Origin of the sequence: uncultured Shewanella sp. (genome assembly GCF_947501665.1) — a bacterium.
Classification (GTDB): Bacteria; Pseudomonadota; Gammaproteobacteria; order Enterobacterales; family Shewanellaceae; genus Shewanella.
The window spans coordinates 1-51,154 of the sequence record NZ_CANMWS010000034.1; the positions used below are offsets into that span (position 1 = coordinate 1).

Annotated in this window: 38 protein-coding genes; 16 read left to right on the forward strand and 22 right to left on the reverse strand. The window is 39.8% G+C overall.

Annotated features, from left to right (window positions below; all coding sequences use genetic code 11):
• Window positions 1-591: 591 nt before the first annotated feature.
• The 3 genes from Q0976_RS20920 to acs form a co-directional block, all read right to left on the reverse strand.
• Window positions 592-849, reverse strand: coding sequence for a GrxA family glutaredoxin (locus tag Q0976_RS20920; protein ID WP_299496089.1), 258 nt, complete (start codon window positions 847-849; stop codon window positions 592-594).
• Window positions 850-921: 72 nt separating this feature from the next.
• Window positions 922-2,673, reverse strand: a complete 1,752-nt coding sequence (locus Q0976_RS20925; RefSeq protein WP_299496092.1) for a DEAD/DEAH box helicase — start codon at window positions 2,671-2,673, stop codon at window positions 922-924.
• Window positions 2,674-2,932: 259 nt separating this feature from the next.
• A complete protein-coding gene (gene acs, locus Q0976_RS20930) occupies window positions 2,933-4,879 on the reverse strand; it encodes an acetate--CoA ligase (RefSeq protein WP_299496095.1) in 1,947 nt (648 codons plus the stop codon).
• A 386-nt stretch (window positions 4,880-5,265) separates the two neighbouring features.
• Between acs and Q0976_RS20935 the strand changes: the two genes are divergently transcribed.
• Window positions 5,266-8,694: a PAS domain-containing hybrid sensor histidine kinase/response regulator gene (locus Q0976_RS20935; protein ID WP_299496098.1), complete on the forward strand. Its 3,429-nt coding sequence runs from the start codon at window positions 5,266-5,268 to the stop codon at window positions 8,692-8,694.
• 58 nt (window positions 8,695-8,752) lie between these two features.
• Here Q0976_RS20935 and Q0976_RS20940 read toward each other — a convergent pair whose 3' ends face one another.
• Window positions 8,753-9,622, reverse strand: a complete 870-nt coding sequence (locus Q0976_RS20940; RefSeq protein ID WP_299496164.1) for a LysR substrate-binding domain-containing protein — start codon at window positions 9,620-9,622, stop codon at window positions 8,753-8,755.
• A gap of 166 nt (window positions 9,623-9,788) precedes the next feature.
• Here Q0976_RS20940 and Q0976_RS20945 point away from each other — a divergent pair, with 166 nt between their 5' ends.
• Together Q0976_RS20945 and fghA are read left to right on the forward strand one after the other, a co-directional pair.
• The gene (locus Q0976_RS20945; RefSeq protein WP_299496101.1) at window positions 9,789-10,913 is read left to right on the forward strand and encodes an S-(hydroxymethyl)glutathione dehydrogenase/class III alcohol dehydrogenase; all 1,125 of its coding nucleotides are present in this window, start codon (window positions 9,789-9,791) and stop codon (window positions 10,911-10,913) included.
• 26 nt (window positions 10,914-10,939) lie between these two features.
• Window positions 10,940-11,779 (forward strand): S-formylglutathione hydrolase, encoded by an 840-nt coding sequence (gene fghA, locus Q0976_RS20950; RefSeq protein ID WP_299496166.1) that lies wholly within the window; start codon window positions 10,940-10,942, stop codon window positions 11,777-11,779.
• Window positions 11,780-11,878: 99 nt separating this feature from the next.
• On the opposite strand, the gene Q0976_RS20955 is transcribed toward fghA, so the two are convergent.
• From Q0976_RS20955 to Q0976_RS20975, 5 genes are all read right to left on the reverse strand, one after another.
• Window positions 11,879-12,541 carry a response regulator transcription factor gene (locus Q0976_RS20955; RefSeq protein ID WP_299496104.1) on the reverse strand — a complete coding sequence of 221 codons (663 nt, stop codon included), beginning with the start codon at window positions 12,539-12,541 and terminating at the stop codon, window positions 11,879-11,881.
• Between the two features lie 498 nt (window positions 12,542-13,039).
• Window positions 13,040-13,462: an acyl-CoA thioesterase gene (locus Q0976_RS20960; protein WP_299496108.1), complete on the reverse strand. Its 423-nt coding sequence runs from the start codon at window positions 13,460-13,462 to the stop codon at window positions 13,040-13,042.
• Window positions 13,463-13,710: 248 nt separating this feature from the next.
• Window positions 13,711-14,778, reverse strand: a complete 1,068-nt coding sequence (locus tag Q0976_RS20965; RefSeq protein WP_299496111.1) for a 3-deoxy-7-phosphoheptulonate synthase — start codon at window positions 14,776-14,778, stop codon at window positions 13,711-13,713.
• A gap of 549 nt (window positions 14,779-15,327) precedes the next feature.
• A complete protein-coding gene (locus Q0976_RS20970) occupies window positions 15,328-15,876 on the reverse strand; it encodes a hypothetical protein (protein ID WP_299496114.1) in 549 nt (182 codons plus the stop codon).
• A 159-nt stretch (window positions 15,877-16,035) separates the two neighbouring features.
• The gene (locus Q0976_RS20975; RefSeq protein WP_299496116.1) at window positions 16,036-16,845 is read right to left on the reverse strand and encodes a pyruvate, water dikinase regulatory protein; all 810 of its coding nucleotides are present in this window, start codon (window positions 16,843-16,845) and stop codon (window positions 16,036-16,038) included.
• A gap of 129 nt (window positions 16,846-16,974) precedes the next feature.
• On the opposite strand from Q0976_RS20975, the gene ppsA reads away from it, so the two are divergent.
• Window positions 16,975-19,350, forward strand: coding sequence for a phosphoenolpyruvate synthase (ppsA, locus tag Q0976_RS20980; RefSeq protein ID WP_299496118.1), 2,376 nt, complete (start codon window positions 16,975-16,977; stop codon window positions 19,348-19,350).
• A gap of 183 nt (window positions 19,351-19,533) precedes the next feature.
• Window positions 19,534-20,283: a heme-binding protein gene (locus Q0976_RS20985; protein WP_299496120.1), complete on the forward strand. Its 750-nt coding sequence runs from the start codon at window positions 19,534-19,536 to the stop codon at window positions 20,281-20,283.
• Between the two features lie 22 nt (window positions 20,284-20,305).
• Here Q0976_RS20985 and Q0976_RS20990 read toward each other — a convergent pair whose 3' ends face one another.
• The gene (locus Q0976_RS20990; RefSeq protein WP_299496122.1) at window positions 20,306-22,018 is read right to left on the reverse strand and encodes a thiamine pyrophosphate-requiring protein; all 1,713 of its coding nucleotides are present in this window, start codon (window positions 22,016-22,018) and stop codon (window positions 20,306-20,308) included.
• A 281-nt stretch (window positions 22,019-22,299) separates the two neighbouring features.
• Here Q0976_RS20990 and Q0976_RS20995 point away from each other — a divergent pair, with 281 nt between their 5' ends.
• From Q0976_RS20995 to Q0976_RS21015, 5 genes are all read left to right on the forward strand, one after another.
• A complete protein-coding gene (locus Q0976_RS20995; RefSeq protein ID WP_299496124.1) occupies window positions 22,300-25,356 on the forward strand; it encodes an FAD-binding and (Fe-S)-binding domain-containing protein in 3,057 nt (1,018 codons plus the stop codon).
• Window positions 25,357-25,364: 8 nt separating this feature from the next.
• On the forward strand, window positions 25,365-25,826 hold the full coding sequence (locus tag Q0976_RS21000; RefSeq protein WP_299496127.1) for a DUF1285 domain-containing protein: 462 nt from the start codon (window positions 25,365-25,367) through the stop codon (window positions 25,824-25,826).
• A gap of 451 nt (window positions 25,827-26,277) precedes the next feature.
• Window positions 26,278-26,691: a MarR family transcriptional regulator gene (locus Q0976_RS21005; RefSeq protein WP_299496129.1), complete on the forward strand. Its 414-nt coding sequence runs from the start codon at window positions 26,278-26,280 to the stop codon at window positions 26,689-26,691.
• Window positions 26,692-27,055: 364 nt separating this feature from the next.
• A complete protein-coding gene (locus tag Q0976_RS21010; RefSeq protein WP_299496131.1) occupies window positions 27,056-27,520 on the forward strand; it encodes a (2Fe-2S)-binding protein in 465 nt (154 codons plus the stop codon).
• A complete protein-coding gene (locus Q0976_RS21015; protein WP_299496133.1) occupies window positions 27,517-29,763 on the forward strand; it encodes a molybdopterin cofactor-binding domain-containing protein in 2,247 nt (748 codons plus the stop codon). Before Q0976_RS21010 ends, Q0976_RS21015 begins: the two co-directional genes overlap by 4 nt.
• 49 nt (window positions 29,764-29,812) lie before the next feature.
• Here the strand turns inward: Q0976_RS21015 and Q0976_RS21020 are convergent, their stop codons facing one another.
• Window positions 29,813-30,157, reverse strand: coding sequence for a hypothetical protein (locus Q0976_RS21020; RefSeq protein ID WP_299496135.1), 345 nt, complete (start codon window positions 30,155-30,157; stop codon window positions 29,813-29,815).
• A gap of 263 nt (window positions 30,158-30,420) precedes the next feature.
• A complete protein-coding gene (locus Q0976_RS21025) occupies window positions 30,421-31,464 on the reverse strand; it encodes a Glu/Leu/Phe/Val dehydrogenase dimerization domain-containing protein (RefSeq protein ID WP_299496137.1) in 1,044 nt (347 codons plus the stop codon).
• Between the two features lie 245 nt (window positions 31,465-31,709).
• Between Q0976_RS21025 and Q0976_RS21030 the strand changes: the two genes are divergently transcribed.
• Window positions 31,710-32,144, forward strand: coding sequence for a DUF4826 family protein (locus Q0976_RS21030; RefSeq protein WP_299496139.1), 435 nt, complete (start codon window positions 31,710-31,712; stop codon window positions 32,142-32,144).
• 65 nt (window positions 32,145-32,209) lie between these two features.
• Here the strand turns inward: Q0976_RS21030 and Q0976_RS21035 are convergent, their stop codons facing one another.
• From Q0976_RS21035 to rluE, 6 genes are all read right to left on the reverse strand, one after another.
• The gene (locus Q0976_RS21035) at window positions 32,210-33,352 is read right to left on the reverse strand and encodes a cupin domain-containing protein (RefSeq protein ID WP_299496141.1); all 1,143 of its coding nucleotides are present in this window, start codon (window positions 33,350-33,352) and stop codon (window positions 32,210-32,212) included.
• Between the two features lie 195 nt (window positions 33,353-33,547).
• Window positions 33,548-34,918: an adenylosuccinate lyase gene (gene purB, locus Q0976_RS21040; protein ID WP_299496143.1), complete on the reverse strand. Its 1,371-nt coding sequence runs from the start codon at window positions 34,916-34,918 to the stop codon at window positions 33,548-33,550.
• Between the two features lie 24 nt (window positions 34,919-34,942).
• On the reverse strand, window positions 34,943-35,563 hold the full coding sequence (gene hflD, locus Q0976_RS21045; RefSeq protein ID WP_299496145.1) for a high frequency lysogenization protein HflD: 621 nt from the start codon (window positions 35,561-35,563) through the stop codon (window positions 34,943-34,945).
• A gap of 4 nt (window positions 35,564-35,567) precedes the next feature.
• On the reverse strand, window positions 35,568-36,683 hold the full coding sequence (gene mnmA, locus Q0976_RS21050) for a tRNA 2-thiouridine(34) synthase MnmA (protein ID WP_299496146.1): 1,116 nt from the start codon (window positions 36,681-36,683) through the stop codon (window positions 35,568-35,570).
• Between the two features lie 528 nt (window positions 36,684-37,211).
• Window positions 37,212-37,670 (reverse strand): NUDIX hydrolase, encoded by a 459-nt coding sequence (locus tag Q0976_RS21055; protein WP_299496148.1) that lies wholly within the window; start codon window positions 37,668-37,670, stop codon window positions 37,212-37,214.
• A 15-nt stretch (window positions 37,671-37,685) separates the two neighbouring features.
• Window positions 37,686-38,357, reverse strand: a complete 672-nt coding sequence (gene rluE / locus Q0976_RS21060) for a 23S rRNA pseudouridine(2457) synthase RluE (RefSeq protein WP_299496150.1) — start codon at window positions 38,355-38,357, stop codon at window positions 37,686-37,688.
• Window positions 38,358-38,722: 365 nt separating this feature from the next.
• On the opposite strand from rluE, the gene Q0976_RS21065 reads away from it, so the two are divergent.
• Complete coding sequence (locus Q0976_RS21065; RefSeq protein ID WP_299496152.1) at window positions 38,723-40,942, forward strand: NADP-dependent isocitrate dehydrogenase; 2,220 nt, start codon at window positions 38,723-38,725, stop codon at window positions 40,940-40,942.
• A 71-nt stretch (window positions 40,943-41,013) separates the two neighbouring features.
• On the opposite strand, the gene cspD is transcribed toward Q0976_RS21065, so the two are convergent.
• A complete protein-coding gene (gene cspD, locus Q0976_RS21070; protein WP_248942196.1) occupies window positions 41,014-41,220 on the reverse strand; it encodes a cold shock domain-containing protein CspD in 207 nt (68 codons plus the stop codon).
• Window positions 41,221-41,465: 245 nt separating this feature from the next.
• Between cspD and clpS the strand changes: the two genes are divergently transcribed.
• Entirely contained in the window at window positions 41,466-41,774 is a 309-nt protein-coding gene (clpS, locus tag Q0976_RS21075; protein ID WP_298772078.1) for an ATP-dependent Clp protease adapter ClpS, read from the forward strand.
• 33 nt (window positions 41,775-41,807) lie between these two features.
• The gene (clpA, locus tag Q0976_RS21080; RefSeq protein WP_299496154.1) at window positions 41,808-44,072 is read left to right on the forward strand and encodes an ATP-dependent Clp protease ATP-binding subunit ClpA; all 2,265 of its coding nucleotides are present in this window, start codon (window positions 41,808-41,810) and stop codon (window positions 44,070-44,072) included.
• An 80-nt stretch (window positions 44,073-44,152) separates the two neighbouring features.
• Here clpA and infA read toward each other — a convergent pair whose 3' ends face one another.
• The 3 genes from infA to aat form a co-directional block, all read right to left on the reverse strand.
• Window positions 44,153-44,371: a translation initiation factor IF-1 gene (gene infA / locus Q0976_RS21085; RefSeq protein WP_005500725.1), complete on the reverse strand. Its 219-nt coding sequence runs from the start codon at window positions 44,369-44,371 to the stop codon at window positions 44,153-44,155.
• Between the two features lie 118 nt (window positions 44,372-44,489).
• Window positions 44,490-45,212: an arginyltransferase gene (locus Q0976_RS21090; protein ID WP_299496156.1), complete on the reverse strand. Its 723-nt coding sequence runs from the start codon at window positions 45,210-45,212 to the stop codon at window positions 44,490-44,492.
• A complete protein-coding gene (gene aat, locus Q0976_RS21095; protein ID WP_299496158.1) occupies window positions 45,202-45,912 on the reverse strand; it encodes a leucyl/phenylalanyl-tRNA--protein transferase in 711 nt (236 codons plus the stop codon). Before aat ends, Q0976_RS21090 begins: the two co-directional genes overlap by 11 nt.
• 53 nt (window positions 45,913-45,965) lie before the next feature.
• Between aat and Q0976_RS21100 the strand changes: the two genes are divergently transcribed.
• On the forward strand, window positions 45,966-46,439 hold the full coding sequence (locus Q0976_RS21100; protein ID WP_299496160.1) for a glycine zipper 2TM domain-containing protein: 474 nt from the start codon (window positions 45,966-45,968) through the stop codon (window positions 46,437-46,439).
• 1,047 nt (window positions 46,440-47,486) lie between these two features.
• Window positions 47,487-51,154, forward strand: a 3,668-nt coding sequence (locus Q0976_RS21105) for a beta-ketoacyl synthase N-terminal-like domain-containing protein (RefSeq protein ID WP_299496162.1), incomplete at its 3' end; no start/stop codon positions are given.

The following is a 51,154-nucleotide window of genomic DNA, read 5'->3' on the forward strand; positions in this document are numbered from 1 at the left end:
GGTCGTTAGCTCAGTCGGTAGAGCAGTTGGCTTTTAACCAATTGGTCGAAGGTTCGAATCCTTCACGACCCACCACTTTTCAAAAATTACCTTCTTCCTGTACAACCAATTACTATTCTATTCTTTTAATTGTGTTGAGGTTTAATAAACCTTCAGTATTCATTGGTTCGTTAGCTCAGTCGCTTATATTAAATGATTAGGTAGTTGGCTTTTAACCAATTGCTATTCCATTCTTTTAATTGTGTTGAGGTTTAATAAACCTTCAGTATTCAATGGTTCGTTAGCTTAGCCGCTTATATTAAATGATTAGGCTGTTGGCTTTTAACCACGTGTTATTCACTAAGCGTTTGAAGGTTCGAACTCTTCACGACCCACCACTTTTCAAGGTTATCTTCTTTCAGCACAAAATATTGCTATTTCTCTATTTTAATTGCGTTAAGATTTAATACATTTTAATATTTCTGGTTTTCAGTAGAATATTTAATCAATGAGTTGAAAGTTATATAGAGTGGTGGAGATCTAGTGGGGTTGATATAGCGACATGAAGCAGAGATAAGAAAGAGGTGCTAGCACCTCTTTAGATGACAGAGATTATAATAAATTATTGTCTCTTACATATTGTTCAAACTCTGTACAACCACCAACATGTTCTTTGTCTACAAAAATTTGGGGTACCGTTTCAACTGGCTTTCCTACTGTTTTTTCAAGATCAGCCTTACTGATCCCTTCTGCGTGAATATCAACATATTTAAAGTCAAAATCATCACGTTTTTCAACTAACTGCTCAGATAGTTGAACAGCCCTAACACAATACGGACAGCCTGGTCGGCCAAAAATTACGACAAACATACTTTCTCCTAAAAAATCTTTGTCACATTTATACCATATGACCCAAGCAATTCATAATGGGGATTGTCTTTCTCATTCGAGTGAAAGTTGTTTATCGGTTTGATAACGCCCTTGATAATCGAAGAAAGTATCGACGAGATCCCAATATTTTTTATTTTTTTTCAATAATAGCAAATCGGGCTTTCTAAAATTGCCTTCATTTTTGATAATGTCAGTCGGTAATTTATATTTAGGGTGCTTCATTCCTGGGGTACGTGTATGGGAATGGATAAATATAGCGTACAGAGCGCTAATCTGTGCTGAAGTGCCCATTTGAAAGCGCCGAATAAAATCATTTCCGTCAATATCAATATAACGAATGATTAACTGAGTATTCTGACTTTCAAATAACATGGATTGGCATTTGAATAGATGATGATGTTTTTGTTGTAGGACTTCTTTGAGTCGTTTATCTGGGTCCACTAAAGTGGATTGGCAATGTTGGCAAATCTTAGCCGCAATATCGTTTTCTTCACCACATTGCGGGCAAGATTTAGAGCGAAACCTGAAATCACATTGAACTTGTTGTTGATTGAGATCTTTTACAATGAGCCCCTGACATCGACGTCCAAAATGCTCGATAATATCCCCATCATCATCGACTAATCCCCAAAAAATATTAGCAAATTGACATATTGGACAAAGCACTTGTACAGGCTTACTTTTGCTATTGGGTTTGATTTGCCCAACTTCAGGAAAATAAAGATCATAGCCGTTGGCAGCATAATCAATAACGAGACAATCTTGTTTATTTTCACAGATCCTAAGTCCCCTACCGACCATTTGTTGAAATAAACTGACTGAGGCTGTTGGACGTAATATGGCAATAAGATCCACATGCGGAGCATCGAATCCAGTGGTTAATACTGAGACATTGACTAAGAATTTAATTTTTTTGGCTTTAAAAGCGGTAATATATTCATCCCTTTCTTGAGTAGGGGTATTGCCTGTGATTAATACTGCCGTTTCAGAAGCGAGATGAGTAATAATTTCTTCAGCATGCCTAATGGTCGCAGCGAAAATAATGACGCCTTGCCGTGTTTTCCCCAATTCAATAAGTTGTTGACTAATTGCTGTTGTTGCCCGTCCACTGTGATCCAATAGTGAGTCAATATCACTTTCTGAGTATTCGCCATACTTTGACGGGGTTAAGTGGCTAAAGTCATATTGAGCTGATAAACCATCTAACATTTTGGGTTGGCAAAGAAAGCCAGATTTGATGAGGGGGCGTATTGGCAGTTCAAAAATACATTGTTTAAAAATAGCATTGTTAGGGTTACCGACTTTTCCATGATAATGATGTTGGTATATCCATCCAATACCTAAGCGATAAGGTGTTGCGGTTAAACCGAGTAATCTTAATTGTGGATTTTGCTTGAACAAATGAGTTAATAATTGTTGGTATTGACTTGTTTTTTCATTGCTGACGCGATGGCATTCATCGATGATCACGAGTGAATAGGCTTCATTAAACTGTTGGGGTTTTTTGACAGCAGATTGAATACTGGCGACAACTGTTTTACCGCGTGTGGACTTTTGATTGAGTCCTGCAGAATAAATACTGGCTTCAGTGGTAAGAAGGCCAACTTTTTCTGCATTTTGAGCGACGAGTTCTTTTACGTGAGTTAATACGAGGACGCGTCCTTTGGCTATTCTTGCTAATTCTGCAATGACAATGCTTTTTCCTGCTCCGGTTGGCAAGACAAGTACGGCTGGATCAGTGGTTTTTTTAAAATGCGTGATAGCAGCATCAACTGAATCTTGTTGGTAGTTTCTTAATTTCACGTAGCACAGTCATGATGTTTATTTTTGATAGGATAACAGTCTAGGAGCGCTTTATCATGACTTTTTGACCTCTCTGGTTTGAAAGAGGTCAATTGAAAAAAGGTGACTTTCACTCCTGGCTGTTGAAAGTGTGTCAAAGTACCTACTTTTGTGTTGTACCTCTTAAAAAGCAATAGGCACTTTTATTAATTATGTGCCTTAAATTACATCTTTGATATACACTGAAAACTGGCAGTTTAGAGTATTAGGGTCTACTGCATTACTTATTTAACCGTGTTGCAATTAAAGCGTCAATGACACTGGGATCGGCGAGCGTTGAAGCGTCGCCTAGTTGTGTCGTTTCATTCGCTGCAATTTTACGTAAAAATCGGCGCATAATTTTTCCTGATCGAGTTTTAGGTAGGCTCGGTGCCCACTGAATAAGATCGGGAGAGGCGATTGAGCCAATTTCTTTACGTACCCACAATATGAGCTCTTTCATTAATTGCTCACTTTCACCGACGCCATTATTTAAAGTGACATAGGCATATATACCTTGGCCTTTTATTTCATGTGGGTAACCGACAACGGCAGCCTCTGCAACCTGAGGGTGAGCGACTAATGCACTTTCAATTTCTGCTGTACCTAATCTATGTCCGGCGACATTGATAACATCGTCCACACGACCAGTGATCCAGTAGTAGCCATCCTCATCGCGTCTAGCGCCATCACCTGTACAGTACATGCCATTGAATGTTTTAAAGTAGGTTAAAATAAAGCGATCATGATCGCCATAAATGGTACGCATTTGACCTGGCCAAGAGTCTAAAATGACTAAGTTACCTTCGCTTTCACCTTCTAAAAGATTGCCGTGATTATCAACAAGTGCGGGTTGGATACCAAAGAATGGGCGAGTAGCTGAACCCGGTTTAGTGTCTGTCGCCCCTGGGAGAGGAGTGATTAATACACCACCTGTTTCCGTTTGCCACCAAGTGTCGACAATAGGGCAGGCTTGTTTTCCTATTGTGTCGTGATACCAGCGCCAAGCTTCTGGGTTGATGGGTTCGCCTACGGATCCAAGAATACGTAATGAGCTGCCATTGAAATGAGCACATTTTTCTTTCCCTTCGGCCATTAATGAGCGGATTAAGGTGGGAGCTGTGTATAAGGTTGTTACTTTGTGTCTGTCTATCATTTCACCGAGTCTTGCAGGACTGGGATAATTAGGGACACCTTCATGCATTAAAATCGTCGCGCCATTGGCTAATGGACCGTATACCATATAGGAATGGCCTGTTATCCAACCCACATCAGCAGTACACCAATAAATGTCTTCTTTTTTATGATCGAAAACATACTCATGGGTCATAGAAGCATAAACCATGTAGCCGCCAGTGGTATGCAAAACGCCTTTTGGACTGCCAGTGGAGCCTGAGGTGTAGAGTAAGAATAAAGGATCTTCTGCTGACATCTCCTCATAGGGGCAATATTGAGATGCGGTACTCATTAATGCATGCCAACTGACATCCCTGTCATCATGCCATTGCACCTTTCCAGAGGTATTTTCAATCACAATGACTTTTTCCACACAAGTGACATCGGCGTGTGATATCGCTTCGTCTACATTATTTTTTAAAGGGATGATACGTCCTGCTCTGACGCCTTCGTCTGCAGTGATCACGACTTTAGAGTTCCCATCTATGATCCTAGCGGCGATAGATTCAGGAGAGAACCCGCCAAAGATAACGGAATGTATAGCCCCTATTCGTGCGCAGGCGAGCATGGCGATAATAGCTTCAGGGATCATCGGCATGTAAATAGTGACAACATCAGCCCGCCTGACTCCTTGGCTTAATAATGCATTAGCGAACAGACAAACTTGTTGATGTAATTCTGCATAGGTCAAGGTGCGCTGTTTGTTGGGATCGTCACCTTCCCAAATAATGGCGAGTTTATTTTTATCGTGTGTTAAGTGTCTATCAAGGCAATTTGCTGACGCATTGAGCGTGCCATCATAAAACCATTTTATATAAAGGTTGTGATCGTCAAATGAGGTTTTCTTTATTTGACTGTAAGGTTTAATCCAATCGATACGTTTACCCTGTTCTCGCCAAAAACCTGTCGGGTTGATAACCGACTCTTGATACATTTTTTTATATTGCTCGTTAGATATGAGTGTATTTTCGGCTATTTTACTTGGAATTTTGTAGAGAGGTTGAGCTTTCATTTGAATTCCCTATTAAGGTGCAGGCGAGAAAGTGATTTTAAAATAGCATTAAATGTTAGCTTGAACCAGTTTAAAGCAGAGCCTTTTTGTTGCCATTCAATGACTTTTGTTTTCAGGATGTTTTAATTTAGTTTTTTTTTATCAGCATTCTTTTATTAGATGTTCAAAGGTCTTATTAGATGGAGTGGCTGAGATTAATTTGATAGCTGTTTTTTTTCATTCTCTATAAACTATGTCGATGTTTATACCTCTATTCCCTGAAAACACGTGCTTTTATTATTTTGGGTATACTCCATTAGCATTCTTTTAACGGTTAGTTAAAAAGTAGAATGGATCGTTGTTAGCGTTCTTATAAGCGTTTACTGGGTCTTAGAAACGAGAGAGTTATGAAGTTCACAATTATTATCAGTGCAACCGCTATTTTATATGCCTTGACCCTATTTCTGCTTGCTTGGGGTGCTGAACGCTGGTTTGTTACAATAACGAAACGCATACAAGTATGGATCTATGCGTTGAGCTTAGGTGTATATTGTTCTTCCTGGAGCTTTTTAGGCACTGTAGGTCAATCGGCGGAAGATCTTTGGTCTTTCCTTCCTATATTTGTTGGGCCGCTACTATTTTTTACCGTTGGTTTTGGATTGCTGAAAAAAATCGTGGTGGTAACAAAAAAACATAACATTACCTCTGTTGCCGACTTTATTGCTGCTCGATACGGTAAGTCACAAATGTTAGCGGCGATTGTGACCTTAATTGCGCTTGGCGCCATTATGCCTTATATCGTATTGCAGTTAAAAGCCATGGTATTTGGCATGAGTTTGTTTCAGCAAGGTCAAGGATTATTTAATGTTGAAACTGAAGCTTTAATTATCACGGTTATCTTGGCTTTATTTGCGATTTTATTTGGTACTCAAAAGCTTAATGCAACTGAGCATAATCCGGGGATGATACTGGCTATTGCGTTTGAGTCATTAGTCAAATTAGTGGCTTTTTTATTAATTGGTTTGATTATTGTTTTTGATGTGTTTGATGGCGTGGGAGATATATGGCAAAACGCAGTGAATCAAGATGTGATTAGCCAAACTGATTTTAATATCATGTCGTTAATGCCTGAGCTGTTCGTTGGCATGGCGGCTTTTTTGTGTATGCCTAGACAGTTTCACGTCATGATGGTGGAGTGTGATAGTGAAAAAACCTTGGTTAAGGCACGTTGGCTATTTCCGCTTTATTTGATTTTATTTGCTTTGTTTGTGATTCCCATTGCGCTCGCTGGAAAAAGCATTTTAGGGGATGTGGTTTCACCAGATAGCTATGTGGTTAATTTGCCTTTAGTGTTACAACATCCTTCCTTATCAATTATTGCATTATTGGGGACAATTTCAGCGGCAACAGGCATGGTTATTGTTGCTGTTGTGACCATAAGTGTGATGGTGAGTAATGAATGGGTTGTACCCATTATGCTTCGTACAGAGCAAATTAAGCAGAAAAACTTCAGTCACTTCTCTAGTGTGTTGCTCAATGCTAGACGATTAACCATCATTCTTATTTTGGGAATGGGTTATGTGTGCTACCTTGCACTCTTAGATAGTCCTTCTTTAGCTGGGTTAGGTATTTTATCTTTTGGTGCGTTTGCGCAATTGGCGCCTGCATTAATTGGTGGAATGTATTGGACTCATGGTAATCGTGGTGGCGTTTTTATTGGATTAATAACAGGCTTTAGTGTTTGGTTTATTATTCTTTGGCAAGAAGTGATAGAGTCGGTTGGCGATCAAGTTTTGCATGTTGATCTGATGTCAGTGATAAGGCCTGATGCCATTGATATCTCTTACGCGCTGCTGGCCAATATTTTAGGGTATATACTTGGATCTATTTGGTGTCGTGCTGGTGTCGTGGAAAGGATGCAAGCTCGAGCTTTTGTCACCCCTGGTACTTTAAAAAATCCATCAACAAGCCGATCAACTTCTATTACTCATCAAGATTTGTTATTACTGGCGAGCCGATTCATGAGCTCTGAAGAAGCTTATGACAGTTTTGCTCAATTTTCGAAAGATGCAGTAAGAAGTGACATGCGTGACAAAGTGGCGCCTCCTGAATTAGTGGTGCAGACAGAGCATTTATTGGCGGGGATTTTAGGGGGGTCGAGTGCTGCTCTAGTGATGGAGTCTGTTGTAAAGGGAAGAGATTTAGCCATTGATGAAGTGTTTAATTTGGTGGGAGATGCCTCTTCAAAAATAATGTTAAGTCAGGAAATGTTGCGAGGTGCTATAGAGCATGCTTATGAGGGAATGAGTGTGGTCGATAAAGACTTAAATTTAGTGGCATGGAATGATAAATATGTCGCATTGTACGATTATCCTGCTGAATTTTTAAAGACGGGAATGCCAATTGCTGATGTCATTCACTTTAACGCAATAAGAGGTTATTGTGGTGAGGGAGAGGTTAAAGAGCAAGTCGCCAGGCGAGTAGCATATATGCGTCAAGGCTCATCTCATATTTCTGAGCGAGAAAGGCAAGATGGGCGAGTGATTAAAGTGCAAGGTAACCCGATCCCTAGTGGTGGTTTTGTGATGACTTTTACTGACATTACTCAATATCGTGATCACGCTAAGGCATTACAGGATATGAACAATACCTTAGAGACGCGAGTAACTGCGAGAACCCATGAGTTATCGTTGTTAAATACTCAATTAACTCGAGCAAAAGCAGAAGAAGAAAAAGCCAATGCATCAAAAAGTCGGTTTTTAGCGGCTGTGGGACATGACTTGATGCAGCCTCTTAATGCCGCACGTTTGTTTTCAGCTTCTTTATCTCAAGATCCTGATCTGAATCAAACGGGTAAAGAAACGTTGACGCATATTGGTCGGTCATTAAAAGCAGCAGGAGAGTTATTAACCGACTTACTTGATATTTCTAAATTAGATTCTGGTACTGTTGATGTCAATCGTAAAGATTTTATGGTGAAAAACGTATTGAATGAGTTAGCCACCGAATTTGAAGCAATGGCTGCTGATTGTGAGATAGTTTTTAGCTATGTGTCTTGTTCGGCGATGGTTAATTCTGATCCGTATTTATTACGGCGGGTCATTCAAAACTTTTTAACAAATGCTTACCGTTATGCAAAGGGAGGGCGAGTAGTATTAGGTTGTCGTCATCGACATAATGGGTTAGAAATTCAAGTGATTGATACGGGGTGTGGAATAGCAGAATCTGATTTAAGTCAGATTTTTAGGGAGTTTAAGCGACTCGATAATCCAAAGACGAAGCAAGTGAGCGGATTAGGATTAGGTTTAGCGATTGTTGATCGTATTAGCCGTGTGCTTGATCACAAGGTACATGTCGAATCTAGCTTATCTGTCGGCTCTATTTTTTCAATTTGCATTCCTTATGGTCAGCCTGTTGTTAGTCCCGTAGTGAGTACTGCACCGACTTTGATGCAACCGTTAGCAGGGATTAAAGTGTTATGTATTGATAATGAGGAAGCTATTTTGGCTGGGCTTGAGTCACTGCTGCAGCGTTGGCAATGTGAAGTATATTGTGCCACTTCATTAGTTGATGCAAAGGTATTATTAGATTGTCAGCAAGTGGTACCGGATTTAATTTTGTCAGATTATCATCTTGATGATGGTCAAAATGGTGTTGATGCAATGGATGCTATACGTGCACTTTACGGTGAGACGATTCCAGGGATTTTGATCACTGCAAATAATCAAAAAGCCTTAATTGAAGATGTTCATCAACGGGGCTACGAGTTTATGGCAAAAATGGTTAAGCCTGCTGCGTTAAAAGTATTAATGTCTAGTCTCATTAAATCTCATTAATTGATGACAGTATAGGGAGAGTGAAATTGCCTCTCCCTTAATGTTGATAAATAACCCTTTATTGGTTTAACTTTTCGGTTAGGTAGTCCACTAACATACGTACTTTAGGTGATAAGTGACGGTTATGAGGGTATAAGGCCCAGATCCCATCTGAATCTAAGTATTGATCGAACAGGTTAATCAGTAAACCTTGTTGAATATATGAGAGGACATAATAATCAGGTAATTGAATGATACCTATGCCTTTTAATGCCGCATCAGTGAGGGCTTGACCACTATTACAGCGTAAATTTCCTGATACACGAATATTACGCCTGCTTCCTTGTTCTTGAAATTGCCAATAATCCTTTGTGCCGAGTAAGCAATTATGTTGTTCAAGTTCACTTAAACGTGTGGGTAAACCCTGCTGGTTAATATAATCAGGTGATGCACACACATGAAGTTTACGTGATGATAATTGTTTAGCCATCATACTGGAGTTTTCTAAATGCCCTAAGCGGATCCCCAAGTCAAAGCCTTCATCCACAAGATCTAATGCTTGATTGGAGAGGTGGAGCTGTACATTGAGTTCGGGATAACGAGCGATAAAGTCATTGACTAAAGGTGCAATAGTACGTTCACCATAGGTATTAGGGGCGGTTAATTTTAAATGGCCTCTTGGTATGGCGTGCAGGTTTGTGATAGCACGTTCAGCTTCATCTAAACCATCTAAGACTTGACGGCAATGTTGGTAATAGATTTTCCCCACCTCAGTGGCTGATACTTTTCTTGTAGTGCGATAAAATAGCTTTGCTGCCAGCCTTGCTTCTAATGCGCTGATCTGCCTACTGACCTGAGCGGTGGAGATACTGAGTTTTTTTGCCGCTAAAGTAAAACTTTCCATTTCAGCAACAGCAACAAATTCGCAAATACCTTCCCAGTTGAACAATGATGATTTACTCACAATGATGATTATGCTTATTATTACTATACAGTAAAAGTTATTTTCAATTTTACATGATTATCTTTTATTTAGTAATGAATATAATGAGGTTAATAAAAGAGGTATAGCTTCCCTCTTATTTCCTATAAATGTATGTTATACAGGACACAATATGCCAGCAGAAATAATCAAATCAAAAGCCGCGGTCGCATGGAAAGTTGGGCAACCTTTGTCAATGGAAGTGGTTGATGTTTTGCCACCTAAAGCAGGTGAAGTGAGAATTAAAATTGTTGCAACAGGCGTATGCCATACTGATGCATTTACGTTGTCAGGAGAGGATCCTGAAGGTATTTTCCCGTGTATTTTAGGTCATGAAGGCGGTGGGATTGTTGAATCTATTGGAGAAGGTGTGACAAGTGTTGCTGTGGGCGATCATGTGATCCCTTTGTATACTCCTGAGTGTGGGGAATGTAAGTTTTGTTTGTCAGGTAAAACCAATTTGTGTCAGAAAATTCGTGAAACCCAAGGCCAAGGTTTAATGCCTGATGGGACGACACGCTTTTATAAAGAGGGTGAGCCTATTTTTCATTATATGGGCTGCTCTACTTTTTCAGAGTATACGGTTTTACCTGAAATATCCCTTGCAAAAGTGAATCCTGAGGCACCACTGGAGGAAGTCTGTCTTTTGGGCTGTGGTGTGACAACGGGAATGGGGGCGGTGTTAAATACGGCTAAGGTTGAAGCAGGCGCAACGGTGGCAATTTTTGGTTTAGGGGGCATTGGGCTGTCAGCCATTATTGGGGCGACAATGGCAAAAGCGAGCCGTATTATTGCGATAGATATCAACGAAAGTAAATTTGAGTTAGCACAAAAATTAGGTGCAACAGATTGCATTAACCCTAAAAATTTCACCCAACCCATTGCACAGATTATTACTGAAATGACCGATGGTGGTGTGGATTATTCTTTTGAATGTATTGGTAATGTTGATGTTATGCGTTCAGCGCTAGAATGTTGTCATAAGGGGTGGGGGGAGTCAGTGATTATTGGTGTTGCCGGCGCAGGTAAAGAGATCAGTACTCGGCCATTTCAATTAGTGACTGGGCGTGTATGGAAAGGTTCTGCATTTGGTGGTGTCAAAGGACGTTCTGAGTTACCAGAGATAGTTGAGCGTTATTTACAAGGCGAATTTAAGCTAGGTGATTTTATCACGCATACTATGGAACTTGAAGGTGTTAATCAGGCATTTGAGTTGATGCATGAAGGTAAAAGTATTCGCAGTGTTATCCACTTTTAAGCAATAGGATAGTATTCATGGAAAACATGTCAACCTTAACTCAGATCAGCAGTAATAAAGCTTTTAATGGTTTACATCAACAATATAAGCATAAGTCGACGAGTTTAGATTGTGAAATGCGTTTTGCGATTTTTTTGCCACCTCAAAGTGAAATGAAGCCTGTACCCGTTTTATATTGGTTGTCTGGATTAACTTGTACAGATGAAAATTTTATGCAAAAAGCTGGTGCATTGAATATTGCGGCAAAACTGGGTATTGCTATTGTGGCTATGGATACCAGCCCGAGAGGGGATGGTGTCGCTGATGCAGAAGATGAGGCTTATGACTTAGGGTTGGGGGCCGGTTTTTATCTTAATGCCACACAGGCCCCTTGGGATCAGCATTATAAAATGTTTGATTATGTGTCGACTGAGTTACCCCAGTTAATCGAAGCACACTTTTCTGTGAGTGATAAAAGAGCGATTTCTGGTCATTCAATGGGAGGTCATGGTGCGTTAGTATTAGGCTTAACTCTAAGTGATCGATATACTTCAATTTCTGCCTTTAGTCCTATTTGCAATCCTAGTTCATCACCATGGGGGCGCAAAGCTTTTGCGGCTTATTTAGGCGATAATCTTGATTTATGGCAGCAATATGATGCGTCATATCTGATGCGGACTAAAGGGGTCTTAACACCCGTTTTAATTGATCAAGGCCAAGATGATATTTTTTTAGAGAAGGAACTTAGACCTGAAAGTTTACAAGATTTCATTAATCAGAAAAGCTCTCCAGTCACATTAAGGATGCAGTCTGGTTATGATCATAGTTATTACTTCATTGCGAGTTTTATCGAAGAGCATTTACTGTTTCATGCTCGATATTTTTAATCAGTGCTGTATTGTATCGTAGCGTTATCATTACGCCCCCATTAAAGGTTATTCAGGTTTTTAATGTGGGGCGTACTGCGCACCAAAGCTTGTATCAAGTTATTCTATCGGGCTTTTTTTCATTTCTAATTGTTTCAATGAAATGACAGCTTGAGTTCGGTTTCGTACCCCAAGTTTTTTGAAAATAGCAGTCGCATGCGCTTTAATTGTTGCTTCAGATACGGATAAATCATAAGCGATTTGCTTATTTAGGAGCCCTTCAGCAAACATCTGTAGAACTTTATATTGTTGGGGGGTTAGGGTCTTTAATTTACATGCCATTTGATTGACATCATCATTATTGATCTCCTGTAATTCTACGCCTTCAGGTAACCAAAAATCGCCTAACAATACGGTGGAGATGGCATTAGCGAGTGTATCCATAGAAGCGGACTTTGGGATAAACCCTGAACTGCCATAATGCATCGCTCTGCTTATGGTGTCGTTATCTTCATAAGCTGAAATAACAACCACAGGCGTACTTGGGTAATGTGCCCTTAAATGAATTAAGGTTGAGTAACCATTTGAACCAGGCATTTGCAGATCTAATAATATGAGATCGGGATCTAACTCGGGATTATCCAATGATGATTGTAATGCATCAGCACTATCGGCTTCATACCAAAGCGTATTGGTAAATATGTTGGTTAGTGCTTGTCTAAGCGCATTTCTAAATAAAGGATGATCATCCGCGATAATAATAGTTAATTTTTCAGACTTCATGAATTTATCTAATGTTAAGTTTGTGGCGCGGGAATAAGTTTAATGTAACAGATTATGTATTCGTTATTCTATCGATTTTATTCTTAATTACCAATAAAGTAATTTTTTAATCAAAAAATAATCATTTTCTGATTTTTTTATTTAATTTATAGGAACTTGTTGCGCTGGATTAATCATGGAACATCTTGAATAATGAACTTATATCATCATATTAGAATACATTTGTTTGTATATTGTTTTTATTATGTTGTTTTTTGTTTTTTAATTATGATTTATGTTTTATTAATAGGTTCTATAGTCAATTTTACTTTTTTTTTGTGCTTAATGTTTGTTTATTATTTTCTTTGTGTTTTATATTGGTTAATTTATTTGTTTTAATCTTTATTCTTTAAGTCATATTGTTCCCATGGTGAATAGGGGACTGATTATGATTAATTAGAGGTATACATTTAATAATAAGAGAGTATTAGGGGGATAATGCCCTCTCATTACTTAAGGTTAAATTGACTCTTGCCAGATTTGAGTAGGCTGTCTTTGTTTGTCAATAGCGACAAAGGTAAAGACGCCTTTTATGGCATGTTCTCTTATATCTTCATACATATCTTCGACAAAGATATTGACCTCCACTTTGATGGAAGTGTTACCAACATGGATCACGCGGGCGACAATTTCTGCTAGGGTACCAGCAGGAATGGATTTTTTAAAATCAATTTTATCAGAGCTTACCGTGACTAAGGTTTTACGGCAAAAGCGAGTTGCTGCAATAAAGGCTGTCTCATCCATCCAAGATAATGCTTCACCACCAAATAAGGTATTGTGATGGTTAGTTAATGAAGGGAAAACGACTTTAATGACTCTTGCTTCTGATTGTTCGATTCGAAGCGCCATGGTTTTGGATATTGGCTCGTTTGCAAAGGGCATACTACAACCTGAGATTATGCTGATAAAATTCGGGCGAGATTATAGTCATATTGGTTAGAAAAGAACAGAAATAAAACAGATGTTTTAATTGAGTGAGTAAGGAACCAGAGTTATTACTTTAGATTTAGCCATATCACGGGCACATTAACTCATTGAGAGAGGTATTGTTAGCTGTTTGAGGGGATTGTTCAACAATAGATAAAGGCTGTTAGTTTAGCCTTTATCTTAAGAGCGGGGTAAAGGAAGCGTTATGTGTTGTCTAAGAAGTGACGTCTTTCACGAGAGGCTTGGGCTAGATCCCTGAGTAATGCTTCTGAATCTTCCCAATGTAAACAAGCATCAGTAATACTTTTACCATACTCAAGAGGTTGGCCGTCAATCACTTTTTGATTGCCTTCCAGCATAAAGCTTTCAGCCATAATACCGGCTATAGCTGTAGAACCTTGACGCATTTGTGCCATGATGTCTTTGGCGACATTAAGCTGTTGTTTATGCTGTTTCTGACTATTGCCATGACTGAAATCCACCACCATACGTGGCGTGATCCCAAGTGCCGTTAATTGTTGGCTCGCATTAGCAATATCTTCGGCTTGATAGTTAGGCTGCTTACCGCCTCTTAAAATGATGTGACCGTAAGGGTTACCATGAGTACGATAGACTGCCATGGCGCCATCTTTATCCGGTGAATAGAAAATATGAGGGACTTGAGCGGCTCGAACAGCATCGACGGCGATATTAATATTACCGTCGGTGCCATTTTTAAACCCCACAGGACAAGAAAGTGCTGAGGCCATTTCTCGGTGAATTTGGCTCTCAGTAGTACGAGCGCCGATGGCGCCCCAAGTAATGAGATCGGCAATATATTGGCCATTCACCATGTCTAAAAACTCAGTGGCGATGGGTAATTTAAGTTCGGTGATTTGCTGTAATAATTGCCTAGCAAGACGTAGGCCTTTATTTGGGCTGAAGCTACCGTCAAGATCAGGATCTGAAATAAGGCCTTTCCAGCCAACAATCGTCCGAGGTTTCTCGAAATAAACGCGCATGACAATGCACAAATCATCTTTAAGTTCTTGATGCAGCGTTGCAAGACGTTCTGCATATTCTAAAGCCGCTTGAGTATCATGTATAGAGCATGGACCTATGATCACTAATAGGCGTTGATCTTCACCACTGATAATGGCTTCAACTTCTCGTCTCTGCTCGATAAGATAATCAGCTGCTGCTTGAGTTAAAGGGTATTCAGAAGCTAACTGCGCCGGTGAAATGACCTTGCATAAAAGGGAGGTACGTAATTCGTCTGTTTTGATGGTCATGCATTATACCGCGTGTTTAATGGACTTAATCTTAATTGTGTCGATTATACCCAATTGTCGGCCATTTGGCAGTGTCTATTTTTACTCATTTTTATTGTGGGTTGTGTCGGGGCATTTGATTATGCTCTATTAATATTGACGTTATTTTTAGTTTTATTGACTTCAGGAAAACTTGAGATAATACATTATGTTTCAGGTTGACACTTTGTTATCACCTAAAATATCGACTCATGAAGAAACCCACTAGATTTTACAGTTTATGGTTTTGCTCTAAATAGTAATGACTGAAGATTCATATGCGTTATTCAATTATGACCGAGATAAAGATATTTTCATTGAGGCGAGAGAAGGGGGGAGAGCATCACATCAGGTTAGCTATTATAAGCCTCTTTCTTTAAATTGAGGGCTCTCAATAAAGAATAAAGCATGTTGAGTGGATCCTACTGACGGAGTTTGTAACAACACAGTATAAATGATGCTTTATTTAAAGTGGTTACAAATGGCTGTAGAAATGCTCATCAAACCTCTACAGCCTTATCATGCTAGCGTTTATTTTGCTTGCCTGCCAAATAAGTCAACGGTAATGCTTTGCCAACTTTGGCATTCACTGGTATCTAGTTGTTCAAAGGGGTTACCATCCTCATCGAGTATAGGTTGATAGGCCTCTTTATCGTTATTATCTAATGGATAAGTTATTTTGATTCCAGTGATTTTGTCTGGATCAAAAGAGTTGGTTTTAAGAAGCTCGAATGTGCAGTTACCATCCGCTTTAGCTAAACGATTTAAGGTTTCAACAGCTTGCTCACATTCTTCAATAGTGGAGAAAGGATCATGAAGTAAAGTATGAAGTGACTCTTTTACTTGAACGATGTCAGTGTTGAAAAACCAGTCGTTAAACCTATCACTGATATATTCAATAAACGTTTTTATTTTTTCACAATAGCGACCAAAGGTGTAGTCGTTATGACCTTCAATCAGCATATCTGTGTAGTCGTTATAACCTGTATGCTGGATTTTAAGGATAGTCTCTTCATCAATATTAGGGGTACAAGACTGATTTAAAAAGTTAGTGTGAGTATCGAGTGTAATTCCGGACATAATAACCATTAATAAAAGTTAATTTTACTGCGTATTGTTATCTTTATGCCTTAAATGTGGCTATCAAAAAAAATGTTTTCCTATAAGATAAATAAAAATTTACATAGGAGTAAAAAGCCTGCTTTAATATTTTTTGTTGGCAGGCTATTGGTGAATGTTTTAAAACATATGCCGCTTAAGTCCGGTTACCTCTAAAATTTTAGTGGCAATTTCTTCCACTGAATGATTAGTGGTATCAACAAAGGGAATGCGCTCTTTACGATACATCATTTCTACTTCTTTGACTTCCATTCGGCATTGCCTGAGTGATGAGTAACGGCTATCTCTCATACGGCTTTGGCGAATTTCATGGAGTCTGTCAGGGTTTATGGTTAAACCAAAGAGTTTTTCTTTATTTCGTTTTAAGGCGGCATGCAGTTTTAAATTATCCATATCGTCTTCGGTAAAAGGGTAATTGGCTGCTTTTATGCCAAATTGCATGGAAAGGTACAGACTTGATGGGGTTTTTCCGCAGCGAGAAACACCAAGAAGAATTAAGTCTGCTTCATCCATGTGTTTCATTGTTTGGCCGTCGTCATTATCCATTGCATAATTTATGGCCTCAATACGGGTCTCATAACTCTCATTGGCTTTACCGTGAGTTCGATGAAGGGCGGGGACAGCGCACATGCCTAATTGTTGCTCTAATGGTGCAACAAATGTGTTTAAAAAATCATAATCCAGTCCTTCACTGCTGTAAATGATGTCTCTAATTTCGGGTTTTACGATGGAATGGAACACAATGGGTCGTTCACCTGTTGTAATAAAACAATCATTAATTTGCTGCTTGACTTCAGTTGCTTTTTTTTCTGTTCCAACAAAAGGAATAGTAAGTGCATCAAACTCAACTGGAAATTGAGATAATACTGCGTGCCCGAAGACCTCTGCAGTGATGGCTGTCCCGTCTGAAATGTAGAATACTTTTCTCAATTTGTTGGCCTCATGTAGTAATAAAATTACAAATAAAATTATAGATTTACGCTGCTTGCTGTGGAGTGTAAAATGCTCCAGCCCTTATGTGAAGGGGCCACACTGAAATAAACTTGCGGAGAAAGAACTGTGCAGCAATACGTACTCTGGTATCAAGAATTAGGTATGGGTGATGTCAACAAGGTTGGCGGTAAAAACGCGTCACTAGGTGAAATGATTAGTAACTTAGCAAACGCTGGCGTTCAAGTTCCAGGCGGTTTTGCTACGACTTCCTTTGCGTTTAATGAATTTCTCGAGCAAAGCGGACTCAACCAGAAAATTTATGATGTACTAGAAACACTTGATGTAGATGATGTGAGTGCACTCGCTACAGCTGGTGCACAGATCAGACAATGGATCATCGATACGCCGTTTCATGCTGCATTTGAAGAGGTGGTTCATGAGTCTTATGATACATTGTCAGCAGAAACGAGCGAAGCGTCTTTTGCGGTACGCTCTTCTGCAACAGCGGAAGATATGCCTGATGCATCTTTTGCTGGCCAACAAGAAACATTTTTAAATGTGAAAGGCTATGAGTCTGTACTGATTGCCATTAAACATGTTTTTGCATCATTGTTTAACGATCGCGCCATTTCATACCGAGTTCACCAAGGTTATGATCATAAGGGTGTTGCTTTGTCTGCTGGTATTCAGCGCATGGTACGCTCCGATAAAGCCTCATCGGGTGTGATGTTTACTATGGACACTGAATCTGGAAATGATGATGTAGTCTTTATTACATCATCTTTTGGCTTAGGTGAAATGGTGGTTCAAGGTGCGGTTAACCCTGATGAGTTTTATGTGCATAAGCCGAGCTTAACAGCAGGCCACCAATCTGTTGTACGTCGCAATATTGGTAGTAAACTCATTCAAATGGTTTACGCCGACTCAGTTGAGCATGGCAAACAAGTCAAAATTGAAGATGTTGATGCGCAGGTTCGTCGGGAATTTTCAATTAACGATAATGAAGTGATGGAGTTGGCAAAACAAGCCATGATCATCGAAAAGCATTATGGCCGCGCCATGGATATTGAGTGGGCAAAAGACGGCAATGATGGCAAACTTTATATCGTGCAGGCGCGTCCTGAAACCGTCCGCTCTCGTGAAGATGTTCAGCTTATTGAGCGTTATCATCTAAAGAGTAAAGGTGAGGTGTTATCTGAAGGTCGTGCGATTGGCCATAAAATTGGTAGTGGAGTAGCGAAAGTACTTGCATCTATTGATGATATGGATCAAATACAGCCAGGTGATGTTCTTGTTACCGATATGACGGATCCCGATTGGGAGCCGATTATGAAGCGAGCAAGTGCGATTGTGACTAACCGTGGTGGGCGAACGTGTCATGCGGCGATTATTGCTCGTGAGTTAGGTGTGCCGGCGGTCGTGGGCTGTGGTGATGTGACTGAGCAAATCAAAAATGGTCAGGCTGTCACTGTTTCTTGCTCTGAAGGGGATACTGGCTTTATTTATGAGGGTATCCAAGAGTTCGATGTGGTTTCATCTCGTGTCGATGCGATGCCCGATTTACCGATGAAAATCATGATGAATGTGGGGAATCCTGATAGAGCATTTGATTTTGCTCGTTTGCCTAATGAAGGTGTGGGGTTAGCTCGCCTTGAGTTTATCATTAATCGCATGATTGGTATCCACCCTAAAGCATTACTTGAGTTTAATCAGCAAGATGCTGAACTCCAAGCTGAAATTCATGAAATGATAGCGGGTTATTCATCACCAGTTGAGTTTTATGTTGCTCGTCTTGTTGAAGGGATTGCAACGATTGCTTCTGCTTTTCATCCCAAAAAAGTCATCGTACGTATGTCTGACTTTAAGTCTAACGAATACGCTAATCTTGTGGGTGGCGATCGTTATGAGCCTGAAGAAGAGAATCCAATGCTGGGCTTTCGTGGGGCGAGCCGGTATATTTCTGAGTCGTTCCGTGATTGTTTTGCACTTGAATGTGAAGCGATTAAACGTGTGCGTAATGAAATGGGCTTAACGAATGTGGAGATTATGATCCCCTTCGTGCGCACGGTTGATGAAGCTGCGCAGGTTATTGAATTACTTAAAGAGCAAGGCTTAGAACGTGGTAAAGACGGTCTGCGTGTTATCATGATGTGTGAGCTTCCTTCAAATGCACTACTTGCTGAGCAATTCCTAGAGCATTTCGATGGTTTCTCTATTGGCTCTAATGATTTGACTCAGTTAACGTTAGGTCTCGATAGAGACTCAGGTATTATTAGTCATTTATTTGATGAGCGAAATGATGCCGTTAAAGCCCTTTTATCGTTGGCGATAAAAGCGGCTAAAGCAAAAGGGGCCTATGTAGGTATTTGTGGTCAAGGTCCATCGGATCATGCTGATTTTGCTGCTTGGTTGGTGGAGCAAGGTATTGATACGGTATCACTTAACCCTGACACTGTTATTGATACTTGGCTTTACTTAGGTAAGGAACACGCAACAGGATAAGCGAGATATTTCGCTTTATACTGGATTAACCCTTTAGATAAAAAGCCGCAATATGCGGCTTTTTTGTTTTATAAAGTGGTGTTATTGGCTTTTTATGAGCAGTGGTATTAAATGGATAGATATCCATTTATCGTCTAACGTTGAAGTATCTTCAGGTTCTGTTTATTCATAGGTCGGTTGCGTATGAAGCGTGTATCACGTGATAGTACAGCTTTACATTATGTGTTTTTGGGGCAATTTTCATTCACTTTTTTTACTATCTTTTGCTACCGACGAGCTTGGTTGCTTTTTATTCTATTATTTTGTGTGGTTATTCAGCCTCAAGCGGTGAGTGAAGTGAACAGTAATATCGCATTAGAAGAACATATTCCCTTGGAAATGATAACTGCGACAGCAAATGATGATGTTAAGGTCGGTGAAGAGCATTTACCTCAGGCAATCGTTGAGGCGCCAGATGTAGCTAAGTTGATTGTGACTTTACCACTTGATAAAGCCAGCATGATGTTAGACAAAGCCTTAAGTATTGCTAAAGCAGAAAGTATGTTACCGATGACCGTGGTTATTTTAGATGCTGGTGGTCATATAGTGGCATTAAAACGGCAGGATGGGGCAGGAATATTTCGAGTGGAATTGGCTAATGCCAAAGCTTATGGCGCATTAGGCATGGGGGTGTCGACAGGCATAATGGGTGAGCGTTTGCAAAATAGACCTGTTTTTGCTGGGGCTTTGACCGGGATTTCTGACGGTCAATGGGTTGGCGTGCCTGGTGGAGTGCTCATTCGTAATGATAAAGCCCAAGTGATTGGTTCGGTTGGTATTAGCGGTGATACATCAGAGAAAGATGAATATGTTGCAATTAATGCGATAAAGGCTGCTGGGTATTATCCTGAGCCGCTGGAAGCTAATGAAAATTGGAGGGGAACGCATTTATAATGCTTGAATAAAAGTAAAGGCATTATTCACTTTTGCTGGTTATGACATTGAGCAAAACTTGCTTGTTTTCTTGTTCCATGATGGAGAACGCGCGTTTTAACGCTGCTGGTAGTGCGCTGGGATCTTCAACTTTCTCACCAAATCCGCCAGCTGCTTGGCATATTTGCTCATAAGCCGGAGTGGGAGAAAGCTCACATAAAGGGATATTATTGTGGCTATCGGCGATATCCCTGTCGGAAAACGTTCGACTGGCCATGCGGGTTCTATCCCAAGCAGCATTGTTTAGCACAATAAAGAGGACCGGTAAGTTGTGCATAACAGACATATGGTGTGTCGCAACGGGTACGCCAAAAGTATAGGTACCATCACCTATGATGCAGATCACTCGTCTATCAGGTTTGGCCAGTTTAGCCCCTAATGCAGCGCCTAGAGACCAGCCTAGTCCTCCAGAACTGGCATGATTGAAATAAGTGCCTGCTTGAGTAAAACAGGTTTGGGTACGATCAAGAATAAATTCAGTGATCACAATGTCGGAAGGTCGCAGCTCTTGGGATAGACAATGGGCGACCCAAGTGGGGTTAATGGGAATAAGATCTTTACTGTGGTCAATGTTATCAGCTTTTAATTTTTGGTTTGATTGCATTATTTCATGGTATTGCTCCAATCGTACTTGAATATCTTGTGAGATAGAGCAATCTGCTAATAGCACGGTGAGTATATGACTGGGATCGCCTATTAAGCTAATGTCGTTTGGAAAGCTGCGATAAGGATATTGGCTGTATAAGGGATCATCGGCCAGTGAGATAACAGTGCTATTTGTGGAAAGCGTCTGGATATTGGGGAGCCAAGGCACTGGTGTCTCAATAAGAAGAATAACATCGGCTTTATCAAGGTAGGAGGTGACGTCAAAGCCTAAATGTAACGGATGATTTTGAGGAAAATTCATGTAACTGGGGTTAGATTCTATGACGCCAATAGACAGTGTCTCAGCAAAGTTAACCAATGCACTCACTGCTGAGGCTTTTTTACCTAACATGCTCACAATAATGATGGGGTTTTTAGCTTTTGTTAGTAATTCAACGGCCTGGTTCATTGAAGACACATCAGGCATACCAGAAGTGATGGGGGTTAATTGAGGGTGCTTATAGACTTGCTTGTTACTCCAAGCTGCGCCACTTTGCTCCACAGGCAAAGTCAGGTAAATAGGACCTTGCGGGGGACTTTGGCTTATTGCAAGTCCTCTATCGATAATGCTTTCAAGCTGTTCAGGTGTTTTGAGTTCATAGTCCCATTTTACAAATTCTCGAAACATCGCACCTTGATCAAAAGATTCTTGTCCCCAATGTACAATATGTGAACGTGAGCTTTTTTGCCCTTTTTCTGTGACGGCTGTACGGCCAGCGATAACATAAAGAGGCACATTGGCTCTGGCAGCATTAATGACCCCCATGACACCGAGTGCTCCCCCAACGATGGTATGTAGCATAATGCAGGGAGTTTTTTCAGATACCATGGCGTAACCATGTGCCATTGCGACGCCGGGGATCTCATGTACCGCAGTGATGGCTTTTGGGTAGGTTATCTTTTTGTTTGCGTATGCTTCTATAATGGGTGGGAAATCGGTCCCACTTCCCGTAGCAAAAAAAACCTCAACACCTCGAAGCGCAAGCAGCTCTAACATTGCTTCACCGACTCGGGTGGCGTTTAATGATATTTGCTCTCGATGGTTTTTCATAGTGCGCTAATCATAAAAGTGAATGTTATTGAGTGTAGTTTATTTGAACTCGTCATGACTCAATGAGATCAATCTGTTTAATTGTTTTCATAGTGGAGAAAAGGGGATGAAAAAATAGCGAATAATAAACAGATAATTGCAAATGACTCGGCAATAGAAGAGTATGTTTTGAATCAGTTATTCAGTTTTTACCATGCTATTTATTCAGTGTGCTTCTCGCTATTCTAGTGAGCTTGAGTATAATAGATTTTATAATATTCATTATCTCGATAGAGCTTTTCATGTTACCTAAGTTATCGCACAAACAAACACTTGAACCCGTCTATTTGTCTTTTATTGAGGCGCTAAATCGAAGTGAATTTGCAGGAGATGTTGATACGCGTTATAGCGCGCGTATGGTTCAAGCAACCGATAACTCAGTGTATCAATTTCTGCCCCAAGCGGTGATATATCCAAAGACACAACAAGATGTACAAACGGCATTGAATTTAGCATCTCAGCCGTTGTTCACTGAGATAGTATTCAGTGCGAGAGGGGGAGGGACGGGGACAAATGGTCAGTCATTGACACATGGCATTATTCTTGATTTATCTCGTTATATGAATCGAATATTAGAGATCAATGTTGAAGAAGGGTGGGCGAGAGTTGAAGCTGGGGTGGTTAAAGATGCGCTAAATGATGCGTTACGCCCTCATGGCTTTTTCTTTAGTCCTGACTTATCGACATCTAATCGCGCTACAGTGGGAGGGATGATTAATACCGATGCCTCAGGAGCGGGGTCATTGGTGTATGGAAAAACCTCTGATCATGTCCTCGGCCTTAGCAGTGTGTTAGTGGATGGCAGTATCATGAATTCTCATCCCATTGAAAAAGTGGCGCTGGAGAAGATGAAAGTGATTGATGAGGTGTTGCCTCAGTCTTTAAGTCAGCATATCACCAAAGAAGTGGCTAAGATATGCTTGGACAATCGAGAGAAAATTGAGGATAAATTTCCTAATTTGAATCGGTTTTTAACAGGATATGATTTAAAACATGTGTGGAATGATACGCTCACTCAATGTGATATTTCACGTATATTGACTGGCTCTGAAGGAACGTTAGCTGTCATTACTGAGGCAAAGCTGAATCTTACGCCTTTACCCCAATGCCGAATGATGTTGAATATTAAATATGATTCCTTTGAAGCGGCGTTAAGGCATGCGCCGGATCTTGTAAAAGCTCAGGCTACAGTGGTTGAAACGATCGATTCAAAAGTGTTGAATTTAGCGAAGAAGGATATCATTTGGCATTCTGTTTCTGAACTTATTAAAGCTCTGCCCAATCATGAAATTGAAGGCCTTAATATGGTTGAATTTGCGGGTGATGAGAAGGATGTTAAGCAAAAGCTTGCTGCGCTTGAGCATATGTTAACCGAGCAGCTTGAGCAGAATAAGGCAGGCTTATTGGGTTATCAAGTGGTGTCTGATAGAAACAGTATTAATACGATTTACGCGATGCGAAAAAAAGCCGTTGGCTTGCTCGGGGCAACGAAAGGAAGAAGAAAGCCTTTGGCTTTCGCTGAAGATACTGCAGTGCCTCCTGAAAAATTAGCTGATTTCATTATGGAATTTAGAGCGCTGCTTGATGGGCATCAATTACAATATGGTATGTTTGGTCACGTTGACGCAGGTGTTTTGCACGTGAGGCCTGCGTTGGATATGTGTGATGTGGAAGATGAAAAATTGCTGAAAGTGATTTCAGATGAAGTGGCCAGTTTAACGCTCAAGTACGGCGGTTTAATGTGGGGGGAGCATGGTAAAGGGGTGAGGGGGGAATATGCTCCAGCCGTGTTTGGTGAGCATTTATATGGATTATTGGGGGAAATAAAACATTTATTTGATCCTTGTAATAAGTTAAATCCAGGTAAATTGGTGACACCAAAAAGTAAGCAGCCCCTGTATTATCAAGTTGAGAGCCCCAAGAGAGGACATTTTGATCGCCAAATACCTGTTACGGTGAGGGATGCTTTTCCCGATGTGATGAATTGTAATGGTAATGGACTATGTTTTAATTACAGTAGTTTATCTCCTATGTGTCCTTCCTTTAAGGTGACAGGGGATAGAATTCACTCGCCAAAAGGGCGAGCTGGGTTGATGCGAGAATGGCTACGTTTATTAGAGTCTGAAGGTATTGATGTCAATGCATTAGCGCTGGCGAAGCCCAGTAACATTGTAATGCGAGTTAAAAATACGTTCATGAATAAAGAATATGATTATTCTCACGAGGTGATGGAATCATTGCAAGGGTGTTTAGCTTGTAAATCTTGTTCGAGCCAATGTCCTGTTAAAGTGGATGTGCCTAAATTTCGCTCACAATTTTTCAATATTTATTATCAGCGTTATTTGCGGCCTACGAAAGATCATCTTGTGGGGGGGATTGAAGCATCTTTGCCGATTATGGCTCAAATGCCAAAAGTAGTGAATGCGATATCGCAGAATCCATTCAGTCGTTGGCTAATAGAAAAAACAATAGGTTATGTTGATTCTCCAGCCTTATCTGTGCCGACTCTTAAACAAAGGTTAGCGGGTCATAGCAGTCGAGGCTATGATCTTGCTGCATTGCAGGAAATTGCTGAACTTGAACGAGATCAGTATGTATTGGTGGTTCAAGATCCTTTTAATAGTTTTTATGAAGCCAGTACTGTGCATCGCTTTATACAGTTAATAGAAGCGTTAGGCCTAAAGCCTGTTTTACTGCCTTTTAAACCCAATGGTAAACCTGAGCATATTAAAGGGTTTTTAGCACAATTTGCGCGTACTGCAAAAGACGCTGCTGACTTTTTCAATCAAGTTTTTTCTTTGGGTATGCCGATGGTGGGGCTGGATCCGGCGTTAGTGTTGTGTTATCGAGATGAGTATAAAGAAGCATTAGGGGATAAAAGGGGAGATTTTTCCGTATTATTAGCTAATGAATGGTTAATGACTCAGTTAGATAAACCTATTTCCAGTATTCGACATCATGATGAAGTGGATAAGGCATTTACTTTATTTAGTCATTGTACTGAATCGACCGCAATGCCAAATGCAGGTAAAGAATGGCAACGTATTTTTGCATATTTTGGGGCTCAATTGACGCTTGCCAATGTTGGGTGTTGTGGTATGGCAGGCACTTATGGTCATGAGGCTGGCAATCAAGTGCGTTCTCGTCAATTATTTGATTTATCATGGCAACAAAAATTAGATGGCATTCCGCAACCTCAGGTTCTTGTGTCAGGCTATTCTTGTCGAAGTCAGGTTAAACGTTTTAGTGGTTTTAAACCGGCACATCCTGTTGAAGCTTTATTACAATTACTTTCATAGGGGGGAATATGAGTCAAACTGCTCAACAAGCGCTTAATTCATTGACTAAACAAGCGGCATTATGCACTGATGAGGCGTTATTTCATATTGATGAAAAAGGGGAGTGGTTTTATTTAAAGAGTGCCTTACCGCAAAAGTTTAGTCGATTATTTTCAACTATTTTATACTGTATCGATAATGAACACTTCTTGATCACACCAGTAGAAAAATTAAAAGTATCAGTGGTTAAGGCTCCATTATGTATTGTTGATTATGCGTATCACTTTGATTATGGCCAAGGTGAAAAAAGAACAGATCTTGAACAAAATAATGCGTTTACGGTGAGAACAAGTTTAGATACTGATTATGATGTTCAGGCATTATCACATTTCATTTGTGGTGTGGACGGCATTACGGTTGGGCTGGACAGGGGCTTAATTGCGGCATTGAATAGAGCCTGTTATTACCGTTTTATTAATGAGTTTATATAAGACTATCTTGTTATATCCCCGTGATACTTGAAGATGCATGTTTTCAGAGCCTGTAAAAGGTCCTAATTCAAGGCGTATTATTGCGAAATGCCTATTGCCTTTTTAAGGTGATGCAACTTCGATGTAGGTGCTTTTACAGACTCCCAAAGGGCTGGTTTAAAAGCCTTTTATACAGCGTTACTGAACATCAGCTTAGAATGACTAAGCTCGATGTTCAGCTGACCATCAAGGATGATGGAAATGTCATTTATGCAGGAGCTATTAATGACCTTGTCTAAAAGACTTTTAATTCCAGCTGAACCCTGTATCTTCAAGTATCACGGGTGTAGATAAAGCACTTAAAAAGGATGTGAACATACTGTTCTATTTTTAGCCAATTAAAGTCTAGAATCTTTTGCCTGATATGGGTTATATTTAATACATGTATTGGCTTACATAGAGGAGTTACTGAGTGGATCGCAATCAAAGCTTAGGCTATTTAGTTGCTCACTTGAATGTTGAGCTACAAAATGCATTAGATCAAAGGCTAAAACGTTATCAATTGGATATTAAACTTTGGCCTGTCCTTTTTTCTTTATGGGAAGAAGAAGGAGTGTCTCAAACGGTGTTATCTAAACGGTGTGATGTTGCGCATTATACGATGACAAGGCTGTTAGATCAGTTACAAGCACAAGGGTTAATCATTCGTCACCAAGAAGCTGATAATCGTCGTACTTTTCAAATTTATCTTACCGACATTGCAAAAGCACTTGAACATGATCTCATTAGGGAGGCTGAGCGGGTTAATGAGCACTTTTTAAGTGAATTAGCGGGAGAAGAACAAGAGATATTAGTGTCGCTTTTAAATAAAATTAATCGATTTTGATTGGAGCATGGATAGAATAAGGAAATGAATACTGTTGAACCAAATGGTGATAACTCATCTTCAGTTAATGCTGTTTTTAATACTGTTAGTTTAACGCATGAATATAGAGCATGAAAACCACTTAATTATGATTTTATTCTGGGCAAATTATATTTAATTGTTTTACCTCAGGCTTATTTCATATGGTGGTAATAGGACAGTAGTTATAGATAGTGTTCTTCTCTTCTTTTCTCGTTTTTTCATAAAGTATACTGTTAATTTTCCATTATTGAACTCTACAATATTGCGCCATTTTTATATTATTTGATAAAACTAAGAAAGTTTTACCAATCTTAATACAGCGATAGGCTGAACAGGGAGTTTTATGTCAAAAACAACACAAGAAGTCACGATAAATGAGCGTTCTTTTACCCTTGATGCAGATCCTAATATGCCCGTATTGTGGGCGTTAAGAGATATATTAGGCTTAACGGGGACGAAATTTGGTTGTGGGGTGGGATTATGTGGTGCTTGTACTGTACACCTAGAAGGTAAGCCTATTCGTTCATGTTTAACGAGTTTAAAGCAAGTTCAAGGCAAAGCAATTACGACTATTGAAGGGCTCAATAACCCTCAATTACTGGCTAAATGGGCTGAATATAATGTGCCGCAATGTGGTTATTGTCAATCGGGACAATTAATGTCAGCGGCAGCTTTGTTGACTCAATATACACATCCGACGTCGAGTCAAATTGATGATGCCATGTCTGGGAATATTTGTCGTTGTGGTACTTATACACGTATTAAAGCGGCTATTACCAATTATAGTGATAAGGGAACACTCAAATGATTAATTTCACGGCAGTTGAAAACATCAGTCGTCGAGATGTGTTAAAAATGTTTGGCGCGGTGGGGGGAGGGCTAGTTTTAGGTACAAGTGGGGTGAGTTGGAGTCCTATGTTAATGGCGCAAGAAAAAGAAAGTGTTTTAAATCTTTTTGTGGCTGTAGGGACGGATAATAAAGTGTATTTGACATGCCATCGTTCTGAAATGGGACAAGGCATTCGAACGGGGTTGACTCAAGTGCTAGCGGATGAGTTGGATGCTAATTGGGAGCATGTTGTTGTCGTACAAGCACCCGCTGATAAGCGATTAGGCAGTCAAAATACCGATGGAAGTCGCAGTATTCGTAAGCACTATAAAACCATTAGACAAATGGGGGCAATGGCGCGAACTTTGCTAGAGCAAGCTGCTGCGCAGTTATGGGGGGTCCCCATTACGGATGTTTATGCAAAAGGGCATCAAGTGCATCATAGCAATAGTGACAAGCGAGTGAGTTATGGGGAATTAGCGGTTTCAGCTTCTCAACTCCCCCAGCCAAAACCTGATTCAGTGGTATTGAAATCCCGTCAAGATTTTAAATTGATTGGTCAATCTAAACCAATTGTTGATATGCAAGCAATGCTTACGGGAGGAGCGCAATACGGTTATGACATTCAATTAGAAGGTATGTTGTATGCCAGTATTCTGCGACCTCCTGTGTTAGGAAGCGAAATTAATTCACTCAAGGAGGAGAAAGCGAAACAGGTTGCGGGGGTCATTGATATCATTCGTTTACCTGTTTTAAAAGGCGCTCCTAAATTTCAACCTTTAGGGGGGGTGGCAGTGGTAGCTACGAATTTATGGAGTGCAATGCAAGGTCGACAGGCATTGGAAGTGAGTTGGACTCAAGTTGATAACAGTAACTATGATTCAAGCAATGATACGCAAGAATTGATAAATAAAGTACAAGGTCCAGGGAAAGTTGTTCGTGAAATAGGTAAGAATGATATTTTGTGGGATACAGTGAAGAAATTGAGCGCTACCTATACGGTTCCATATTTATCGCAGGCACCAATGGAGCCACCTGTGGCAACGGCTCAGGTAACTGAAGCAGGTTGTGAAATATGGGCATCGACTCAAACGCCACAAAGTACTCAAAAGAATGTGGCAATGGCGATAGGACTTAAAGAAAGCCAAGTTAAAGTGAATGTGACTTTACTCGGTGGGGGTTTTGGGCGTAAATCTAAACCTGATTTTAGTGTTGAAGCGGCTATTTTATCTAAAGCGGTGAAACGGCCGGTGAAAGTCTGTTGGAGCCGAGAAGATGACGTACAACATGGATATTACCATGCAATCAGTGCACAATTTTATCAAGCGCAACTTGATGAAGCCAAAAAGCCTTTGGCTTTACTTGCAAGAACAGGGTTTCCCTCTATTAGTTCAACTTTTGCTGAAGGCATTGAGTATCCCTCTGCTGGAGAATTGGATTTAGGTTTTGTTGATGTTCCTTTTGTTTTAAAAAATATGCGTTACGAAGCGGTTAAATCCACTGCGCATACGCGAATTGGATGGATGCGTTCAGTTTGTAATATTCAACATGGATTTGGTGTAGGTAGCTTTGTTGATGAATTGGCTCAGAATGCTGGCATGACTTGCTTTGATATGTGGCGTCAGTTATTGGGGCCAGAGAGGAAAGAAACATTCGCTGATCAAAATTTTGAATATAGCAATTATGGTGCAACTTTATCAGCTTACCCTGTGGATATTAGCCGTTATTTATCTGTAATGGATGCTATTGAAAATGCTGTAAAAAATAGCCCGAAACTGACAGGTAATCAAGCATGGGGATTCGCTGTTCATCGCAGTTTTGTGAGTTATGTGGCCGTGGCAACTTTAGTTGAAATGCCCTCTTCAAGTAAAGTTAAAGTAGTAAAAACCTTCATTGCTGCTGATGTTGGCACTGCTGTGAATCCCGATAGAGTGATATCTCAAATGGAAGGAGCGGTGATATATGGATTAAGTCTTGCCTTGACTGGGGAGATCAGCTTTAAAAATGGGCAAGTACAAGAGTCTAATTTTCATGATTATCCTGTACTTAGAATGATGCAGTGTCCTGATATAGAGGTTATTTTACTTCCTTCAGATGATGAACCTGCGGGTGTGGGTGAACCTGGCGTACCCCCGGTTGCTCCGAGTGTTACGAATGCGATATTTGCATTATCCGGTAAACGAATTAGAGATTTACCAATCAGCCAGCACTTACAAGTATAATGAAATGGGAGAAGCATAAAGTTAGCTTATGTGCTTTCTTTATGCTTTGTTAGTTAAGGTAGAGCAAAAAAGCACATAATAATGCACTAATGAGAACGACGTCTTGGATAAAACGTCGGCAACGTACAACTTCACTTTTAGCCTGTTGTAAGCATGTGACTAAATGGTCTTTGCTATAAATGCGGCAATTTAATGCTTTTGTCGTAGGATCTAAAAAGAGTTGGAAACTGGCTGCATCTCCATTTTTGAGTTGAATATTATGTTCACTTTGCTGAGAAAAATTGATTTTTCGTGAGACACATTTTCCATCGAGATAGATTTTTTCTAACCCACACCAATTACTGGCATTAATTTCAATTGATTGTTGATCAACGTCATATTGAAATTTTACCATGCTACTCCTCCAGTATGACTTAAGTCGTTTAATCACGCACTCATAGGGCAAAATATAAAATATTTTGAGTGTTAATAGTACTTAAGTATAGTCTTATGAATGAAGTGTTGAGTGATATTTAAGCAGGTTTTTATCTGCTTTTCTAGTAAATAAAAATGAATATTATGTTTCTAAATATATTCATATTGTAAATTTTATGATTATCAGAGGGGTATGAAAAACCAGACACACATACTGTGTCTGGTTGAGAGGTTCGTTTGGATTTAAATGATATTGTGATGAGCGGCAGCGATAATGGACTGTGCCATATCATCAGCAATTTCTGCTGTTGTTTTGTTTTCAGCCTCAGCCTGTTGAAAAATGCTTAATAAAGTGTGGTAAATTTCTTCAACTTTTTTAGTTGCGAGTGTTGCATCATAATCTTTTTCAAAAGAGACATTAATGATCCCGCCTGCATTTATCACATAATCTGGTGCGTAAAGGATCCCCAATGCTTTGAGTTGCTCACCATGACGAGGCTCACTTAATTGATTATTGGCACAACCAGCAACGATGGTGGCTTTAAGTTGAGGAATAGTTTGATCATTAATCGTCGACCCTAAGGCACAAGGTGCGTAAATATCAACATCTTGATGATAAATCTCATCGGGTTTGACAGCAAGGGCACCAAATTCTGTAACGACTCTGTCAATATTCGCTTGATGAATATCAGTGACAATCAAATTTGCACCATCTTCATGTAAATGGCGGCATAAATAATAGCCGACATGCCCGACGCCTTGAACGGATATGGTCAGTCCTTTTAATGAGTTAATCCCGCGTTGATGTTGAACAGCTGCTTTGATACCTAAATATGTCCCTAATGCAGTATAAGGAGAAGGATCGCCACTTTTACCTTCAAGCCCGGCCATATAAGGTGTTTCTTCATGGGCAATCATAATATCGGCGGTTGTAGTGCCCACATCTTCCGCTGAATAATAACGTCCTTCTAAAGTATGGATAAAACGACCAAATGCACGGAATAAAGCTTCTCTATTTTTGGTTTTAGGATCGGCAATAATAACAGACTTACCGCCTCCCATTTTTAGTCCAGCTAAGGCATTTTTATAAGTCATACCGCGAGATAAGCGTAAAACATCATCTAAGGCTTCAGCTTCAGAAGCATAATTCCACATCCTGCAGCCACCAACGGCGGGTCCAAGTTTGGTATTGTGAACGGCGACGATGGCTTTTAAGCCACTTTCTTCATCATGACAAGTTAATACCTGCTCATGTTCGTCAATAGAGATATGATTGAATACAGCCACGTGCTGATCTCCGTTTAAGCTTCAAAGGGCTCACCAACACAATGAGTGTGGTCAGCTTGTTATATTTATTTGCAGAACGATAGCATTTAGGGATACCCTCATCCAAGAAAAGAAATTGTTTTTTTTTAAGAGAGCTGGAAGTTTTGCTTTCCACTTTACGTTAACGTAAGAAAATGAATGATTTTCCTCTTTATAATCTTTAAATATAGTTGAGTTATCCATAATAAGAAAGAAAGGAGAAGGTAATGGCGGAAGAAGTGATTGAGCAAACCTCAGCAGAAGAGCAAGATAAATTGCGTCAAGAGTGGATCCAAACACAATTTCAAAAAGCAAATAAGTTCCTTGCAGAGAAAGGTATTTTACCTGCTAAAGTGTATCCTGAATCTAGTCGCTACCTAGCACCCTTTGTTGCTATTTGGAAAATAGACGCTAAAAAGCCCGTTAAGCAAACTTTTTGGGTGATGTCAGGCGATTTGCCTGCCGATTTTGTTGATATTAATGTGGCGGCAACGGCGAGAGAGGCATTACGCCATTTTTCGATGATGTGGCAAATGAAAGCGGAAAATATTCGTCAGTCTTCACTTGCTAATGATCCCACTCAAATTAAATTTGCACAACTTTTAGTGTCACGTGCTGAAAGCCTGTATCAAATTCATAATGATGATAAGTTATGGCAGTGATCTGTAATAGATTTTGATGATGTGAGTCACTCACTGTATATTGAGTGACTCATTTTTATCCTGCATTATTCTGCTAAATAATAATAACCTTTATTCAGCAAGGTCAACAAAATGGGTGAGATATTGGGTGTTTCGCTTAATGTTTTGCTGGTTTCATTATCAAATTGCAAGGTCTGGATTAATGTTGACATCACAGTGTCTAAATCATCTTTGTTAATATTGCTGCAATCGATTTGCTCACCATTAATAAATAAACGCGGGCTAAGATCGTTCTCAACTCGTAAGACTTTAAGGCCTCCTATTCGATGTAAACTGGCACCTTGTGCTAGAGCATTGAGTAAATCTTGCTGAGTATAGGCTTCTTCTGGCTCACAAATATCCAAGTCAAAACGATTTTGACTCAGTACTTTACCTAAAAGTGTCTGATAATGGTTAGGATCTTGTAATAAGTCTTGTAATAAATCAATCATGCCTTGTTGGTGCGCTTGACTAATTAGTCCAGCTAACTCGGGTTCATTGTGGGATGTAAACCGTGTCAGGCCACTATTATTGTCAATTAAGTTATCTGCAATTTCGCTGAATAGCTCTTGTTGGCTAGGAGCGCGGAATCCGATTGAGTAACTCATGGCCGTGGTGAGCGTTTGACCTTGATGAGGAAAGCCAGGAGGAATATAAAGCATATCTCCTTTTTCAAGCACCACATCAATAATAGGGTCAAATCCTTCAATCAATGGTGTTGTTGTGCTGTTATTTTTATTGGCATAATGGCCCTTGTTACCAACGGTCCATTGGCGTTTTCCTTCGCCTTGTATGATAAAGACATCATAATTATCAATATGTGCACCCACACCGCCATTGGGCGTGGCAAAAGAGACCATTAAATCGTCAAACCGCCAGTCGGGAATAAAGCGAAAAGCCTCAATAAAGTCATTGGCATCGGGATACCAATGATTGAGTGCTTGAACGAGTAACTGCCAATTTTCTTCACCGAATGGAGTATAATTTTCAAAGGGACCTTGATGGATTTCCCAGTCATTTTGAGTGGTAACCACGATGCGAGAGCTGACTTCTTCTTCACAAGCAAGGCCTGCTAGTTCATCTGAGGTAATAATATCTTCAAAATGAGGAAAAGCTTTTTTTATCACTAAGGGTTTTTTCTGCCAATAATGGGTCAAAAAGTCGTGGGTATTGAGATCCAATGTGTACATGATGATTCCATATGGGGGTCGATGCTTGAAGATAAAAGGGTAAATTACCTGCCATACTTAATCGTGAGTGACAGAGTATTTTATTTTAAAAGCGTGCCATTGGTAGCTGTTTATTGTAAAAGGTAAGGCCATAATGTGAATGTTACGGCCTTACCTGAGTGCTACACGACTGTGAGTTGATGATACAATATTGGATTAATCCAGCTCATCAATAAAAGCGTCTGCGCGGCCAATATAATTGGCGGGTGTTAGCTTTTTCAGTTCTAGCTTGACAGTGTCTGGTAAGTCTAATCCATTGATGAAGTGCGCAAGCTGTTCACCGTCAATACGTTTACCACGAGTGAGTTCTTTGAGTTTTTCATAGGGTTTTTCAATGCCATAGCGGCGCATAACCGTTTGTACGGGTTCAGCAAGGACTTCCCAATTATTATCCAGCTCAGCCAGTAACTGCTCTTCATTGACTTGCAACTTGCTGATCCCTTTTAACGTTGCTTGGTAAGCAATAACAGCGTGAGCCATGCCAACACCTAAGTTACGTAATACGGTTGAGTCTGTTAAATCTCGCTGCCAACGAGATACAGGCAGTTTAGCAGCCAAATGTTGCATTAATGCATTTGCGATGCCCAAATTACCTTCAGAATTTTCAAAATCAATGGGATTGACTTTATGAGGCATGGTTGAGGAGCCAATTTCCCCTGCAATGGTCCGTTGTTTGAAGTGACCAAGGGCGATATAACCCCAAATGTCACGGTCAAAATCAATTAAAATCGTATTGAACCTAGCAATAGCATCAAAGAGCTCAGCAATATAATCATGAGGCTCGATTTGAGTGGTATAAGGGTTCCATGTCAAGCCTAAGCTGGTGACGAAGTTTTCGGAAACTTGATGCCAATTGACTTCAGGATAGGCCGAGATATGCGCATTATAGTTGCCCACAGCTCCATTTATTTTGCCCATTATTTCAACAGATTCAATTTGCCTTAACTGGCGTTGAAGACGTACGACGACGTTTGCCATTTCTTTACCTAGCGTAGAAGGTGAAGCGGGCTGGCCGTGGGTACGGGACATAAGTGGGGTTATGCGGTAATCATGAGCGAGTTGTTTAATGGCATCGATAACTTGTTGGCAATAGGGAACAAGGACTTGTTCTCTTGCTTCTGTTAACATTAATCCATGAGACAGGTTATTGATATCTTCTGATGTACAGGCAAAGTGCACAAATTCACTGATGGCATTTAACTCAGTATTTTGAGCAATTTTATCTTTGATGAAATATTCAACCGCTTTGACATCGTGGTTGGTGGTAGCTTCAATGGTTTTGACTTGCTGGGCATCAGCTTCATTAAATTGATCGTTAATCTTATCCAATAAGCTCAAGGCAGTATCGCTAAATGCGGGAACCTCTTTAATTTCTGGACAGTTAGACAGCATTTTTAACCAGTTTATTTCGACTTGAACACGGTACTTGGTCAGGCCGTACTCACTGAAAATCCCTTTTAATGAGGCGGTTTTACTAGCATAACGACCGTCTATAGGAGAGATAGCAGTTAGTGCGGAAAATTCCATTGTAAGCTCCTTGATGAACTTGACTTATGATAGGGTAAGGTTTTTTTTTGCAATATCTATAATTGATTTTCGATTAAAAATGAGGTAGCGACGTTTTCCACCCAGTTGACGCCAAAGGACGGCACTGCGCATGGCAGAGAGCAAGAGCGCACGAATTTTTTCTTGGGTTTGTGGCCGTTTTAAAAATTCAGGGTTACCGGATATTTGTAATTTAGGTCCTAACGGACTGATAATATCACTGTAAATACCTGCAAAATTGGCAATGACTTGATCGCTGGTCAGCTCAAAGTGATGTAATTGCCTATGTACTTGATTAATGCGCTCTGAGAGCATGCCAAGGGTATTAGCTGAACGGGCAAGCTTGCGCTCTAGCGCCAAAATACCCACTAAATAGCGGGTAATTTCCATATCTTTGTTTTTACTATCACCTAGCTGGCTGATAATCAGCTGATAGCCCTTATTCAATGCAACTTTGTCTGTGTACACATCGCTTGTCGTCTCAGGATTAGTAACTAAGATGGCATTTAAACTGGCGGCGATGGCATCCATATCGGCATTGCTTTGTCTGGTTAGGTGCTGTACTTGGCTAATGGCCTGTAAAATTCCCGCTAAGGCCATGGTTCTTTCAGTTAATTGCTCGCTCAAGTTATTACTCTCTTATCAGTGAGTCGATAATACCGCCGCCTAAACAGACTTCATTATCATAGAAAACGGCAGATTGTCCGGGCGTTACAGCAGCAACGGCTTCATCAAAGATCACGCGAATTTGTGCGTCATCATTATAGGTAATCGTACAAGGAACATCATGCTGGCGATAGCGTGTTTTGACTGTTAATCGGCTGCCATTTTTAGGACCTTGTTGGTCGACCCAATGCAATTGATTGGCAATGAGTCCTTGTGACATTAAGCGTGGATGCTGGCCACCTTGACCCACAATGAGGACATTGCGTTGAAGATCTTTTTCGACCACATACCAAGGGTCGTCATTGCTGTCTTTCATGCCGCCAATGCCCAAGCCTTTGCGTTGCCCTAAGGTGTGATACATCAAGCCTTGGTGAGTACCGATGACGTCACCTTCGGCGGTTTCAATATTACCTGGCTGGGCAGGCAAAAAGGTGGCTAAAAAATCGGTGAATTTACGTTCGCCAATAAAACAAATACCGGTACTGTCTTTTTTATCATGGGTGATTAACCCCATTTTTTTAGCGATGTCTCTGACTTCACTTTTCTCTAGCTCCCCAACAGGAAATAAAGAACGGGCAATTTGTTCATGGCTTAAGGTATAGAGGAAGTAACTTTGATCTTTATTGTTATCAATGCCGCGAAGCATTTGACTTTTGTCGTCATTATCTCGACGACGAACATAATGCCCCATCGCGATAAAGTCAGCATCGAGAATATCATCGGCGAAGTCTAAAAAGGCTTTAAATTTAATTTCTTTATTGCACATGATATCGGGATTGGGTGTGCGACCGGCTTTATATTCAGCTAAAAAATATTCAAATACGTTATCCCAATATTCACTCGCAAAATTGACTGTGTGTAACCTTATCCCAAGTTTGTCACACACAGCTTGTGCATCTTTTAAGTCTTCAGCTGCCGCGCAATATTCATCAGTATCATCTTCTTCCCAGTTTTTCATAAATAAGCCTTCAACTTGATAGCCTTGTTGAAGTAATAAGTAAGCTGAGACTGATGAGTCGACACCGCCAGACATGCCGACAATGACTTTTTTACCAAGATGCGAGGGTTCGATAGCTGTCATAAATCCTAAAAACCGTAAAAGTGAGCTGTATAAAAGAGTGACGATGTCATTTTTAACATTACAATGTTACTTTTTCGTATAACATCTTATTAACGCCACTGTGCTTTGTGGCGCGTTATTCTAGCATGCCTTAACGTGTGGAGCTATCTTTACCCGTGATACTTCAAGGTGCCTATTTCAGAGTGCGTATAAAGTGCCTAATTCAAGGCGTACTCTTTTTTAAAGACAAAGGGGCCAAAATGCTTATTGCCTTTTAAGGTGATACAACTTAGAAGTCGGTGCTTTTACACACTCCCAATGGGCTGGCTTCTTTATATGTAAAAGCAAGGCCTTTTAGACTGTGTTATTAAAAATCGGCTTAGAATGACTAGGCTCGATATTCAGCTGACCATCAAGGATGATGGAAATGTCATTTATGCAGGAGCAATTAATGACCTTGTCTAAAAGGCTTTTCATTCCAGTTGAATCTTGAAGCTTGAAGTATCACGGGTAATTAGTACCAATGAAAATAAAATTGAAATTAACGGATCACATTGACAAATAGTCATCGTTTAAAAGATCGAGTGAGTAATGAGGTTTGGTTTGATAATCTCGAATGGATTGCAGCACCAGTGGACTACGCAGTTGACTTTTTAATGCTAATATATCGTTGAAAGTGAGCCATTTTGCACTCAGTATGGCGTTATCTTGTGGCTGAGGTGTGATTTTTTTATTGAGTTTGACACAAAAAGTGTAGCGTACAAAAGCTAAATCGGGTTTGGCAGTGAATTGATAAATGCCGACCAATGCCTCGGGTGATATAGCCAGTCCAGTTTCTTCTTTGACTTCTCGTTGACAAGCCATAATTAAGCTTTCATTGGCTTCAAGATGTCCTGCGGGTTGATTATATTGAATTTGGTTGTTAATACATTCTTTTACCATTAAGTATTGATCACCACAGTGGATAATACAGGCAACGGTTGTGTTTGGCTTATAACGTGTCATCATGGATTTTTCCGTTGTTCATGTTAAAGAGAGTGAGCGAAATTCCCCTAAAGCAATATCATCTAGACTCCATTGACCTATTTTATAACGGATTAATCTGAGTGTCGGGCAACCGATATGGGCTGTCATGCGTCGAACTTGGCGGTTTCTTCCTTCTATTATGCTGATTTCAAGCCAAGACGTTGGGCTATTTTTTCTTTCTCTTATTGGCGGGGTTCTTGGCCATATTTGAGGTTCATCGATCCGTTTGACTTTTGCGGGTAAGGTTGGTCCATCTTTGAGTGAGACGCCTTGTCTCAGGGCGTTTAATTGCTCATCAGTAGGGATCCCTTCAACTTGAACCCAATAGACTTTGGCTGTTTTCTTATTCGGTTGTGTGATTTTAGCTTGCAGTTTTCCATCATTGGTGAGCAGTAGAAGTCCTTCACTGTCCCTGTCGAGGCGACCCGCTGCGTAGACATTGGGAATAGGAATAAAATCTTTTAATGTTTTTCGGCCAGCACTGTCGGTAAATTGACATAAGACATCAAAAGGCTTGTTAAACAAAATCAATTTAGGATCACGGACTTGTTTTTTAGTTAGACGGTGATAGGCGGGCTTTGGCGTATAGGTTTTGTTCGTTTGATGAGCTTTACGCTTATTGCGTTTAAGTGAATGCGGAGCTGTTTTATTTGTATGAGATTGTGTCACGCCAAGAGTCTCAGGGTAATGGAAAGTGATAATTGTACAGCTTAGTTGCCATTACAATGAAGCGAAATTTGAATCTTGTAAGGAATGCTCTATGATGGGCGTCTAAAATGTCATAGTCTCCTTAATCCATTGTGTTAAAAAGTGACAGAGACTGGAATATAAAAACAGATCTTGATGATTCACTTTAACTAAGCATAAATAAAAGAAGACGGGTGTGATAGGGAGCCGTTATTTTAATAATTCCAGCAGTATTCTGCATTACGGTATAAGCCTGAGCTGCTTCTTTTATCTTTTGAAGACATCATTTTACTGATTGATACGCTTTACCTTTTTTTAAGTTTTTATTATTCAAAGTAGGATAAGATATGAACGATAAGTCAACGATCATTTACACTGAAACAGATGAAGCGCCAGCATTAGCGACTTTCTCTTTATTGCCTATTATTAATACGTTTACACAAGCGGCAGGTGTCAATGTTGAAATTCGAGATATTTCTCTTTCTGGCCGTGTTATCGCTAATTTTCCAAATCATTTGAAACCTGAGTTAAGGATTAATGACGCATTAGCAGAGCTAGGTGAGTTAGCGACTCAACCCGAAGCGAACATTATTAAATTGCCTAATATCAGTGCTTCAATTCCGCAACTTAAAGCTTGTATTGCTGAGCTACAAGCAAAAGGTTATGACTTACCCGTATACCCTGATGAGCCTAAAAATGCCGCTGAAGAAGCGATCAAGAAGCGTTATGATAAAATTAAAGGCAGTGCGGTGAACCCAGTACTTCGTGAAGGAAACTCTGATCGTCGTGCGCCTAGCGCCGTTAAGAAATACGCGAAAAAACATCCCCATTCTATGGGCGCTTGGTCAAGCGAATCTAAATCACATGTTGCCCATATGACCGAAGGCGATTTCTTTGGCAGTGAGCAGTCATTAACAGTTTCTCAAGCGGCTAATGTGAATATTGTACTGACTAAAAAAGACGGCTCTGAAAAAGTATTAAGAGAGTCCTTGTCATTGAAAGCAGGTGAAATTGTTGACGGTGCTGTGATGAGTCAAGCGGCGTTAGTTGATTTTTATCGCCGTGAAACTGAAAATGCTAAAAAAGAAGATGTGCTGCTTTCTTTGCATTTAAAAGCCACGATGATGAAAGTGTCAGACCCGATTCTTTTTGGTCATGCTGTTAAAGTGTATTATGCCGATGTATTTGCAAAGCATGGTGAACTTTTTGATGAATTAGGTGTTGATGTCAATAATGGTGTGGGTGATGTGTATGCTAAAATAGCCACTTTGCCTGACGCTAAAAAAGCAGAAATAGAAGCTGATATTGCAGCGGTTTATACCCAGCAAGCGCAATTAGCTATGGTTGATTCAGACAGAGGCATTACCAATTTACATGTCCCTAGTGATGTGATTATTGATGCATCTATGCCTGCTGCTATTCGTAGTTCAGGTCAAATGTGGGGCCCTGATGGCGCACTTAAAGACATGAAAGCCATGATCCCAGATCGTTGTTATGCGGGTGTTTATCAAGAAACGATTGCATTTTGCAAAACGAATGGCGCGTTCGATCCCACTACTATGGGCAGTGTGCCAAACGTGGGTCTGATGGCACAAAAAGCTGAAGAGTACGGCAGTCATGATAAGACATTTGAAATACCTGCTGCAGGTACAGTGAATGTGATTGACAATAATGGTGATGTATTAATGTCGCACTCTGTTGAAGCAGGTGATATTTATAGAATGTGCCAAGTTAAAGATGCTCCAATTCGTGATTGGGTTAAGTTAGCTGTCAATCGTGCTCGCTTATCAAACACGCCAGCAGTGTTTTGGTTAAACCCTGAGCGTGCTCATGACGCACAAATGATCCAAAAAGTGAACACGTATTTGCAAGATCATGATACAACCGGATTAGCGCTTCATATTATGTCACCTGTTGAAGCGACACGCTTTACATTGGCACGTGTTAAAGAAGGCTTAGACACCATTTCGGTTACAGGTAATGTATTACGTGATTATTTAACGGATTTGTTTCCTATTTTAGAGTTAGGCACGAGTGCTAAAATGTTATCCATTGTGCCATTGATGAATGGTGGTGGTTTGTTTGAAACTGGCGCGGGGGGAAGTGCGCCTAAGCATGTCCAACAAGTTGAGAAAGAAGGGCATTTACGTTGGGATTCTTTAGGTGAATTCTTAGCATTAGGAGCATCTTTGGAGCATTTAAGTCAAACGACACAAAATGCTAAAGCTCAGGTACTTGCCGATTCTCTTGATGAAGCGATTGGTCAATTTTTAAATAGCAACAAGTCTCCTTCACGTCGTGTGGGTGAATTGGATAATAGAGGCAGCCATTTTTACCTTGGCTTGTATTGGGCACAAGCCCTTGCTGCTCAAACTCAAGATCTTGCATTACAAGCTCACTTTTCAAGCATTGCGACAACCCTTGCAGAAAACGAAATGGTGATTGTAAAAGAGTTAAATGATGCTCAAGGTGAGGCCGTAGATTTAGGCGGGTATTATCGTTTAGATGTGACTAAAGCCACAAAAGCGATGCGTCCAAGTGCAACCTTAAATGCTATTTTCGCTTAATTTTTTGTGATTAAGTGTTTTTAAGGCAATAAAAAAGCAGGGATAACCCTGCTTTTTTTGCGTTTTATTGACTAATTAGACGGTGATATTGCAGATGCGTGCATTCCTTTCGGGCCCGCTTCTACCTCAAATGTTACAGGTTGGCCCGCTTTTAACGTTCGATAGCCCTCCATTTCAATGGTAGAATAATGTGCAAAAACGTCCTCACCACCGGCATCAGGGCAAATAAACCCAAATCCTTTGGCGTTGTTGAACCATTTTACAGTTCCGCTTGCCATACGTTCACTTCCTTCTGTTGTTTACTTACCAGTAAGATAGTAAAACCAAATTAAAGCGATGAAAAATCCAGCGCTTAAGTAACAGAATGAAAGCAAAAAAAGAGAAAGTCAAGAGAAAATTAACAATATGTATACATTTATTTAAAGATTAATCTTTAAAGTGTTTACCTACGTATCGATTGAAAAAGCATCGAACAGATCGAAATAGATTGGTATATGCGATAACTAAGGGCTAAGATTGAAGCATGAGTAGAACAGAACATATCGAACACATAGAAGAAAGTGAACAGACTGAATTTAAGCGACCTTCTATGTACTTAGTCATTTTAAATAATGACGATTACACGCCGATGGATTTTGTAATTGATGTACTGAAGCAGTTTTTTAGTAAAAACGAGCAGCAAGCGACAGAGATAATGTTGGCGATTCATCATGAAGGAAAAGGAGTTTGTGGTGTTTTTCCTTTTGGTATAGCTGAAACAAAGGTTGCTCAAGTCAATCAGTTTGCAAGAGAGAACCAACATCCATTATTGTGTTCTTTAGAAGAAGCCTAGTCAGTTCATCACCGTTAATTTTTAGGGGGGCTTATGCTAAACAAAGATCTTGAAATAACCTTGAATCTGGCATTTCAACAAGCCAGAGATGCACGTCATGAATATATGACGGTAGAACATCTATTGTTAGCGTTAATTGATAATCCCTCAGCACAGGAAGCACTCGTTTCTTGTGGTGCAGATCTCGATAAGCTACGAGAAGAAGTATCTAGTTTTATACAACAAACCACGCCTATTATTGCTGATTTAGAAGAGGAAAAAGAAACCCAACCGACATTAGGCTTTCAGCGGGTATTGCAGCGTGCTGTGTTTCATGTGCAATCTTCCGGGCGTAATGAAGTCACTGGTGCTAACGTTTTAGTGGCTATTTTTAGTGAGCAAGAATCTCAAGCGGTTTATTTATTGCGCAACAGTGCCATTACCCGTCTTGATGTGGTTAATTTCATTTCTCATGGTTTTTCTAAAAAAGACGATGCGCCAGAGCAAGCTCCGGGAATGGATCGCCTAGAAGATCAAAGTGAGGAAGAAGAAGATCGCAGTATGTTGTCGCAATTTACGCTTAATTTAAATCAAGCTGTCGAACAAGGGCATATTGATCCCTTGATTGGCCGCAGTGATGAAATTGAACGCTCGATACAAATTTTGTGTCGGCGACGCAAAAATAACCCACTATTAGTGGGGGAAGCGGGTGTGGGGAAAACCGCCATTGCCGAAGGTCTTGCTTATCGAATTGTGAAAGAAGAAGTGCCTGAAGTCATGAGTCAAGTAACGGTATATTCACTTGATTTAGGGGCGCTATTGGCGGGAACGAAATACCGTGGCGATTTTGAAAAACGCTTTAAAGGCTTACTTAAAGAGTTGAAAAGCGATGAGCATGCGATTTTATTTATCGATGAAATTCATACTATTATTGGTGCTGGAGCCGCATCTGGAGGCGTCATGGATGCCTCCAATTTATTAAAACCGTTATTGTCGAGCGGTCACTTAAGATGTATGGGGTCAACAACTTATCAAGAATATCAAAGTATTTTTGAAAAAGATCACGCTTTAGCGCGTCGCTTCCAAAAAATTGATATCACTGAGCCTTCAGTAGCAGAAACGACTAAAATTCTTAAAGGGTTAAAGTCTAAATATGAAGAGCATCATGGTGTGCGTTACACCTTAGCGGCGCTCAGTATTGCAGCTAAATTGTCTGATAAGCACATTAATGACAGGCAACTTCCTGATAAGGCAATTGATGTTATTGATGAAGCTGGCGCTAAAATGGCTATGCAACCGCAGAGTAAGCGGAAAAAAACCATTGGTCAAAATGAGATTGAAGCCATTATTGCTAAAATGGCAAGGATCCCTGAGAAGTCCGTATCCACATCTGATAAGGATTTATTGAAGAACCTTGAGCGTAACCTCAAGATGGTGGTGTTTGGGCAAGATACAGCGATTGAGAGCTTAAGCGCCGCTATTCGCTTATCTCGCAGTGGACTCAATGTCGAAACGAAGCCTGTTGGTAGCTTTTTATTTGCAGGACCTACAGGTGTTGGTAAAACGGAAGTGACCAGCCAACTTGCGTCATGTTTAGGGCTCAAGTTTATTCGTTTTGATATGTCTGAATATATGGAAAGCCATACTGTATCGCGCTTAATTGGGGCGCCGCCGGGATATGTGGGATACGACCAAGGTGGTTTATTAACCGATGCGGTGATTAAACATCCTCACAGTGTGGTGTTGCTTGATGAAATTGAAAAAGCGCATTCAGACGTTTATAACTTGCTGTTGCAAGTTATGGATCATGGAACATTAACAGACAACAATGGCCGAAAAGCCGATTTTAGGCATGTCACTTTAGTGATGACGACGAATGCGGGAGTGAGAGAAACTATCCGTAAATCTGTGGGCTTTAAGCAACAAGATCACAGTGAAGATGCGATGTCTGAAATTAATAAATTGTTTTCACCTGAATTTCGTAATCGTTTAGATTCAATTATTTGGTTTAATCATTTAGACATGACTGTGATTGCTAAAGTGGTTGATAAGTTCCTTGTTGAGCTCCAAGCTCAGTTAGATGAAAAAGGAGTGAATTTAGAGGTCAGTGATGAAGCTCTAACTTGGCTAGCCGAAAAAGGTTACGATAAAAGTATGGGGGCGCGGCCGATGTCTCGGGTCGTCACTGAATCCATCAAAAGACCGCTTGCAGATGAAATTTTATTTGGTAAGTTGGAAAAAGGTGGCATTGCTCATGTGGATGTTAAAGAGGGCGAGATTGTGATACATACTGAGTCTCATGAAAAAGTGACAAGCTAGCATCCATTTATTAAAGGTAATAAAAAGCCGGGAGTTTATCCCGGCTTTTTTTATCTGCAATATATCGGTTAGGACTAACTTTAGCGTGAACGGAAGACGATGCGTCCTTTGCTCAAATCATATGGGGTCAGTTGAACAGTAACCTTATCACCCGTCAGAATACGGATGTAGTTCTTACGCATTTTACCTGAGATGTGTGCAGTCACTACATGACCATTTTCTAGTTCTACTCGAAACATTGTATTTGGTAAGGTTTCAAGGATAGTCCCTTGCATCTCAATGTTGTCTTCTTTCGCCATTAATCAGTTATCCTGTTAGCCTTCAAATAATAAAAACGCAAGCATGATGCCGGAATTCAGTGCTCCTGTAAAGAAAAGTTCCCCGAAAGCGGAGAATCTCTTATTTAAAGGAGGGGACTTATGGCTTTGTCGGCGAAGGAACGGCAGGAAGCCAGCCGGATGATGTGAGAATTTGGTGTGGATTATAGCTACGTTTATAAGCCATTTTTCTAGATTCATCTATTTGATAACCAAGATATAAAAATTCCTTTTGCATCATTTTAGCAATCCGGCATTGTAATAGAATTAAAAAACTACCTAATGAACGTTTATGTTCTTCGGGTTCAAAAAAACTGTAAATAGCGGAAAAACTATTGGGTAAAATGTCGGTGACAGCAACGCCAATGAGTGTTTCATCTAAGGTTAATTCTATTAACATAGGTGAAAGCCAATTTGCTGAAATGAAATTATGATATTGCTCCGGAGAAGGGGGATACATTCCGCCATCTCGATGACGTTCATTGATATAGCGTTCATATAAGGCGTAGTGTTGCTCTGTATGATGATCGACAATTTGCCACGTGATATCTTTATTATTATTGATTGTCCGCTTTTGCCTTTTTGAGGGTTTAAAATAATTGACAGGGATTCTAATGGGTAAACAAGCATGGCAATGGGGGCAGTCGGGTCTGTAAATGGTACTGCCGCTGCGTCTAAAGCCTAGGGATAAAAGTTGTTCAAATAAGCTTGGATTAAGCCCTTGTTCTTGGATCACAAGTAACTGTTCCATTTCTTCGCTGAGATAACTGCAATTGAATGTTTGGGTTTTCCCTACAGAAAATTTTTGGGCTTTAGAGCTCAACAGACACCTCTCTTGGTTTCCAACACTGCGTGGCGACCTCTTTATCTCTTAATTGTATTAATTGAGAAATAAATTGGCTGCGTGAAATAGCTTTCGCGCCCATAGAAGTTAAATGTGGATTCACTAATTGAGTATCGATCAGGCGAAAATTTGACTTTGATAAGTGCTGCTGTAAGCAGACCATTGCAGCTTTTGATGCGTTAGTTTCAAAATGGAACATGGATTCACCACAGAAAACTTGGCCGACAGCGATGCCGTATAAGCCGCCTATGAGTCTATTTTTTTGCCATACTTCAATTGAGTGTGCTTTTTCTTGCTGGTGTAATGCTAAATAAGCGGCTTGAATATCTTGGGTTATCCAAGTGTCTTGTTGGGTTTTTCTTGGCATAGCACAAGCCTGAATGACTTGGTCAAAAACATGGTTGATAGTGTAATGCCAATTTTGTTGTTTGATATATTTACGTAGGCTTCGACTAATTTTTAATTGACCAACAGAAATAACAGCTCGAGGATCTGGAGACCACCATAAAATAGGGTCATTATCATTAAACCAAGGAAAAATGCCACTGTAATAGGCATCGAGTAAACGTTGGGGCCTTAAGTCTCCGCCTACAGCAAGCAATCCATTAGGTTCCGTTAATGCTTGCTCTATAGGAGGAAATGGCTGTTGATCATTATTTAAGTAGGACAGAGTGTTCAAATTGGGTATCATTAATGCTACAGATTACCTATTAAGTTAGCGGAAAAATCGATATGTTGAAACCTAATCTTAGCTGGGCATGTATTTTTTTATTGTTAACAATGACCTTTCCTGTATTGGCAGCCTATGATCGAAATCAAGCTGTTCCTGTAGAAAAAGTCGAATATGGACAGGTCATCTCTGTTAGAAATATTACTCAAAAACAACTAATTGAAGATCAAAATAGAGGTTGGAAAACCTTTGGTGGTGCTCTCATTGGTGGCGTGATCGGCAATCAATTTGGTGGCGGAAATGGTCGAACGGTTGCGACGATTTTAGGGGCACTGGTAGGAGCAGGTGTGGGAAATAATGTCGGAAGTGGCAGCTATTACCAGCAAACGGCTCTTGTCGAATTAATGATTAAGCAAGAAGATGGTCAAGAAATTATGATCCTACAGGACAGAGATCCTAATATGATTTTTAATGTTAATGATGAAGTGAGAGTGGTTTACTTACAAGGTTTTGTGAGAGTGGATATGGCAATGTGATCCTATAGAGTGGCTTGGTTTAATGTGGAGGTTTTTTCAATGAAATCGAGCTTTATTTGTCGATATTATTAATAATCATAAGCAGGCGATTTTTCTTTTTATAACAAAAACTTTTTTTGTTATAAAAAAAGAAGAGTAAAAGCTCTTGGAAATAAGAGTAAAAACACTTTTAAATCATTGCTATACTTTTTATTAGTATACAGTGAAATATTACGCTGAATACTGATAAAAATAATAACGATAGAAAATCATGGAAGAAAAACCTTAAGCTCTCATGACTCGAAGGCGGAGTATTGTGTCAGTTTGATCTTATTTGGTATGTGTATGAATGATAATTATATTTCTTATATCTAAAGAATGAAAATACAAATAAAATGATATCTAGAAAAGGATAAATAATAGGTGTATACATACAGTTTTATTTATTATGTTAAGCCTTGCTATCTTATTGAATAATAACTAATTAATTATATGTTTGATCATGGTTTTTTAGCTTTTTTATAATACGCTGTTTTAGTCCTCAGTTGTTAATTCCTTCCAATATTTATCTTCTTTAGTTAATCCCCTTAGTAATGTTCTAAAAGACAGTAATAGTCATTTAGTACTAGTTATAACGCTATTATCTACTTTAGCACTTAATTAGTATTAGTGAAGTATTAGTCAAGTATGATTTTAAGTATTAAACAATAGTTGATATATGGTTATTAATTTGTGTTGGCGTATAGTCATCACTGTCCTCTTATTTTTTTAAGTTAAGTAAGATAAATAATATATGTTTGTTTAATTTGATAGATTAAAAATATTCATAGTCTATGAGTTGAAGCTAAAGTGAAACCTAATTAAATTCCTTTTTACTAGGGCGTATTTTTCATAATGGGGTTGACTGAATCATTTAATTTTACATTTTGATAAATAGTATTGTTAATTCTTCAATTAACCTTAATGTTTAAATGCTTAGGCAATATTTAAATATAACTCGATGATTCATTTTATTGTTCTTTCTATATAAATGTTCGAGTAGTAGTCGGTGATGATTGGAGAGCTATTATGAAACTGAATAATGATACTGAAAAAAATCAATTACTAGGTGATCCTCGATTTAAAAAACGTTTAAAAGACTCTCCTATCGCCATTGTAGGTATGGCGAACTTATTTCCTCATGCACGTTATTTAGAACAATTTTGGGATCTTATTAGTGATAAGGTTAATGCTATTACGGATGTGCCTGATACCCATTGGTGTATTGAGGATTATTTTGATTTAAATCAAAAAAGGCCTGATAAAAGTTATTGTAAGAGAGGGGGGTTTTTACCTGAAGTTGATTTCAACCCTATGGAGTTTGGCTTACCACCTAATATTTTAGAATTAACCGATACTTCTCAGCTTCTTTCTTTGCTTGTTGCTAAAGAGCTACTCATTGATGCCCATATTAATGATGAGGATAGCAGAGAAAACATAGGCATTGCACTTGGTGTTGGTGGAGGGCAAAAAATTGTACATAGTTTAACTGCACGTTTGCAATATCCTCTTCTTAGAAAAGTATTTAAACATAGTGGGATAAGTGATAGTGACAGTGATATGTTGATTAAGAAGTTTCAAGATCAATATATTCATTGGGAAGAAAATTCATTTCCAGGCTCTTTAGGCAATGTGATAGCAGGTCGTATTGCTAATCGATTTAATTTAGGTGGAATGAATTGTGTTGTTGATGCTGCATGTGCAGGTTCATTGGCGGCGATGCGAATGGCAATCAGTGAATTAGTCGATGGCCGCAGTGATATGATGATAACGGGAGGAGTATGTACCGATAATTCGCCTTCTATGTATATGAGCTTTTCTAAAACACCAGCATTTACGACTCAAGAAGTGATCCAGCCTTTTGATATTGAATCAAAAGGCATGATGATAGGCGAAGGGATTGGTATGGTTGCCCTTAAGAGGCTGGCCGATGCAGAGAGAGATGATAATCGAATATATGCAGTCATCAAAGGAATGGGCTCTTCATCTGATGGGAAATTTAAAAGTATTTATGCGCCAAGACCAGAAGGACAAGCTAAAGCACTAACACGTGCTTATGACGATGCGGGAATATCGCCTCATAGTGTAGGGTTAGTTGAAGCGCACGGAACGGGTACGGCAGCTGGAGATGTTGCTGAATTTGAAGGCTTAAAAAGTGTTTTTGCTGAACAATCTTCTCAGAAACAGCATATCGCTCTGGGCTCGGTTAAATCACAAATTGGTCATACAAAGTCAACAGCTGGTACCGCTGGGCTCATGAAAGCCGCGTTAGCATTGCATCATAAAGTATTGCCTGCGACGATTAATGTTTCTCAACCTAATCCAAAGTTGAATATTGCAGATTCGCCTTTTTATCTTAATACTGAAACGCGTCCTTGGTTTAGTCAAGATGATGCCGTTCCACGTCGAGCAGGGGTTAGCTCTTTTGGATTTGGCGGTACGAATTTTCACTTTGTTTTAGAGGAATATACTGCTGAACATCACAGGGATCAATCTCATCCCCAATATCGTTACAGGCATGTTCCGACGACTTTTTTATTCAGTGAAAAGTCAAAAAATGAATTAATTCACTTACTCAAAGAGACTCTGCAAGCGTGTAAGGAAAGTGGTCAAAGGTTTGATGAGATAGCAGCGATTCATTGCTTAAGAGAGGTGGAAGCGAACGCACCTCGATTAGGGTTAGTAGCAAAAAATAGTACGGAGCTTGATGCGGCGATTACTCAAGCTTTGGCTATGTTTGACAGTAATAAATCAGCGCATTGGCAAGGTATGAGGGGAGTACAATATCGTTCTAACGCATTGATTTATCAAGATGATAAAACAAAAAAAATAGCGGCTTTATTTGCGGGGCAAGGCAGCCAATATTTAAATATGGGACGTGAATTGGCTTGCCATTTTCCAGAGATCAGAAGGCATTTTTCCCAAGCCAATCAAGTATTCAACCAACACAACCAACCGCTTTTATCTGAGCAAGTTTATCCTCACCCTGTTTTTGAATTATCCGAAGTTAAACAACAAGAAACTAATTTAACCAATACGCTTAATGCCCAAAGTGCAATAGGGGCACTTTCTTTAGGTCAATTTGAGTTGATGACAAAAGCGGGTTTTGAGGCTGATATGTTTGCCGGTCATAGTTTTGGAGAGTTAACGGCGCTGTGTGCTGCTGGGGTAATTAATCAAACGGACTATTATCAATTAACTTATGCGCGTGGAAAGGCTATGGCGAGCAAAGTCGACAATGCCAATGGGTTAGAAGACCGAGGTGTGATGAGAGCTGTGATGGCTAAATCTGGATTAACTTTAGCACAGCTTGAATCGTGTATTGCTGATTTCAGTGGTGTTAGTATTGCGAATTATAACTCTCCAACTCAAGTGGTGATTGCAGGGACAAATGAGAGTGTTGAAAGGGTGAGTCATGCTTTAACTGAACTCGGTTTTAGTGTGATTAATTTACCTGTGTCAGCGGCTTTTCATACTCAACTCGTGAGTCATGCACAAGTTCCTTTTAGTCAGGCTATTGATAAAGTTAAATTCTCTTCTCCTTTTAAACCCATTTACAGTAATACATCAGGTAAGGCGTATTTAAGCGAGGCTGAGCATATTAAAAATAGTTTTAAAACACATATGTTGAATTCGGTTCATTTTAGTCAACAAGTGTTAAATATGTACGAGGCTGGAGCGCGAGTATTTGTTGAGTTTGGTCCCAAAAATACACTTCAAAAATTAGTTAAAGAAACCTTAGCCGATAAAACTGAAGATGTCTGTTTTGTCAGCATGGATGCGAATCCAAAAGGAAACAGCGATACCCAATTAAGAGCCGCTGCGGTCAATTTGGCTGTTGCTGGTCTACCATTAACGGAATTAGATCCCTATCAAATGCCTAAACGGGAAGCTGAAAATTTAACGCCAATGCACATAAAACTAACGGCGACAAATCATATCAGTCCAGCAACGCAAAAGAAGATGGAACAGTCTTTAACATCAGGACAAGTGTCGTTTGCTGATAACTCTACGGGTTATCAAGCAGCAGAAAGTCTTGAAGGTGAAAGGATGACTTGTTCTGTTCAAAATGATAAGCCCCTTAAAACTGAACAGCAAAAGCAAACGATTCAAGATGTGAATGTTCATGCCGAGCAATCACCTGAAACAATGACTCAGGCTAAGCAAAATCTACAAGATTTGCTATTAGCTCAAGAGCAAATGCTTACCATTCATCAGCAATTTCTTACAATACCTAAAGAATATAATGAAACCGTTACTCAATTAATGGCGGAGCAAAATACATTATGTGAAAAAGGAACATCTATTTCACCAGAATTACAGCAACGTTTAGATGACTACCATCAAAAACATGCAAAGACCTTGCAACAACATGAGCAATATTTAGCATTGCAAGCCGAGACGCACAGTCAATTGTTGGAAACAGCATTATTAGAACAAAAACAAATATTATCAGAAGGTAAAGATGTTAGCTCCCCTGAGAAAGTGAAAGTTAGTAAGACTGATGAGACACATGTCATGGATAAGTCTCATGAACTCCCAAAGCAAGTTGTTCACAGTGCTATTAGTGATGAACTGGAAAAGACGATGTTAGCGGTGGTGGCAGAAAAAACAGGTTATCCCACTGAGATGCTTGCGCTGGATATGGACATGGAAGCAGATTTAGGCATTGATTCAATCAAGCGGGTTGAAATACT

Bases quoted from the DNA above. Each gene is read 5' to 3' on its own strand.
- Q0976_RS20920 (WP_299496089.1), bottom strand. From the start codon at position 849: ATGTTTGTCGTAATTTTTGGCCGACCAGGCTGTCCGTATTGTGTTAGG.
- acs (WP_299496095.1), bottom strand. From the start codon at position 4,879: ATGAAAGCTCAACCTCTCTACAAAATTCCAAGTAAAATAGCCGAAAAT.
- Q0976_RS20935 (WP_299496098.1), top strand. From the start codon at position 5,266: ATGAAGTTCACAATTATTATCAGTGCAACCGCTATTTTATATGCCTTG.
- Q0976_RS20945 (WP_299496101.1), top strand. From the start codon at position 9,789: ATGCCAGCAGAAATAATCAAATCAAAAGCCGCGGTCGCATGGAAAGTT.
- fghA (WP_299496166.1), top strand. From the start codon at position 10,940: ATGTCAACCTTAACTCAGATCAGCAGTAATAAAGCTTTTAATGGTTTA.
- Q0976_RS20955 (WP_299496104.1), bottom strand. From the start codon at position 12,541: ATGAAGTCTGAAAAATTAACTATTATTATCGCGGATGATCATCCTTTA.
- Q0976_RS20960 (WP_299496108.1), bottom strand. From the start codon at position 13,462: ATGCCCTTTGCAAACGAGCCAATATCCAAAACCATGGCGCTTCGAATC.
- Q0976_RS20965 (WP_299496111.1), bottom strand. From the start codon at position 14,778: ATGACCATCAAAACAGACGAATTACGTACCTCCCTTTTATGCAAGGTC.
- Q0976_RS20970 (WP_299496114.1), bottom strand. From the start codon at position 15,876: ATGTCCGGAATTACACTCGATACTCACACTAACTTTTTAAATCAGTCT.
- Q0976_RS20985 (WP_299496120.1), top strand. From the start codon at position 19,534: ATGAAGCGTGTATCACGTGATAGTACAGCTTTACATTATGTGTTTTTG.
- Q0976_RS20990 (WP_299496122.1), bottom strand. From the start codon at position 22,018: ATGAAAAACCATCGAGAGCAAATATCATTAAACGCCACCCGAGTCGGT.
- Q0976_RS20995 (WP_299496124.1), top strand. From the start codon at position 22,300: ATGTTACCTAAGTTATCGCACAAACAAACACTTGAACCCGTCTATTTG.
- Q0976_RS21000 (WP_299496127.1), top strand. From the start codon at position 25,365: ATGAGTCAAACTGCTCAACAAGCGCTTAATTCATTGACTAAACAAGCG.
- Q0976_RS21010 (WP_299496131.1), top strand. From the start codon at position 27,056: ATGTCAAAAACAACACAAGAAGTCACGATAAATGAGCGTTCTTTTACC.
- Q0976_RS21015 (WP_299496133.1), top strand. From the start codon at position 27,517: ATGATTAATTTCACGGCAGTTGAAAACATCAGTCGTCGAGATGTGTTA.
- Q0976_RS21020 (WP_299496135.1), bottom strand. From the start codon at position 30,157: ATGGTAAAATTTCAATATGACGTTGATCAACAATCAATTGAAATTAAT.
- Q0976_RS21030 (WP_299496139.1), top strand. From the start codon at position 31,710: ATGGCGGAAGAAGTGATTGAGCAAACCTCAGCAGAAGAGCAAGATAAA.
- Q0976_RS21035 (WP_299496141.1), bottom strand. From the start codon at position 33,352: ATGTACACATTGGATCTCAATACCCACGACTTTTTGACCCATTATTGG.
- purB (WP_299496143.1), bottom strand. From the start codon at position 34,918: ATGGAATTTTCCGCACTAACTGCTATCTCTCCTATAGACGGTCGTTAT.
- mnmA (WP_299496146.1), bottom strand. From the start codon at position 36,683: ATGACAGCTATCGAACCCTCGCATCTTGGTAAAAAAGTCATTGTCGGC.
- Q0976_RS21055 (WP_299496148.1), bottom strand. From the start codon at position 37,670: ATGATGACACGTTATAAGCCAAACACAACCGTTGCCTGTATTATCCAC.
- Q0976_RS21065 (WP_299496152.1), top strand. From the start codon at position 38,723: ATGAACGATAAGTCAACGATCATTTACACTGAAACAGATGAAGCGCCA.
- cspD (WP_248942196.1), bottom strand. From the start codon at position 41,220: ATGGCAAGCGGAACTGTAAAATGGTTCAACAACGCCAAAGGATTTGGG.
- clpS (WP_298772078.1), top strand. From the start codon at position 41,466: ATGAGTAGAACAGAACATATCGAACACATAGAAGAAAGTGAACAGACT.
- clpA (WP_299496154.1), top strand. From the start codon at position 41,808: ATGCTAAACAAAGATCTTGAAATAACCTTGAATCTGGCATTTCAACAA.
- infA (WP_005500725.1), bottom strand. From the start codon at position 44,371: ATGGCGAAAGAAGACAACATTGAGATGCAAGGGACTATCCTTGAAACC.
- Q0976_RS21100 (WP_299496160.1), top strand. From the start codon at position 45,966: ATGTTGAAACCTAATCTTAGCTGGGCATGTATTTTTTTATTGTTAACA.